The organism is Bradyrhizobium sp. Leaf396 (genome assembly GCF_001424605.1).
Lineage (GTDB): Bacteria > Pseudomonadota > Alphaproteobacteria > Rhizobiales > Xanthobacteraceae > Bradyrhizobium > Bradyrhizobium japonicum_C.
In genome coordinates this window covers 1-56,888 of the sequence record NZ_LMQJ01000020.1, presented here as the reverse complement: position 1 = coordinate 56,888, position 56,888 = coordinate 1, and the positions used below count along the sequence as shown (strand labels likewise).

Below are 56,888 nucleotides of genomic sequence, written 5' to 3'. Positions count from 1 at the left end.
TTCCAGCCGGCGGGGCGCGCCATCGCGGCCGTCCGCATCTCCCGCAGCCGCCGAGGTGAATGATAGATGTCGAGCGAGCGGTAGATCGCTCCCAGGAAGCTGCCAAGGGAGAGGTCACCGAAAAGCAGGCCGGTGACGCCGTCCTGAATCGTGTCGGCGAGCCCCCCGGTTCGATGGGCAACGGGCAACGAGCCGAAGCGTTGCGCGTACATCTGCGTCAATCCGCATGGCTCGAAGCGCGAGGGCATCAGCAGAAAGTCGCTTCCCGCCAGCATCTGCCGCGCAGTCTTTTCCTCGTATCCAATCTTGATGCCGAGCTTGCCCGGATATCGCTTGGCCATCTGGCAGAGTGACTGCTCGACCTCGCTTTCGCCCTTGCCGGTGACGACGATCTGGCCGCCCTGCCGCACGATCGTCTCGATGGCTTCGATTGCAATATCGAGACCTTTCTGGTGGACCAGCCGCGAGACGATCGCAAACAGCGGGCCGCGCGACACCGCCAAGCCGAAGGTCCTCCTTAGCGCTTGCGCATTGACGTCCTTTCCCTTCCAGTCATCTGGACTGAACGGTCGCGCCAAGTGCGGGTCCGTCAGAGGGTCCCAGCTTTCGTCGATGCCGTTGATGATGCCGGTCAAGCGCCCCTGATCGAGCTTTCCTCTGAGCAGCCCGTGCAAGCCGCAGCCATGCTCAGGCGTCACGATTTCTCGCGCATAGGTCGAACTTACGGTCGTAATATGGGATGCGTAAAAGATGCCCGCTTTGAGAAAGGAAATATCACCACAGAACTCGACGCCATTGATGTCGAATGCTGCCTGAGGAATGCCGAGCCGATCCAAGCGATGCCGCGAAAACAAGCCGCGATGCGCAAGATTATGGATGGTCAGCACGCTCGGTGTCGATCGGCCGCTCCAGGCGAGATAGGCGGGCGCCAGCGCCGAGGTCCAGTCGTTGAGATGCAGCAGGTCCGGTACCCAGTTTGGATCGCCTGCGCCGGATGCGATTTGTGCGGCGGCAAGGCCCAGCCTCGCAAAACGGAGATCATTGTCCTTCCAGTCGGCCCCCGTTGCGTCCCCGTAGAGACCGCCGTCGCGCTCGAAAAGCTGCGGACAGAGCAGCACATAAACCGGAAGAAGGTCGCCCGTGATGCTGCGTGCAAGATCGCAGCCCGGGATGTCGCCGCAGGACGGCAGACGTCCAACGATCTCGACTGCCTGTAGTTGGCTGACGACATCGCGATAACCTGGGAGCAAGACGCGCATATCGCACTTGTTTCGGAGCGTGCGGGGCAGCGCCGCGGATACTTCGCCAAGGCCACCCACCTTTACGTAGTCGGCAAATTCGGAGGTGACGAACAGGATCTTGGGACGGCTACGTGGAGCGGGGTCGGCGCCGAGCGTAGCCCGACTTCCGGGTTTGGTCGGCCGCCCACGTCGAACCGAATCATGCGCCTTCCGCCGCGCTCCCATCCCGTCTCCCCTTTGATGCCAAGGACCAACCACTCGATAGACGCTCGAATAGCGGAATCATTACAGTCCATCGCGGCCATTTGTCGTTGAAGTGCCGCCACCTGTTTTGGAGGTTGACACGCATTTTGACCACCGACTTTGTTTTAGATCAAACGTCTTTCACCAAAAGACAGCAACATGACATGAGCATCAGGAGGACCAGAAATGAACCTTAGTCGTCGAAACAATCCGCTATCCGCCCCGGCAATGACGTGCCGGCTCGCCGCGGTCGCCCTCGTGGGCGTGCTGTCGTCGCAACTGGTCGTAACGTCTGTATTCGCGGCACCGCCGTCCGTTCGCATGGCGATGATGGACGACAAGGAAATGGGCTCGATGGGAGGCCAATCCAACAACTCGATGTCCGGCATGGGTGGAATGTCGGGAAGCCCGTCAGGGGGGTATGGGGGGATGTCCGGCGCTTCGTCCGGCGGCATGGGCGGCGGTTGCTGCATGGGATCGATGGGGCAGGCGCCCGGATCTGGCTCGGCCGGTGCATCGGGCATGTCGATGCAAACCAGCCTGCCGGGGTTTCCCGGCTCATCGCATATCTATCACGTCGGCGCGACGGGATTTTACCTCGAATATGCCGATAAGCTCGGCCTTTCCACCCAGCAGAGGACCGGCCTCAACGATGTCAAGCAGCGCGCCCTCGTCGACCAGTCAAATCAGCAGCGGAAGATCGACGAAGCAGAGCAGGCCCTCTGGTTGCTGACGGCGGCAGACCAGCCGGATGCCGCGACGGTCGAGGTGAAGATTCGCGAGGTCGAAAAGTTGAAGGCGGACCAAAGGCTGGGCTTTATTCGCGCCGTGGGCGAGGCCGCCAAACTCCTGACCGATGATCAGCGCAAGATGGTGCTGGGGATGGTGCCGATGCCCGGCTCTACGGCCGCACCTGCGTCGGCGTCGAAACCGATGAATATGGGCAAATAGCCGCCCCTGGGTTCTTGGGCCGGAGCTTGGCCGCATCGCGCGCCAACTCCGCCTTGAGGGAAACGGATTGCCGGCAATGTTCTGGACTCACCTCGCGGCGAATTTGGTTCCTATCTCGGGGTGTGCACTCTGCTTTTTGCAAGGTAACGAGCAACGCGTCAGTGCCGCGCCAAGCTGATCTCCGCCCGTGCGGGGCCGTAGACAAGGGCAAAAGAGCGGCAGCGCGAAACAACTCGCTTCATGATGTCCAAAGCCTCCTTTGTAGCGCCTCGGTGGATCCCGTAATCGGCGACATAAAACTGAGCCTCGCAAAGCCGCCGCTCGGAGTCTTGCTCAGCACCTTCTTGGGGCTTTGCGAGCATCTCGGTCGGAGAGCGTTGGCGCCGGTCGACCGCGCCCGTACCCCAATCTGTAGGTCCTGGATGGCGGCTGCCGTATTGTCGAGAAACAGGTTGGCGAGGCCACGGCCGAAATGCCCTCACACTTCCTCGCCAGCAGATACGACATCGATGCAATGGTCGACCCGTTCCCAACCATCCTCCTGCCAGCGGATGGTGAAATCGATGCTTTCGCCGCTGTTCATCCCGCTGGTGTCGAGTTCCGCCACCCAGAAGCCGAGACCGCTATCGAGTGCGTCGAGATCGCGGACCTCTCGCCATCCATTCACGCCGCAGTGCACCATTCCGGCCCGAGGCAGGGCAATGACCAGGCGACGGCCCGCGGCCAAGGACCGGATTTGCGCGTGGGGCCACCAGAACGCGTACGGGGACATCTTCTTCCTTCCACCGTATCGCTTCCAGACGGCCTCCGGACGGTCGAATGGCCGACCGTGGTTGCGGGAGACGGCAAGCGTGACAAATTCCGCATGCGCCCACGCGAGGGGCATCGCCGACCCGGTTGGGCGGCCGGGATACAGTCGCCGCTCAGGAACTGGCGACGCGTCCCAGATCTGTTCGGGGATCATGCCACCGGGGCTGGCTGACGCGGCCATCGTCTCGAGCATCGGCAAGGGATCATCGCCGGCGCTCACCGCGTAATGACCTCGTTCCCCGGCCAGCAGCGGCCAGGGCCGGCCTCTGCCGGCGCCATCATACGGCCGGCCATCGTCGTACTCACCGTAGCCATCGCCGTTATAGCGGCGCCAGACCGAACCGGAGGGTGTTTCCACCCTCAAGAGCCGGTCCACCACCTTGAGCGTATCCAGGACCAGCGGATCAGCGGCGTCCCTGAGACCAAAGCGGACCAGGCGCAAGAAGTCCGTGCTGACTTGTTCGCTCGCCTGCATTCGCACCCCATCGCTTCGGTTGCGAATGGGCACGAGTTCATCGAGCGCCGCCTGGCCTTCGGAAAGCACTGATCGCGGCGCCGTGCGGACATAATAGCCGGCAATGGCGAACTGTTTTGCCAGATCGGAGCCGCAGGCGGTGAGCCAGTCTTCCAGATGGGCGTTCCAGAAGTCTGCCAGCGCCGTCGCCCACTGGCGCGCCGTAGGCTCGAGCAGCGAGCCGCCCGCGACAAGCGCCGCGATGCAGGTGGCAAGGGTGAACGCGTTCAGTCCGCTATTTTCTTCCCAGCGGTCCTGCTCCGTCGAGGGACCGACCCGGGCGATATAGCCGAGCGCGCGACGGATCATGTCGTGGGGCTCGATTCCTCCTAAGGCATCCCGGTCGGCGAGCAGAGCGGCCAAGAGAACCGGATACGCCGCTTCGTCGAGTTGGACCCCGCGCCAATAGGGTTCGCCGCCCAACCATTGGTTTTGCTGCCAGTGTCCTTCCACATTTTGTGTTGCGATCAGGTAGCGCAGGGTGTTGCGCGCTTCCGCCTCCCCTCCGAAGGCAAGTAGCGCCGTGGCGCACTCGACGAGATCGCGAGGCCAGACCAAATGATAACCGCTCCGCTCGTTGCCCGTGTCGCCCCAGGGCACGCTCAGGCTCGCCACCATCGCGCCCGGGTAGGTCTTATCGAGATGTGTGCGCAAAACCGTGACGGATGTAACAAACTGATCCTGCAAATGAGCCGGAGCGCCCACCGGTCGGGCGCAACATTCATCGCAGCTGCGGTGCCAGGCGCTCCAATCGGCGCTTTGCGCGTCCAAAACGCGATCGAACGGCTGCATCAGTGATGACACGGCCAATGTCGCGGCCGCACCCTGGCTGCTTGCGAAGGCCAACGCGAGCACGCTGAATGGTCGCAACTCAGCCAACAGCGCGACGTTACCGGGGCCGGCCGCCGGATACTCCCACGCCATCCTGCCATTGTGGGCAAAATCCTGCCAACCATCGCTGGCGCCGACATACCCCGCGCTCGCTCTCATGAGCGCGTCCTGCTGGTGTTCGTCCACGGCAGCAAGGGCCATCGCAAACGGCGCCCGTTCCGCCGACAGAAAGCGCCGTCCGCGATGTTCGGCGATGACGGCGCGATTGCCATAGCCGGTGGCGCCGAGATGGGGGGCAACCAGCACATAGATTCGCAACGCCGGATCGTCACTCTCAAGGCGACATTCGATCACAAGCACATCGCGCAGCGGGTCGGGCGTGATTCGAAGCCGCAAGCTGAACCGCGAATGGGAATGGGTGATCTCGTAGGCGGGAACGCCTGGTGCGACCGATCGCAGCTGATATTGACCCATCCGCTTGACCTCGACCCAAAATCCCTGGTCGTCGGCGACGATGAAGCCGAGGTCCCGAATCTGCGGAATGTCGATCCTCGGCCAGTAGACTTCGTTGATGATGCCATAACCAGCCGTGAACCAAAGCCGGGCGGGCCCGAGCGAGCAGCCGACCACGTCTTTTGAGCTGCTCGTCCAGGTCGGGGGTATCCCCGGCGCGCCGGGCGCATCGAAATGCGGGTCCGGTTCCCAGTGGTTGGTCCGGCGCCGCGGGGCAGTTGAAACCGCCGCTTCCTTTGCGAGCGCGTCCAGGTGATCTTGAGCGGTTATCACGGCTGGATGCTTTGATTGACGGTCTGGCGACGGAGGGCAAACGTTCCGTTCACAAGCATGTTGCATTGCATGAGTTCGATGATTGGATGGCTTTGCAGCAGTTTGTCGGACATCCGGCCTATCAAGTTTGATGCAGGTCAATCAGGGGGGACCCAATCCGCTTCATTGTGACCAAGACGCATTGCAGCTGTAGGAGCCGTGCATGGCCAATTCCCTGAAACTTCTGCAGCGGGAGCTCGGGCTTCGATGTGTCTGCGCAGGTTGCGCAGGTCGGCGATTTGCAAGCAAGTGTCGATCTGCTGCCGGGCGGTCACCGGCTCTCACTTTCAGGAAGGTGACAAGAACCTCATCATGATCACAAGCCCCCGGGGTTGTTTTCTGTCAGGTGATGCTCTCTGATAACAGGAATTCGGGAGGTTCTTTCGTGCCGTTCGCATCTCAACGTCGCCGTTCAAGATTGGCCCTGATCGCGGCGGCCACGATCGTGAGCCTGTCCGCCTTCCACGCCGATGCGCAGATGGAAGGAGGCCACGAGTCACATCATCCTAATGCGTCGGCGCCAACGGGCCCTGCGGCGCTCGGCAGCATGGGATCGCCGCCTGCCTCTTCAATGCCCTCTATGGGCCCGCCGAGGGAAGGGACGGGAGAAATGGGGGGCGCATCTCCGGGCGGTATGGGCCACGGCGGCATGGGCGGGATGGGAGAAATGATGGGCGGCCGTCCGCGCAAGGAGTTTTATCCGTCGCTGATGGATATGCCGAGCCTGACAGCCGAGCAGCGCCAGCGCATCGAATCTCAAGCGCGTGCGGAGCTCAACACCGCCACCGAAGACATCGCCAGCGCCGAAGCGGCGCTTCGCCAGGCCAATGCGAGGGCTGATTCCGCCGGCGCGGAGCAGGCCACCTCGCGGCTTCGCGATGCGCTGAACCAGGCCAAGAGCGCGGCAACCACGCTTCGGGCGCTTTCGGAAGGAAAGCCCCCACAGCAGATCGCGCTGGATTGGTTCAGGACACAATTGAATCTTCCCGCGCTGACAGCTTCGCACGATGCGGGGCTTGGACTGTCGTGGTTTCATGTCGTCACAATGGCGGTGCTGGCGACATTCACCGCGGCCATGATTCTCGTGTATGTCCTGCGTCTGCGCCGTGCCAACGCGTTGGTGCAAAGATTGACGAGCGCTCCCGCTCTCGCCACGGCATCTGGCAGGGTCGCTACGCCGGCACCGCCAAGTGCGCCGCCGCCCACCACGCCGCCTCCTGCCGCACCACCTCCTGCCGCATCTCCGGGTACGCCTCCATCGACCCGGGCGGGTGAAGCGGGCGCGTCGAGCTCGGCAGTTGCGGCGGCAAGTCCTGCCGCCGCATCCTCGCCCTGGAAAGGCAAGCTACAGGTCGCCGGCATCTTTCGCGAAACAAAAGATGTGAAAACCTTTCGGCTGAAGAATCCAGACGGCGGGCCAATTCCCTTCACCTTCGTGCCGGGACAGTTCCTTACCTATACCGCGGAGATTGATGGCAAGCTCGTGCGGCGCTCATATACAATTGCGTCGTCGGCCGCACAGACCGCCTATGTGGAAACGACCATCAAGCGGGAGGAGCCGGGCATCTTCTCGGATTACATGCATGACAAGATCAAGCAAGGCGATCTGATTGAAGTCGCTGCGCCCTTTGGCGCGTTTACGTTCAGAGGACAGGAAGCAGACAGCGTCGTCCTGATCGGTGGCGGGGTGGGAATCACCCCTTTGATGGCTGCCATACGCTATCTGTTCGATACCGCCTGGCGGGGCGACATCTTTCTGGTCTATGGCGTCCAGACCACCGAGCACTTCATCTTTCGCGACGAGCTCGAGTATCTGCAACGCCGCATGCCGAACCTGCACGTGATCGCGACCATGGCGCGTGCAGAGGGCACCTCCTGGATGGGGCCGCAAGGCCACGTGACCAAGGAGCTCCTGACCCAGTCGGTCCCGGACATCATCAAACGGCGCATCCATCTCTGCGGTCCTCCCGGCATGATGGAGGCCATGAAGAAGCTCCTAGCGACGGTCGGGGTGCCGACGGAACAGGTCAAGACCGAGGCGTTCGGACCGGCACGCGGTGCCGTGCCCCCGCCGGGGGTGACGCAGGTGGTTTCATCCGAGCCGGCCGCTGCGGCGGCGGGCGCGCCGCCCGCCGCGCTTGCCATCGGACCGGCAACGGCAACCATTCGGTTTGCCAAGGCCGACAAAGTCGTAGCCCTACCGCCAGACAAGACCGTGCTCGAGGTCGCCGAGTCCAATGGAGTGTCGATCGATTACGCCTGCCGCGTCGGGGTTTGCGGGACCTGCAAGACGAAATTGCTCGAAGGCCAGGTGACGATGGAGGTGGACGATGCCCTGACGCCCGAGGACAAATCCAACAACATCATTCTCGCCTGCCAGGCCAAGTCCGTCGGCAATCTGGTTGTCGAGGCTTGAGATGAATCAGACCGAACGGCAGATCGCCGAGGCAGTGCTCTCCGTCATCCTCTTCCTGGTGCCGGCGTTCTTATTCCACACCGCGCCGCGGTTCGCCGGAAGCTTGATGGGCTTCGTGCTCGGGGTGGCCGCCGCCACTTTGATGGTTTCTCTTCTGATCTATCCGCTGGTCAAATATACGGCTTGGATCAAGCGATGGGTGACCCGGATCGTGTCACTGCGCGCGTTGCTGACGTTTCACGTCTATGCTGGTGTCTTCGGCGCGTTTCTGGCCATCTTGCACACCGGCCACAAATACCAGAGCCAACTCGGCATCGCGCTCCTCGTCGTCATGTTGATCGTGGTGGCGACCGGATTCGTAGGCCGATATTACCTACCGCAGACGTCTCTCGAGCTGAAGGAGGCGGAGTCGCACCTCGGCACACTTCGCGCGACCTACAATCAGGCAGCGGAAGCCGTTGCCGAGCGCCAAGTCCTTGAGGACGCCGCTGCCGCCAATATCAGCGCGCCAGCCCTGCAGAACGTCTCGATGCTGCAGGTCGTCGAAGGTATCGCCGATCTCGAATACGCCATCGGCTCGCGCGAGATCTTGAAGAGAGTGTCCATGCGCTGGATCGTGGCGCATGTCGTGGCCGCAATCCTCATGTACACCTTGCTCGTCCTGCACATCGCAGGAGAAATCTACTACGGCCTACGGTGGCTGTCGTGAAGCCGCTCAACGGCCTTTACCTGCTGCTGATCGTCGCAGGGCTGCTTGTCGGCGGGACCGCCATTGCGATGCTTTATCGCACCGGATCGGCGTCGATTCCGGGATGGCAAGAAGCCTTCCAGCCCGGTCCCCTCTCCGAGGAGCACGCGTTCTTGAACGGCAAGTGCGAAGCGTGCCATACGCCTGCACGCGGTGTTGAGGCTCAGACCTGCATCAAATGTCACGCCAACGCCGCCGCGGATCTGGCCAAGCAGCCGACTGCCTTCCACGCCACGGTCCAGGATTGCCGCGGCTGCCATAGCGAACATCAAGCGGCCGGCCGGCCGACCCGAATGGATCACGCGAGCCTTGTGCGTATCGGCTCGCACCTTACGAGCGGAGCGGCGGGTCATGCGGGAGCGACCCGTCAGATGGTCAAGGACTTGGCGGATTTTCTCGGAGTTTCCGTCTCACCTGGGGTGGAGAGAAATGCTCTGGATTGTGCGAGCTGCCACAGCAGCGAAGACCCGCATCAGGAGCTTCTGGGACGCAATTGCGCAAGCTGCCATGATACGGACAACTGGCGCGTCGCTGCTTTTCTGCATCCCTCTCCCACGTCAAAGATCTGTGCGCAATGCCATCAGGCCCCGCCGAGCCATTACACCGAACACTTTGCGGTCGCTTCGATGCGCATGGGTGGGCACGGAAGCACGCAAATCAATCAATGCTTCCAGTGCCACAAGACGAATTCATTCAAGGACCGCAAGGAAGGAGCGGGTGTGAGTATGCACTGACGTCTTCAGATAGGAAATCCTGGCCTCTGCTTGCGCGTCGCCAACACGCTCACAGGTCAGCAGCACCAAGGACCTAGATCAAGGGGACGATTGACGGCGGACAGGCGGCACGGCGTCCATCAGATTTGTCCGCTAGAATACACCACGGGATGACGAAAGCGTGTCCTCGACCAAGAATATAACCGAGAAGCGCTACAGCGAAGCGATCAATCGCCTCACGTGGGAGATCACGGCGATTTACGCCTATTTGGAGGAGATCCAGCGAGTATGGGCACGAGCGCTCGGGATCAGCAGATCTCAATGGATGATCCTGATAGCGATTTCCGATCTGGACGAGGGGAGCGGTGTCCCGGTTAAAACGGTTGCGGAGATTTTGCATGTGAATGGGTCCTTTGTTACAACCCAATCCAATCTGCTCGAAAAGATCAAGCTGGTGCGACGACGACCTTGTCGCATGGACGGCCGGGTCGTCCGGCTCTTCTTGTCAGACAGAGCGCTCAAGTTGCTGGCTCGCGAGGCCGATAGGCATCAAGCGGTGACCGATTCCGTGTTCACGGACTTTGAAGAGGCCGGGCTCAACAAACTTGTCGCCCAACTGACATTGCTCGAACGGCGGCTTGAGACGGCAAAGCTAAGAGTGACGCTCGAGTTGTAAGCCTCGACTTCTCGCCGCGAGGACGGTCAAGTCAAGGAACGGGCTGTTCTCGTTGAGTAATTACGGCAGGCCAGGCCGGTATTACGGGACCCTCAGAAGCCGCCAGGTCATGCTGGAGAGCGATGGTGCTCTTGTATGCGTATATGCCCAAGCCGAGACCGCGTGCGTGCTCATCAGCCTGAACGCCGTTGTCTCCCGCTCCTCAAGGTGAAACTAAAGCACCCGCTTCGCTCCCGGGATTGTTCGCAAGGCCGCCGTTACACCCCAGCTCAACAGAACTGTGAACACGAATGCGGTCAGGGCCTTGGCGATCGCAGGGACATCGAAGTCAAACAGCCAGTATTGGATCCAGAGCACGATCGGGTAGTGCACCAGAAACATGCCATAGGCATGTGCCTGCATCCAATCTAGCACGCTAAAGCCCGTGCGTTTGAACCTCAGAAAGTAGCCGAAGATTGCAAATAGAATGGCCGCACTGAACGTCACGAAGAACAGGCCGTAGCTCGCCTCATACCAATCCGGCAGCCATACCGGATTTCCGAGGATTTCAAGCTTGACGTAAATAAGCACCCACAACAGACAGTAGGGGACGAGCGCTGCGACGATCCAGCCCCGGCCGCTTTTGGCGAGCCGGCCATCCGCACTTAGCAGACCGCGATCGAGGTTCGCGGCGCCCACGCCCGCCCCGATGAGGAAGTAGGCAGGATATAGTAGAACGCGGCTGGCCTGCAGCGAGAGCGGTCCAATCTCAACCAGCGTCCCGCTCCAAAATAGAGCCGCATCGGAATGTAGACGACCGCCGTAACAGCAAGCACCAGAATGAAGAATTCGGTCGGTCGCCTATAGCCGCGCACCGCCAGCCGGTTGATAGGATCGAGCAGTTTGGGTGAGAGATGAAACAGGAAACAAGCTGCCAAGTCAAAAGCGAGCAGCACCCAGATGAACCAGATCGGTCCGCTTGGCCATGGCCCGACTGTGATTGTGTTCCACCAGAAGGAAAGAAAGCTCGCGTCTGGGCGCCGGCGCAGTTCGATCGCGAAATACGCAATCGGAATGATGGTGAGTACGCCGATCACAAACGGCAGGCCAAGCCGAAATAGCCGGTCGCGCAGGAAGACCTGCAGCTCTTTGTGGGCGAGGCTCGGCCATACGAACAGGCCTGACAGGAAAAAGAACGTCGCCATGAAGAAGCTGTCGGTGGCGAGCACGACGATATCAAAGCCGATCCACGACTTAGCGTCGGTATGACCGAAATAGGTGTAGGCAATCACGGAGTGGTGCAGAAGCACCATCAGCATCAGAAACGTGCGCGCGCGATCCACCGCGACGTCGCGTAACTTATCGCTCGCGGCCTGCACATTCGCAACCACCGCCGCCTGGAAGCTCCTTCTTATGCGTGCGCTCCGGCCAGCTGGCGATCATCAAAAGTTGCCGGCGCGAACCTGATCTTATGATTGATATCTCCCCCACCTTGCAACCGCTTGATGTAGGTCAAGATTCCAAGACAACAAAATCGCGCCTGCCGTCCCGAACGGGAGACTTTCGAGAGTTTAGACCCACCACAGAATCACCGACAGAGTGTTCGGTGTTTGCGTACGACCGCCCCTCCTTCGTCTGTGAGACTGATAGGGCGTTTGACAGTTCGTCGCTAGACGTCGGAAATACCTCCACTGATCTACGGCGTCAAAACGGACTTGGGTGACGTTCTCAGGTCGGGCGTCCCTATCGAGGCCTCGGCTCGCGTCTGTGAGCCGCGTCGGCCTCGCGATCCTCGGTGACGACTTGCCAAGCAGCTCGCTCGCTACGGCGCAATCTGAGGCGCGCGTCGCGAGCGGCTGCGCTCCAGCTACACCACCAGCTGGGCACGACCTCGGACACAAGGCGCTCAAGCAGCTAGGCCCGCGACGACGAGCAGCAGCAAGCCGCCGGCGACATTGTTTTCGCGGGCTTCGAGGGCGACGAGCTCAATGAATTTATCACCCGCCTGGCCTCGGTGAGACGGCGGCTCAACAAGGCACGGCTAAGACTGGCGCTCGAGTTAAGAGCCCCTCGTCTACGCCGCCATCAGTTGTAACGCCTTCATCTCCCTCGCAAGCTTCGCAGGGCTGCTGCAAGACCAAGCGCGCTCATAAGCGGCGCGACGTTTGATCATTCTGTCGTCGGACCGGATGCGCCGGACCCGGGAACAGCGATACCTCTCGCGCGCGGCCAGACCAGGTGGTCGACCTGCCATCTTAAACCCGTCAATTTCATCTCGAATTCGATATTCGGATATTGCGGCTCGTTCATCCTCAGTGCCACTAAGAAGCGCGTCGGGGCCCGGAAGAACGCGTAGCTCGTTGCCTCCCACAACGTGCTCGATCGGCCCGATCTTCGTGCATCCGAATACCAGGCGATGAGTCCGGACGGCGAGATGACGCGGTCGGCTACGGGATCGAATACATATGGACTTAAGGCCAGCGCGAAAGCGGCGCCAATCGCTTCCGGCCCGCTTGCGCCATAGGCCTGCGTTGCGAGCGACGTCGTAACGTCCGCCTTCAGCTGCGTCCGAACGCTCGGCCAGTCGATCAGTTCTGCAACCACGCGAGTATCGCTGGCTTCCAGTGCCCGATCAAGCCGATACAGGGTCACATACGGATAGGATAAATAACTCGCGAGCAAAGTGCCGAGAAGCACATATGCCACCGTGCGGCGGCGAATGTGCCGGTGCGCCGCTATCACCTCGGTCTCCAGGTATGCCATGTCGATCTCCCGTCGCAGCTTCGCCACCTGTTCCGGTCCCCAGCAGGACCATTAGGTTGCCATGCAAGCCCGTGACGTGTGTTGATCTGTCTCAAACCTAGAAGAATGGGATCGCCATCGTGATTGATCACGCGGGATTGGTGGAGAATTCGAGTTCTTGGTCTTCGTTGCCCGGACAGCGGACTTTGTCTTTCTCCGATCGCATCAATAGGACGAAATGGCCGTGAGCTCTTGATTCAGATGACGCCCGTCGTTTTCTGTGCGGACCGATTGATAGGTCGTTCGATCTGTACAACCATTGCTTTTCGGACCGTCACAACCCGTCGAGGAATAAATGGCATTCAAGTTCAAGGAGGTGTTCTCGAGCGCGCAGGCCGCGCTGAGCGCTGACCCTGCCCAAGCGTTAGCGACCTTCCGAGCGCAATCCCGTCTCGGAGACGGCGTTGACAGCGCCGTCGCGATTCGCCAGTTCAGCGTCCAGGTCGACGAGCCGGCGGGCCTCGGCGGGCAGGACACAGGGCCGAACCCAGTGGAGTACATTTTGGCTGCCCTGGGCTCTTGTCAGGAAATCACCTACCGCCTCTATGCCGACGCGCTCGGCATTCCCCTCAATGGCGTTTCGGTTCAGCTTTCCGGCAGGATTGACTTGCGCGGCTTGTTCGACGTCGAAGGGGACGTTCGGCCGGGTTATCAAATCATTGAAGCCGAGGTAATTTTGGACAGTCCGGCTCCCGAAGCCGAGTTGGCGCGCCTGAAAGAAATCGTCGACCGTCATTGCCCCGTGCTGGACATCTTACAGAATCCGACCCCGGTGCAGCTTTCACTTCGTGCGGACCCATTGCGGAGCGCGGCTGAGTGAGCCGCCTGCCGTTCGCGTCATCCCCCGGAAGGTCGCATTCGAACGATCCAAATGCTGATCAGTTCAGGAGGAGAATAGTCCGGTAAGCCGGCTCTTTTGGCGGAGGCGGCTCGAGGGCTTCTGGCCCCGAGCCTCCTCGTTGAGGGTACGTGCGGTCTTCCACCGCACAGCAGCATTTGAGCTTCCGGTTGCCTTACCCCTGCGGGTTACCACGAAATTCGCGAGAATTCCGCGCCCCCTCCGAATGTGTCAGCTGAACCGGCGAGCACCGCACGGAGACGCGCGTTCCACATCGTACCAGAAACCGCGTCATCTTCTGAGCGAATTGCGTCCAGACCAATGCCCGCTAGATAATCATGATGCTCAAGGGATGATCACTTCTATAGTAGGTAAGGCGTCACTGCATCCAACCAGCACGCGTAGGCTTGTTTATCGATTGTGCAGCTGTTTAAGGTCTCTCAGTTGAACGAGACCGCAAGATGTCAGACAGTCTTTCCGACCGCGGATTGCCGCTCACAACCAGGGGGGCATTGGTACTCGCCGCCTTTGCGACCGCTCTGGCGTTCAGCATCATTCTGCCAAACTTGCCGTCGCGAATTGCGGCCGTGTCCGGCCTCGACGACCCCGCGACGATATCCCGGCATACAGGTCTCATGGCGGCGGCTTACACGGCCGCCATTTTCGTTTCCGCTCCCTTCCTTGGAAGGATCTCGGACGGCTGGGGCCGTCGTCCGGTGCTCGTCCTGGGGCTTGCGGGATTTTCCGCCAGCCTGATGCTGTTCGAACTTGCAGGCAACTTGTTGTTTCTTTACACGGCACGAGCGCTGGCTGGGGTTTCGGCAGCGGCAATCACACCCGTAGCCCTCGCCACCGTTGGTGACTGGTCGCCCGACGACGGGTGGCGTGCGCGGCGCTTTGCCTGGATCGGAGCTGCAACCATGATCGGCTTTATGGTTGGTCCGCTGCTCGGCAGCACCTTGTCCATCCTGAGTTCGAAGCAAGCACAACTTGAGGCCGGAGCTCCGCTGTTTTGGCCAATCGTGCTTGCGCTGGTTAGCGCTTGCGTGATCGCGAGGACTGTTCCCGTCACGAGGAGCGAACCCAGTTCACCTGCCAATACAATCGGGCTCCGCGGTACCGATGAACCGCGGACGTCCCAAAGCCTGCTTGTGCTGGCGGCGATTGTTGCGGGTTCGGTCGCTGCGTTTGACGTTCACCTGGCCTTGCGCGGCAATCTTGGCTCAAGCACCTCCGGGTTGACCATCGGATTGATGCTCGCCGAGTGCAGCGCCGTGATGCTGCTCGCCCAAATACTCGTGTTCTCGCCGCTTGTGCCGTCGAAGGCGACGCGCTGGTTGATCGCGCCCGCGCTGGGCATGCTTAGTCTGGCGCTTGCGCTCGCGTCGGCCGCGACAACTGCGCCAGCACTCGCGCTTGGCGTCGGCGCGATTGCGATGGCTGCGGGTGTAGCCGCCCCGATTATCACCTACTGGACCTCTCTGATTGCAGGCGAGCACCAGGGCGAGGATTTGGGCCGATGGATTGCGGTGACCAGCCTTGGTCAGGCCGTGGGCTCGGCCGCCGCCGGCTTGTTGCTGTCACATGGGTTGTCCAACGTCATGTTCGCCGTCGCGAGCGCGCTTGCACTCGCCGGGATGATCATCGCCGCGTGGTTGGCAAAGCAGTTGGCATAGCCTAACACTGGGATCATCTGGTTTTCCTCAGAAATCGGGAGCTGCGCCGAGCCGGTATCACCCGAGCGCGCCGAGTTGGCTCCGGAACAAATAACTTCTTCCATGGGTCCGTAGCGATGTGCAGTCGGAAACGGCATCAGCGGCCATCGGGCGTGCGTACCCCGAACCAGGAATCCCTGACCTGGTGATAGTGTACTGACAGATCATAGGATTCTGTCGCCAATCCAAGAACGCCAGGAGCGAGCCGGCCAAGGGCCGCGAGCAGCACGTAGGAGGACGTCACCCGCTCCCGCTGAGTCATGACAAGAGCGATCCGCGCATTCAGCAGCTCCTGCTGAACCGTGAGCAGCTCGAGCGTACTGCGCTGGCAGGCGCCGAACTTGCGTCGGACGGATTTGAGTGCGAACTCGGCCGCCTTCACCTGAACTTGCGCCGAATCCAACTGCCGCCCTCGTTGCAGTCACCGCGCTCCAGGCCTGTACGATGGTGGCGCGTGCGAGCTTGCGCACGGCTTCAAGCGACAGCCGGTCATTTCCTTCGCGATGGCGCGTCAGTTTGCCGACGCCATGATTTGGGCCATCATGCGCAGAAACTGGCGATGGCTTTGGTCCGACATAAACGGCAGGGCTATCAGCAAAGTTAGGAAGGTCGCGATGATTTTGGGAACGTAGATCAGCGTCTGTTCCTGGATCTGCGTGAGCGCTTGGAGCAAAGACACGAGAACGCCAACGATTGTCCCGATGATCATCAATGGCGCTGATACCAACGCAACGGTCATAAGCGCATCCCTCGCAGCGTCGATGACTTCAGCTCCCGTCATCCGAATTCCTTAAGAAAATATTGAGATTCTGTGCATAGCCAACATTTGGTTAACACTTGGTTAATCGTTCGCGTCATGGAGAGAGGACATTGGCCGTCTCCGCCAGAGGGGCGACAGCTCCCACTCAATAACCGGCCTGAGCTTAACTATTCTTCCGTTGATTCGCGATCGCGGAGGGTGAGACGACGCTGATTCACCTGTCGCGCTTGATTGCGCGTCAGCGCAAACTGGATGTGACGGCCACAAAATGTAGGCGAACGCAAACACGACCGGGTTTCGCGCCCGGGAGCTTGCTTTTCGGGAATACCTTAAGCCGGAGAAAGGGGGCGATGAAGCCATGTTCGGCATCGCGAGCGCGCTGGCACTCGCTGGGATGATCATCGCCGCGTGGTTGGCAAAACGGTTGGCATAGCCCAACATCGGGATCAGCTGGCTTTCCGCGGAAATCGGCAGCTCCGCCGAGCCGGTATCACTCGAGCGCGCCGAATTGGGTCCGGAACAAATAACTTCTCTCACGGGTCCGTAGCGATGTGCAGTCGGAAACGGCATCAGCGGCCATCGGGCGTGCGTACCCCGAACCAGGAATCCCTGACTTGGTGATAGTGCACGGACGGATCATAGGATTCTGTCGGCAATCCGAGAACGTCGGGAGCGAGCCGGCCAATGGCTGCGAGCAGCGCGTAGGAGGACGTCACCCGCTCTCGCTGAGTTAGGACGAGAGCGATCCGCGCATTCAGCAGCTCTTGCTGAACCGTGAGCAGTTCGAGTGTGCTGCGCTGGCCGGCGCCGAACTCGCGCCGAACGGATTCCAGTGCGAACTCGGCGGCCTTCACCTGAGCTTGCGCCGAATCCACCTGCGCCCTCGTGGCAGCCACTGTGCTCCACGCCTGCACGACGGTGGCCCGTGCGAGCTTGCGTACGGCTTCAAGCGACAGTCGTTTCTGACCGGTCATTTCCTTCGATTGGCGGATCTTGGCGTACTCGCTACCCCCCTGATAGAGGGGAATGACCACCCGGCTGATGATCGACGCATCGGTGCTCGTCGCCGGAAATATCAGATTCTGGTCGGGCATGACATCCCAGCGGCGTTTCACACTGCCTTCCAGCGTCACCATCGGGTACAGCGCCCCTTCGGCAATTTTGGTCTGAAGAAGGGCGATGTCGACGCCGTACATGGCGGCAAGAACGGCCGGGTGTTGGGTGCGCGCAAGTGCGATGGCGGCCTCGAGCGTCGCAGGAGCAAAGCGGTCCACAGGTTGGCCGGGCGTCAATTTGCCGGGCTCGCTGCCGATTATGCGCGTGAATGTGGCGCGCGACGAGTTGTACGTCGCCTGTGCCGCGAGCACGGCCGTCCGCGCCGCGGCAAGGCGAGCTTCCACTTGCGCCACGTCGGCAGTGGTTAAGTCACCGCTCGCTTGCCGGTTACGGACCAGATTCAGTTGCTCACCTAGCAAGTCGAGATTGCGTTTCTGCAGTTCAAGGATCGCGGCATCGCGCAGCACATCCATATAGGCGGTGGCGGCATCCACCAGCACGGTCTGCTCCATAACGCGGAGCGCCTCGCGGCCGGCAAGCACCTGGTTCTCGGCGGCACGCAGCCGGTTTGCTGTCTGGAATCCGTTGAAGATCGACTGTGTCGCCGTCACCCCGACGCCGCGCGGCGTGGTGGTCGAGCTTTGCTGCGCGCCATCGGCCCCCTTTTCGTTGAGGTAGCGAGAACCACCGTCCGCAGTCGCTTCGATGCGCGGGCGGTAACCGGAAAGCGCCTGGGGCACCTCTTCGTCCGTGGCGCGCAAATTGGCGCGTTCTGCATTGAGCGTCTCGTTGTTGCGGTAGGCCTGAGCCAGCGCCTGGTCGAGTGTCTGCGCCGCTCCGGCGTGAACAGAGCAAACCGCCACGACAGCCACGGCCAGCAACCGAATTGACGTACGCGCAATGCTCATTGAAGCCCCCGGATCGCGATACCGAGCCAGGTCTGCTCCCCGCCCTCCGGCGTCATCCTGCGAGATTACCCAGCCCCCGAATGCGACAATAGCGTCTGGACAGGAGATGTGCAAAGCTCGCGCTCTTAGCGTTGGGCGCGCCGTGGGGGAGTTTTTGTCGTTGTCGTGTCGCGCCCCTGCCTTCGGTGAATGGCTATGGCCATGTTGGGCGTCACCGCCGACGGCCAAGTTTGAATGGAATGCGCAAGCAACGAAGCGTGGGGTCAAACGCGCGCAAAGGGGGCATTGGCCAAGCCGGACGCGCTACCGATCCATGCGGGTCGGGCGAGTCCTTGAGGTCGTTGATAATGACTGGCAACAGCAATTTTGTTTCTGATCCAATCATCGCTGCGCTGCTCTCGGAAGTGAGCGCAAAGTTGGCGGAGATCGTCAAATCGGGGACGACTTTTCGCATCGATCTCCGACGGCTTCCATTGCCTGCAGGCGCTACCGCTGCGCTGCGCGACTTTCTTGGCAACGGGCAGGTGGAGGCAAGTTTTAGAGGCGTGGGATCATGCATCTTTTCGGAAACGGCCGTGGCCGGCGTGTGGTGGGGTCAGCAGTACAACACCGACGGTGATCTTGTCGGCGAATTTATCGAAATTGCCTATGTCCCTGAACTACTGAAGTGCGAGACCGCCGAGATTGAACAGGCCATGAAAGAGCTTTGGCTCAAGATTCGCGACGCTCAGCAGATTCGTGGCAGCGGGTCGGAATCGAGCTCCTCGACCAACCGTTCGCCGCCGAGCTCCGTTTCCAACACGACGTAAGGCCCGTCTTCGCCCACGACGCCGATTTCTGCTGCGTCTTCTCCGCCCGGCAGGTCGCGCCAAGCCTGCACCAGCCGTTCGGCTGAAGGCGGGTCAGCGACAGCCACGATCCTGCCCTCACAAGCCAGATAGAGCGGATTATAGCCGAGCATATCGCAGACGGCCTGCACCTCACCGCGCAGCGGAATCTTGCGCTCGAGCAGGCGCACGCTTTTGGCCGTTGATCGAACGATCTCGTGGGCGACGCTTGCCAGTCCGCCGCGGGTCGGGTCGCGCATGAATCGGATACCCGGCTGCATTAGGGCGCATCTAGCAAGCGGAAGAACACTGGCGCAGTCCGACTGCAGCGTCCCCGAAAGACCAAATTGCTTGCGGGCCAGCAGGACGGCCGTTCCATGATCGCCGATCGAGCCGCTGACAATGATGCGGTCGCCGGGGAGGATCTGATCGAGGCCAAGGGCGACGGCAGGGTTGCGAAACCCCAGTCCGGTCGTCGCCAGGTAAAGCCCGCCACCCTCGCCGTTGCGGAGGACTTTGGTGTCGCCCGTCACCACCTTGACCGAGGAGGCCCGCGCCGCGGCGGCCATGGATGCGACCAGGCGCTCGAGGCGCTCCCGTTCGAAGCCCTCTTCGATGAAGCAGTTCAGCGCGATGTAAAGCGGCTCTGCCCCCGACACTGCGAGGTCATTGACGGTGCCATTGATGGCCAGACTTCCGATGTCGCCACCTGGAAACTCCAGCGGATCCACCGTAAAACCGTCCGAGGTCAGGGCCGGAAAACTGCCGGCGGGCAGCATCGGTAAGATCGCTGCATCGGCATTTGTATCGAACAGGTCGTTGTGGAGATGTCGGCGGAAGACCCCTTCAATCAGCTCACGCATCCTTCTGCCGCCATTGCCGTGCGCCAGCGAAATGCGGCTCAGGTCGCGCGAGCAGTGCTTGTCGTCACCAGGTTTCATGGGGCTTTCCGCGCAGAAAATTCAACGACCTGGCCATAACTCAGTCCACCGTCATTCATCGGTATGCGTTCATGCAAGAGAACCTGGAAGCCGTGGCTGGTCAGAGCGGCCGCCGCATGCTCGGTGAGCAGCTTGTTCTGGAACACGCCGCCTGTCAGTCCGATGATATTGGTGCGATTGGCCGCGCCATGATGCAGGGCCTCGCGAACCAGGGTTGCAGACAACGAACCGTGGAAGCGTCCAAGCCGCTCGCGAACGGACAAGGACGAATCCACGAGCATTGGAACAAGTGGAGTCCAGTCGATCCGCCGGATCTTGCCTTCGGGGCGGACCGGGAGAGCGGGCTCGATGCTGACTTCACCTGACATGCTCTCAACCAGCGCCGGCGCCTGGCCATCGTAACTGCAGTGCTCGATGAGGCCCACCATTGCTGCGGCGGCATCGAACAATCGACCGACCGAGCTGGACATCATGCCGGCCCCGGCAGCCCATGCGCGGCGGTAGGCGGCTGCATCCGTATGAACGCATTCCCAGTGATGATGGGCCTCCAGCGCCAGCGTGTACGCGCTGCGCCACGGCTCGAGTGCAACGCGGTCGCCGCCGATGAGCCGAAACGGACGCAGGCTGCCGACCCTCTGCCAATGTCCGGGCGAGCCGAACAAGGTCTCGCCGCCCCACAAGGTGCCGTCGGACCCAAGCCCCAGACCGTCCCAGGTGAAGACCAGCATTTTCTCCCTGCAACCATGCTCCCCGGCCAGCGCAGAAGCATGGGCTACATGGTGCTGGATCCCGGTTGTGGGCACGTCTTGCCGCAGGGCCCACCGTGTCGTCGTGAAATCCGGATGCGCGTCGTGAAGGATGCATGTTGCATCGGTCGCATAAAGTCTTTGAAGATCGTCGGCAACCTGTTCCAGCGTTGTCTGTGAGCGCAAGGATCCCATGTCCCCAATGTGTGGAGACACGACGACCCGGTCGCCTAGCCCGAGCGCCACCGTGGCCTTGAGTTGCCCTCCGCAGGCGAGCACGGCGTCAGCCGCCCTATAAGAGTTGTGCAGGGTGATGGGTGCCGAGCCGCGGCCAAGCCTGATCGATCTGGCCCGCCCGCCCATCACCCGCCAGACCGGATCGTCGGCAGGGCGCTGGATAGGACGATCATGGTGCAGGAAGGCGTCGCAGCAGCGAGCGAGCCGCTTCTCGGCTTCGTCCGGATCGGTGATCACGGGTTCGCCGCTGATGTTGCCGCTCGTTGCGACCAGCACACCAGCAAATTCGCTCAAGATCAGGTGGTGCAAGGGGCTATAGGGCAACATCAACCCGACCTCGCCAAGGCCAGGCGCAACGGCGGCCGCGATCGGCGCGTCCGCGCGCCGCCGCACCAGCACGATGGGCCGAACGGGGTCGCACAGGGCCGCTTCTTCGATTTCATCAAGATCAGCGATCGTTCTGGCAAATCGATGCCGGTTGTTGCCGCCCGGCACCATCACGGCAAGCGGCTTGTCAGGCCGTCCCTTCCTGTTGCGAAGCCTGAGCACCGCGGTCTCATTCGTCGCATCACATATCAGGTGGTACCCGCCGATACCGCGAACGGCCAGCGTCAGGCCGTAGCTCAAGGCCTCGACAGCGGCGGCAAGCGCTTGTCCGCTGCCGGAGATCTCCTCGCCATTCGCTTTCCTGAAGACCAATTTCGGGCCGCATTCGGGACACGCCAAAGGCTGCGCGTGAAACCGGCGGTCCTGCTGGTTCTCAAACTCGTGCCGGCAGTTTCGGCACAGTTCGAAGCCCGCCATCGAGGTGTTGGGGCGGTCGTAGGGCAGGGCGGTGATAATGGTGTATCGCGGGCCGCATTGGGTGCAATTGGTGAAAGGATAGCGGTACCTGCGCTCTGATGGATCATCTATCTCGGCGAGACAGTCGTCGCAGAGGAACAAATCGGGCGGAAGCTCCGCATCGCGGGTCGAACCAGGTTTGCTTTCGAGGATCGAAAATTCGCAACAATCGGCTGGTGGTCGCGGGCTGACCGACCTAATCATCGGCCGCGCCAACGGTGGCCTTTGGGCGATCAGGCCGGCCGCAAAGCGGTCGAGCGCGTCAGGCTCGCCGCTGGCAAGCACGGACACGTGGCTTGCCTCGTTCTTCACCCAGCCCACGATCTCGTGAGCGTCCGCGAGACGCTTCACGAACGGTCGAAATCCGACACCCTGGACACGACCGACGATTTCGAACAGCCGTGTCTCGCTGCGCGTTTCGATGGTCTCATTCCTGTTCATCCGGGCACCGAGACCTGATCGGCGCAGATCCATTTGCGAGCCAGGCGCAGCACCAATCCGGCAGCCAACGGCACCGCTGTCGCGACTCGGTCGCTCAGGCCTTCGCCCCAATCGATGCATTGAGGATGAATACCGATCAGCGCGCGCCGGCGCGGCAGAAGGTCCTCCATCCGGGCCATATCGAACAGTTCCTTTAGCCCGATCTCGTGCGCGGTATGCTTCGAGGTGCCGAGGAACGCGTCGAGCTCGTCACCAACCAGGCAGCGAACCGCCCCGGCCTCATCTCCGATCATCGCAGCATCGATGACGATGAGACGACCGGCGGTCTCAATGATCGGCAGCAGATTGAAGCTCAGCGTCCCGCCGTCGACGATCGCCAGGTTTGCGCTCGGTTGCGGCCAGTCGCGCAGGTACCGGATCACATGAACGCCTACCCCCTCATCACCGAGGAGCACGTTACCGATGCCTAAGACAGTGACTGGTGGACCAGCGGCATGCGGTGCGGAAGGCATCGGCGCTCACCTTGCTGCGCGGACCGCGCCGCCGCCCCCAAAGGCATGGCGGCCGCTGCGGTAGCCGGCAGTCCACCACACCTGGCAGGCCCCTTCGTCCGACACCATGCAAGGACCTATCGGCGATTCGGGCGCGCAGCCAGAACCGTACAATCGGCAATCGGTTGGCAGGACTTTGCCGAGAATGACCCGCGCGCAATCGCAACCTGGTGGCATTTCGCCGCGACGAGGGCGTTCTGTTGCTTCGTCCAACGGAAATTCTATCCTTGCATCGTGGTCGGCATATTCGGGCCTGAGGCGGAAACCGGACCGGGGGATGACGCCGATGCCGCGCCAGGCGGCGTCCGTCACCTCCAGGGTTTCGGTAAGATAGCGGCGTGCGACGGCGTTGCCGCCGGGCCTGACGCTCTTGGGATAGCAGTTGTCAAGAAAGTACCGGCCTTCGAGCCGTTGCCGAAGCGTCGAATAGGTGGCTGCCAGCAAGGCGTCAGCCGTGAAGCCCGCGATCGCGGTGGGCATGTGGTGACCGCGAACCACAAACTCCCATTCCTCGGGGCCCATGACGGTTGCGACGTGCCCCGGCGCGATCAAAGCATCAAATCCCGGCTCTTCGGACTGAAGGAGCATGGCGACCGCTGGCCATGTCAGCCGCCCGGAAATCAGGAGCTTAAGATTCGGCGGAAGGCCCATCGCGATCAGCGCCGCGACGGGAGCAAGCGTGGTTTCAAAGCCGGCGACGAAGAAAACCACCGTCTTGCGCGGATTCTCCCTGGCAATAGCGGCAGCTTCGCTCGGACTCGCGATGGGGCGAACATCCGCGCCGAGCGCGATTGCCTGCTCAAGGGAGCGCGGCTGGGCCTTCGGTCCATTGACGGGGACGCGCAGCATATCGCCGAACGCAACCAGGATGACGGAATTTGTCAGCGACAGTTGGATAGCATGGAAGACATCCTCTTCCGGGCAGACGCAAACCGGGCATCCGGGTCCCGGAATCAGCTGCACCGCGGGTGGAAGCAGGCTTCTGATGCCTGAGGTCGCAATCGTCCGCTCGTGGCCACCGCAGACGTTGAGGATTCGAACCGGCCGATCGAGCGGGAGGTCCTTGATCCGGTCCAGCCAAATGCGAGCAGGCGAGCTCATCAAGCCTCTCCTGCTTCAACCGAGGTGGTTGGGTTGAGGAATAGCCCGGCGCGATGATCGGCAAGCCGCTGGCGGAGCCACGCCAGCCATTCGCCCACATCGGCCGACTTGGCAGCCGACGTTCTCAGAAGCGGACCGTCGTAACCTGATGCCTTGAGCGTTGCTGCTGCTCGATCCACCTGAAAGTTGTCCAGGTACGGCAAAAGATCCGATTTCGTGAGCATCACGAGATCGCTCTTGCGGAAGATGATCGGATATTTGGCCGGCTTGTCGTCACCTTCCGTGGCCGACAAGAGCGTAACATTGCAGTGCGCTCCAAGATCGAATGAAGCGGGGCATACCAGATTGCCCACATTCTCAATGAACAAAACGTCGACGCCGTTCAGATCGAGCTCATGGAGCCCGTGATGCACCATGGTCGCATCGAGATGACAGGCGCCGCCGGTCGTAATCTGGAGGGCGGGGACCCCCTTTGCTCGGATCCGGGCAGCATCGTTCTCGGTTTCAAGGTCGCCCTCGATGACGGCGAAACCGAGTTCGGGGCCGAGAGCATCAATTGTTGCTTCGAGAAGCGAGGTTTTGCCGGATCCGGGCGAGGACATCAAATTGATCGCAAGCAGACCGCTCTCATCGAAATGCTGCCGGTTGTGGCTGGCGATCCGATCGTTGGCGGCGAGAATATTGCGGATCACGCCTTCCTCGTGGGCAAGCCCGTGTACCGACGCAATTGCGCCATCTTCCGAACCCCTATGTGGCAGATGAAGCCGGTGCTTGTTATTGGCGGCGCAGCCGCAATGGCTACACATGCGGCGCCTCCCTCTCCGTGTTCAGTTTCCCTGGTCCGCCGGCTACTGGTGGATCCGAGGTGCCGGGGAAGCCGGTTGCGGCAAATTCGACCGCCGCGCTCGACAATTCGTCGCCGCCGATGACCTTTACCCGAAATGAACCGCAGAACGCGCAAAGCAAGCGATTGGGACGTGTCACATTTTCCAGGCCGCACTCCGTGCATTTGACACGCGGATCGCAGAGCTCGATCGTGAGATACGCATGTTCCGCCTTCGTGCCCGAGCGCGCGACCTCGAACGCGCGAAGAAGCAGGCCCGGGTCCGTACCCGAGAGCTCACCGACCCGGATCGCGATATGCGCAATGCTGTCCTCGCCCGCCTCCTGCGCGAGGCGCTCGACTTCGGAAATCAGAGCCCAGCACACCGAAAGCTCATGCATGCGAGTGGCTGTCCCCTGCGGCCAGCATGGCGTCGAAGACTTCCCAGGTGGACTTGGCCTCCCGCTCGTCGATGAGCTGGATCGCATAGCCCAGGTGAACCAGGACGTGGTCACCGACCGAGACGTCCTGGTCCTGTAGCAGGAACAGGTTCACCTCGCGAGAAACGCCCTTGACGGAGCATTGCGCGAGGAATCCGTCGATTCTATCCACCCGCATGGGGATGGCGAGGCACATGATAGTTCTCCGACGATCTACGGTGGGATGGAGGCCAGGATCGGTCTGAGCCCCTCGACAAGCCTCTGGCGCTGTTGATCCGACAGGTTCGCATTGAGGCGCGCAAGCGCGAGCCCAACGGCGCGCATGCTCGCCACGTGTTTGGATGATTGCAGCTCATGAACCTTGAGCAACGTCACCGGATCCTTGGTGGCAGCTTCGGCAGGACCGGAAGGACGCTGCAGCGCGCGAGCGGCTGCGTCGAGAAGGTCGAGCCAAGCCGGCTCCTGTGCCGTCGTGATTCCGACCGCATCATGTAAGGCCGCCATCTTCCGAGACAGCTCCTCGTCTGACGGCGCTGGCTGCGCATCCGCCTTCGGTTGACTCTCGGAGGGCGCAGTATTGGGTTGCGCGCCCTCCGGCGTCGGCAGAGATGGACTTGGGCCCGGCGGCATACCCATTGGGCTTGTCGAGTTCTCAGAGGCTTCTGCCGTTGCGCTTTTAGGCCCCGGAGGCAACTTCTCTCCGGGCACGCGCGCCGTTTGGGTGCTATCGGCCCCCCCAGGACAGAAGAAGCCGAAATCGCCGGTTGTTCGTCCTCTGATGAACTCGTTCCAGTTCGGTTCGATTCGATGTTCGGGAGACGTGTCGAAGGTGCCAAGGTGGTGGCACATCGCGCAATGCGGCTGGTGCGCGCGGACCCGCAAGCGGCCACGTTCGATGCAATAGTTGTCGATCAAGTCGCCATAGCCATTCCCAGGGCGGGCGAGGACAGGGGACATTTGCCAACCAAGCAGAGTCAGGACGAATATGGCGACCGATGAGAAGACGCTCCGTCGCCGCTGCCGGTCTTTCCTCGCGGTCTTGTTCGAGTTCAGCATTAGAGCACCTTCACGCGAACCAGTTCTTCGCCGTTAGGGTCGACGACATGAACGGCGCAGGCCAGACACGGATCGAAACTGTGGATCGTGCGCAAGATCTCCAAGGGACGGGAAGCATCCTGTAACTTGTGGCCGCGTAACGCCGCCTCGTAGGGCCCCTCTCGCCCTGCGGCATCGCGGGGGCCGGCATTCCAAGTGCTGGGGACGACGGCCTGATAGTTGCCGATCCGTCCCTCCTCGATCGTGAGCCAATGAGCCAGTGCGCCGCGAGGCGCTTCCATCATGCCCACGCCGCGGGTTTTCTTCGGCCAGGTCGTGGGATCGAACAGCACATCATCGAAGGTGCGAAGATCGCCACGCGTGATGTTGGCCATCAGCGCATCGTACATGCCCGGCATCATGTCGGCGATCAATTTGGTCTCGATGGTGCGGGCAGCGACGCGGCCGAGCGTAGAGAACAGGGCGGAGATCGGAAGTCCCAACCGTCCGAGGCTGTGGTCGACGAGGCCTCGCGTCCGCACCTCTCCGCTTGCATAGAGAATCAGAACACGCGCAAGCGGCCCGACTTCGACCGGCAGACCCTTCCATCGAGGCGACTTGATCCATGAATAGGACTGGTCAATATCGAGCTGCTCGTAAGGGGGCTTCGGTCCCGTATAATCGAGCTTCGTTTCGCCGTCGTAGGGGTGCAAACCGACCTGCTTGCCTGCCGAATAGCTGTACCAGGAATGGGCGACGAATTCCTGAATCTCGGTCGGATCCTCAAAGTCGACCGGCTGTATCTTCGAAAGGTCCCTGTTGATGATGACCCCGGCGGGAAACTGCAATGTCGCTCGCTCGGCGGCACCTACCCCGGTCGGAAATTCACCATAGGACAGGAAATTGCCGACGCCTTCGCCTCGCGTTGTCCAGTCCTTGTAGAATCCGGCGATCGCGAGCGTGTCGGGCAAGTAGACCTGGTCGACGAACTCCCGCATCTTGCTGATGACCTGGCCGACGAGACGCAGATTTTCTGCATTCACCGCGGTTGCATGCGAGGTTTCAGAAATCGCACAGGGGACACCGCCGACGACAAAATTGGGGTGGGGGTTTTTCCCGCCGAAGATGGCGTGAATCTTGACCACGTCGCGCTGCCAGGCCAACGCCTCCAGATAGTGCGCGACCGCGAGCAGATTCACCTCCGGCGGAAGTTTGTACTCGGGATGACCCCAGTACCCATTCGCGAAGATTCCAAGCTGGCCACCCTCCACAAAACCTTTCAACTTCTGCTGAACTCCGCCGAAATACGCCGGCGAGTTGTTCGGCCAAGGGCTCAAGCTCATCTGCAGTCTGGAAGTCGCGGCCGGATCTGCCTTGAGAGCGGAAACCACGTCGACCCAATCGAGCGCATGCAGATGGTAGAAATGCATGACGTGGTCATGCACATATTGCGCGGCAATCATCAGATTGCGGATGAGCTGCGCATTCTCCGGGATCACATAGCCGAGTGCGTATTCGACAGCCCGGATCGAGGCGATGCTGTGGACGACCGTGCAGACGCCGCAGAAACGCTGTGTAAACGCCCACGCATCCCTGGGATCACGTCCCTTCAGGATCAATTCGATGCCGCGCACCATCGTGCCTGAGCTGGATGCGCGGGTGATCACGCCCTGAGCATCCGTCTCCGCTTCGATCCGAAGGTGCCCCTCGATTCGCGTAACGGGGTCGACGATGAGCCGCCGAGGCTGCGAGCCGGGCGCGGTCTTGGCCGCAGCCGTGGACTTTTCGCCGGCCTTCTTAGAAGAGCTTGCCATAGAAGCCGCCCTCGCGATCCCAGAATTTCGGTTGGGCACAGCCGAGGCAGCCGTGGCCCGAGAACATCGGGAAGCTGGTCTTCTGGTTCCACTTCACCGTCGTGCATGCGTTGAACGTCGTCGGTCCCTTGCAACCAAGATCTTTCAGGCAAAAGCCCTTCTGCGCGCCTTCATCATCAAAGCTCTTGGCGAACAGCCCCTGATTGAAGAAGGGCAGTCTCGGACAATCGTCGTGAACGGTCCGCCCGAAAAACGGAAGGGGGCGTCCCAGATTGTCGAGATCAGGCGGTTTCCCATACGTGAGAAAATAAACCACAACTCCGGTCATCACCTCCGGGATCGGCGGACACCCCGGAACGTTGATGATGGGAGCCGCGACGTCCTTGGCGTCGATGAGCTCGCGCAGGGCATCGTGAACTCCGCCTGCTCCGGTCGGGTTGGGCGAGGCTGCAGGGATCCCCCCATAAGTGGCGCAAGTGCCGACCGCAATGATGAGCGCCGCTCCTTTTGCTGCACCCCGCACGAGATCGCGTCCGCTCTTTCCGCCGGTTGTCGAGTAATATCCATCCCGATCAAGCGGAATTCCGCCGTCAACCACAAGCACGTATTTGCCGAAGTTTTGCTCAATCGCCCTGTCGCGCGCCTGTTCGGCGGCGTTTCCTGCGGCCGCCTGCAGCACATGATGATAGTCGAGAGAGAACTGATCGAACATCAGGCTTTCGAGCGTCGGCTCGAACGATCGCAGAATCGACTCGCTGCAGCCGGTGCATTCCTGGACGGAGAGCCAGATGACGCTGGGGCGAGGCTTGGTCGCAAGCGCTTGTGCGATCGCCTGGCTTGCACTCGGCGGGAGGGCAAGAATCGAAGCCGTGTAGGCGCACCAGTTCAAAAAATCGCGCCGCGACACGCCTTGACGGCGAAGATGGTCCAGCAGCGTTGTATGGTTGTTCCGTGCTTCCATTGCCGCGTTGCCTCCCCGCAAATGCTACCTTTGCGCTAAATGCCCCGCAAGAGCCAAAGCGACACGAAACTGTTTCTCGAGTGAGGCAATTAGGCGAGCCAACTCGCTGACAAAGACGCTAAGGGTCGCTTTTTATTACAGTGCGCAACGATAGGCTGCTGGTGCTGTTTGCTCGCTGCTCACGACGAGTCCGAGCAAATCGCGATGGCCGAACACGCCATCATCGGCCGACTCGATTGCGGAAGAGGAACAGCGCCTTTCATCGCCGGGATTCTCGATCGAGCGTTCGCGGCGAGCCGGTCGGGAAGGCCCAGGCCGGGGAGCACTATCCCATCCACCCGGGCTTCGCCGTCTCCAAAATCAGATCGGCATGTTCACCATGCCTCTACAATCACGAGCACAGTCACGACAGAGCGAGGCGCAGTGCGCCATTTGATCGTCTCCAGTGATAGCCTCGCAATCCTTGGCACAGGCGTCGCACAGTTGCGCACAGGCGCCGCAAATCGCTCCGTGCTGCGGCGATCTGCGCATTAGCGAGTTGGCCGTCATCTGGCACATCTCGGCGCAGTCGAGCAGCAGCGCCAAATGCGTGGGCGCAACGTGGTCGCCGCCCTTTTCGAAACAATATCGCGCGGTCTCAAGGCACATTTGGTGCGACTTGATGCAAATATCGATGCAGCTCTCTCGGGTCATTGGCCCCTGTCCCATGCCCGGCATGCCCATTCCCGACATGCCAGGCGCCTGAGCCCGAGCGATGCCGCTGGATGCGGCCAACACCAAGCACGATCCCAGAACTTTACGTCGATTCCACATGACTAAATCTCCTGTCCTAATCGTAAGAGCGGCTAATGGGATGCCTAACGCCTACTCGGACCTAGGTGAGGGGCGGGCGACTGTCGCGGCCGAAGTTGGCGATTGGCCATCGAGCAGGTGACGGTAACGCGACGCCGCGCACGACAGTCCAGGCACGTCCAACCCGCAAGACAGCAACTTATTCCAAATCTCCTCGGCATTTTCGGCAAAACGAAACAGCGTGCAGTCCGACTTGTCGACGGTGCCACTGGCGATCAGCGCATCGAAGTTGACCGCCGCGCGCCAGTACTTCTCGTCAAACAGGACGATCGGGATTGGCGGCGACTTTCCGGTCTGACGGAGCGTGAGAATTTCAAAGAGTTCGTCGAACGTGCCAAAGCCGCCGGGAAAGGCGACCAAGGCGTTGGCGCGCATTGCCAAATGCATCTTGCGCATCGCAAAATAGTGGAATTGGAAGGTCAGTTCGGGAGTCGAGTAACCGTTTGGCGCTTGCTCCCGCGGAAGTCTGATATTGAAGCCGATCGAGGGGGCGCCAGCGTCGTGCGCGCCGCGATTGGCCGCTTCCATCAAGCCGGGACCGCCGCCGGTCGCAATCACGTTGTCGCGCACGCCGCCATTGTCGGTCAGCGCGCCGCCACGTTGCGACGCTATCAACCCGAATTGGCGAGCTTGTTCATACCAGTCGGCGTGTCTTCCCTGCCCGTTCTGTCGAACGCGCGCTGATCCAAAGACCACGATGGTCGATCGTACGCCCCAGTTGCGCAACGCTTCTTCGGCCTTCGCGTATTCGAGCAGAAACCGCACGCCGCGCATCGAATCGCCCAACAAGAAGTCTTGGTCGAGGGCGGGCAGGATGTACGATGCTGAGCTCTGCGCTGCGCCGGCTGCCGCAGCCTCGCGGTGCGAACCGTGGTCGGACAGGAGCCTTTGCGAGAAATTATCGTCGGTCATTGTGGCTGCTTTCGCCCCGGCCCGTCTCGGGTTTCGCCGAGACAGGCCGGAGCCGATGCGCTATTTGCAGCCGGAGTTCTGGGTCGTCTGGGTTTGGGTCTGCCCCGGTCCGCAGGGGGGAGTCCCCATCTGGCCATGCTCCATGTTCTTCTCATTCTGCATCATCTTCTGGCCCTGGTCCCGCATCATGCGGCCGTGCTCCATGCCTTGCGGCGTGGAAGTGGTTCCGGTCGTCTGTTGATCGGTTGCTGTCCCTGGCTGGCCGGGCTGAGCTTGCGTGGTCGACGGCTGATTGCCAGTCTGGGACTGGCCGTTGTGCATCATTTTCTGACCCTGGTCGCGCATCATGCGACCGTGCTCCATGCCCTGCATCGGCATGGAATTGGTCCCAGTGTTCGGTTGGTCGGTCGCTGCCCCCGAGGACTGGCCGGGTTGGGCTTGGGTCGGTTGGGTGCCGGTCTGTTGGGACTGAGCCAGTGCGGCGCCAAAGGAGAGAGCGATCGTTGCGGCGATGGCTGCAGGGATTGCGATCTTCGAGAAGTGGTTTGACATGGTGATTTCCCTATTCATGAATTGAGGGGGCCGACGGCCCTGGAGCGAATTGAAGGTTAGAGCGGCTCGCGCCCACCCAGGTTGATCTAACTCAACAAGGGATCGTGACAAATCTGTAACAAGTTCCACGCTTGGATTGGCGAAGAGCGTTCGAATGCGAGCATCGAAAACTGCTCTGAACTGATGCGGTCAGCGACGAAATCTGAAGGATATTTTGCATCGTGATAGGTCGGGCCATTTCAAATCGCGCCCTCACCTACGTCGTGAAGCAGGCTCACCGCAGCTCGTTCGCACCGCTCCTTGGTGCGGTCTCGTTTGCCGCGACAGTCACGATGAGCCTGCCGGTCGAGCTTATCGTCGTTGCGGGCACGCTGGCCTCACGACGCGCGTGGGTCGGAATTGCCGTCTGGGCTGCGGCGGGCAGCGCCCTTGCGGCCACCGGCCTTTATTTTGCATTCCATCATCTCGGGTGGAGTCTCCTGGCCAAAAGCTATCCGGACCTTGCGCTCACCCAGGCTTGGCGACAGGCAACTGTCTTTCTCTCGCAATATGGGACGGTGGCGATATTCGCCGTGATGGCGCTTCCGCTGCCTGTGCCCAAACTTGCCCTGTTGGCGGTCGCTGGAATCTACCGCCTGCCGGTTCTCCACGTCTCCCTGGCAATTTTCTCGGGCAAGCTCATCAAGTACATCTTGTATGCCTATCTCGCCCTGCGGTTTCCTGGGTTCTTTCAACGCTTGGCACATCGCGGCCACCAATCCGACGCCCCACAGGGAGTGGGGTTAAGTCGCAGCGAAGTGCCTGCACATTCGAGAGTTCGTCGAAAGCTGATCTTCTAGCAACCGCACCGCAGGAAAGAGTCCTCGCGGCAGGAGCGGCACATCTCGAGCAATCGCTGCCTGAGCTGGCCGCGTGCGCGATGCAGCCGCACCGTCAGCGCATTGACTGTCAGCCCAAGGGCGGCTGCTGCCGCAAGCCTGTCCTCGGCCTCCAGGTCAATCCGGCGGATCACTTGCGCATATTCCGTGTTGAGCGCAGGCAAAATCAGGTGAACGCACTCGCACGCCGCGGCCTCGCTTTCATCGCCAATCGGTTCCGGCGAACCCTGTTGCAGCAGAAGCTCGTTCTCATTGCGGCGCCGCAATGCCTGGCGGCGCTGGTGATCAGCAACAGCAGACGCGACGATGCGGCTGAGCCAGCCTTGGACGGCGCCTTCATCGCGAAGCGCCTCGGCTTTCTCCATCGCGCGAAGAATGACTCCATGCAGAACATCCTCGGCGTCGGCCGCATTTCCAAGCCGACGGACAAGGTAAGCTCTCAGACGATCATAGCCCCGAGATAGCGCGTCCGCGACGACGGCCTGCTGCGGTGAGGAGATCGTCTGAAGAGCAGGCGAAACGGACGGCTTCTCTGACATTTTGGTGCCAAGCTTGAATGCGACGGGGCCGTGCTGAAGGAGGACGGCCGTTGTCGGGCAGATTAGGCGACCAGATGGCTTTCCGCTTGATCCAGCTCAACAAATACGAAGGGCAAGCCGGATACATTTCGCCTCAAGCAAGATTGAGAGCAGGAGGAATCGCAGCTTGTCCACCGTATCCTCATTTGGATCGCTTGGTCCTGACGCTGCCCTGCGCGTTCGACGACTCATGCCAATGTCGGTGCACGCAACCGGTGCGCCTGACGACTTGTGCGGGACGGGCGCTTTAATGCAGGCTGAATTTGTTTCGATGGCAGCGCAAGACTTGGCGCGCCGACAAAAACAGCCCGATCACGATCCAAGAAGGTTCGGAGTTCTGAAGGAGACCGTTACGTGACCATCAAATTGAGCTTTCTCGGCGCCGCTGGTACGGTCACGGGATCCAAATATCTTTTGGAAAACGGATCGCAACGACTACTGATCGACTGCGGGTTATTCCAAGGCGAACGAGAACGCCGCGAGGCAAACTGGGCGCAATTTCCGGTCGATCCGGCAAGCATTTCAGCCGTAATGCTGACCCACGCCCATCTCGATCACTGCGGCTATCTTCCCGTGCTGGTCAAGGGCGGCTTTCGAGGGGATGTCCTGTGCAGTGAAGCAACCGCCGACCTCTGCGAGATCCTGTTGCGCGATGCTGGGCACCTCCAGGAGAGCGATGCGCATTTTGCCAATCGCCACGGATTTTCTCGCCACAAGCCAGCTCTTCCCCTCTACACGGTTGAGGATGCCGAAGCTGCGCTGCGGCAGCTGTGGACCATTCCCTTTCATCAGACTCAAACGTTGCCCGGCGGCGCGCAGCTGCGTCTCTTGCGCGCCGGACACATTTTGGGTGCGGCATCGCTCCAAATCGAATGAGGCGGGGTAAGTGTCCTGTTTTCTGGCGATCTCGGGCGGTTCAATGACCCCTTGATGGTCGACCCTGAGGCGCGTCCCGATTCGCAATATGTCGTCGTCGAATCAACCTATGGCGATCGCCGGCATCCGCAAGCCGACCCGCAGAGCGAACTCGACGACATTGTCAATCGTACGGTTCGGCGGGGCGGAACGGTCGTCGTACCAGCCTTTGCGGTCGGGCGGGTGCAGAGCCTGTTGTTCTACTTCGAACGCCTGAAGGCGGCCGGAAAGCTCGCACACGTCCCTATTTTTCTCGACAGCCCGATGGCGGTTAATGCCAGTGAGATCTTTTGTCATCATCGAAGGGACCATAAACTGTCAGAACCCGATTGCCGCAGTTCGTGTGCGGTGGCGACCTACATCCGCAGCGTGGAAGATTCGAAGCGATTGAGCGCCATGACGATACCCAAGGTCATCATATCCGCGAGCGGGATGGCGACCGGCGGACGCGTCCTGCACCACCTCAAGCGCTTTGTGGCCGATCCGAAAAGCACGGTTCTGTTTGCCGGCTATCAGGCCAAAGGGACGCGCGGGCCGGCGATGATGGCGGGTGCGAGAGCCATCCGGATCCACGGTGAGGACATTCCGGTCCGAGCCGAGGTCAGGAATATCAGCGCGCTGTCGGCTCACGCGGATGCCGAGGAAATCATGGCGTGGCTGAGGACCGGCAAGTCCGCCCCGAGCATGACATTCATCACCCATGGCGAGCCCGCTGCGTCGGACGCATTGCGCTCGCGCATTGAGCGCGAGCTTGGCTGGAGCGCGACGGTTCCGGCCCAGATGGAGGTCGCGGCCCTTTCTCTACCCGAGCCTGTTTCAACCGCCGGCGCAAAACGTTCCTGATGTGGCCAATACAGCGAGCGCTTGATCAATAGATTCGAACCTCGCTCGCTCTCCTGTGATTGTTGCTTTGCAAACCGGCAGTTCGGTGATCGAGTTGGCACCTCGTCATCCGCGCACCTGGGCGAGTGGAACGGCAACGAGGCGCGCACGATCGAGAGGAGCCCCACGATACCCCGCAATTTGCACGTGGTGGGAGCTTCGAGTTCGCCCCGATATTCCGAATAACCGACGAACCTTGATCCAACGCAAGCTCCGACACCACATTCGGATACAGTATTTCAAGACAAAACTCTGAACGGCGATCGAGGCAAGCGGTGAAGGTATATTTCATTGGTGGTGGCATCGGGTCGCTCGCGGGTGCAGCATTCCTGATTCGCGATGCTGCCGTTCCCGGGCGCGACATCATCATCTACGACGCGCTGGGAGTGTTCGGCGGCAGCCTTGACGGTGCCCAATTGCCGAACGGCGCCTATTCGCTGCGCGGCGGCCGCATGCTGACCACTGATCACTACGAATGCACCTGGGACCTCTTGTCGTCGATCCCGTCGGTCGAGCGCCCGGGCGTGAGCGTGCGTGACGAGACGGTCGCCTTCAACGAGGAGAACAAGGCGCATTCCCGCGCACGTCTCGTCGATCGCAACCGCTTCAAGGTCGACGTCTCCCATATGGGCTTTTCCGCGCGCGACCGGCTCGAGCTCTTGCGGCTGGTGGAGACGTCGGAAGAGAAGCTCGGCTCCAGCCGCATTACCGACTGGCTGTCGCCGCCATTCCTTGAGTCGAACTTCTGGTACATGTGGCAGACCACCTTCGCCTTCCAGCCCTGGCACAGCGCGGTCGAGCTGAAGCGCTACCTGCACCGCTTCATGAACGAGTTTCCGCGCATCGAGACGCTCGCCGGCGTCAAGCGCACGGTCTACAATCAATACGACGCGATCGTGCGGCCCTTGATCGACTGGCTGAAGCGGCACGGGGTGCAGTTCGTACAGGACACACGTGTCACCGACATGGCGTTCGAGGCAGAAGGCGAGCGCCTGCGCGTGCGTCAGCTGGTGCTCGACCGCGACGGCCGTACCTCCAACGTCCGCCTCGAGGATGGCGACCTCGTCTTCTTCCAGAATGCCTCGATGACGGACGCCTCGAGCCTCGGCTCGATGACCGAGCCGCCGACGCATCTGACCAAGGTTGACAGCCAGGGCTGGGCGCTGTGGGAGAAGATCGCCAAGGGCCGTCCCGAGTTCGGTAACCCGGCCGCGTTCAATACCTCGATTCCCGAATCCTATTGGCTGTCCTTCACCGTCACCTGCCGCGACAGCCGCTTCTTCGATCAGATGGAGGCGTTCTCCGGTAACAAGGCGGGCACCGGCGGCCTCGTCACCTTCAAGGATTCCAACTGGCTGATGTCGGTGGTGCTCTATCATCAGCCGCATTTTGCAGGACAGCCGAAGAACGTCCAGGTGTTCTGGGGCTACGCGCTGCATCCCGACCGCGTCGGCAATTTCGTCGCCAAGCCGATGTCGGATTGCAGCGGCGCCGAAATCCTGAACGAGCTCTGCGGGCATCTGAATTTCGATCGCACGGTGTTCGAGGACGCGATCTGCATCCCCTGCCGCATGCCCTACATCACCAGCATGTTCATGCCGCGTGCGAAGACCGACCGGCCGCTACCGGTGCCGAAGAATTCGGTCAATCTCGCCTTCGTCAGCCAGTTCGTGGAGATTCCCGACGACGTCGTGTTCACCGTCGAATATTCGGTGCGCGCGGCGCAGATGGCGGTCTATCAGCTCATGAAGATCGATCGCCCGATCCCGGGCGTGACCCGCCACGACAAGTCGCCGGCTGTGCTGCTGAGGACCGTTGAGAAAGCGTTTGCTTGACTTAACCGCTGAATGCGAGGTGTTGGATGACAATGCGACTCGCCCATCTATTTGGTGCAATTGCGCTCGCGCTTCCAGTTTCCGGATCGGCGCACGCCGGCCAGTGCGCCCAGGAGATCGCGGCCTACGAAGGCGCGGTTGCCGACCTTGCGGCGCGGGGTTGGTCCGTACACCAGTCAGTGCGTGCGCAGATGCATCGCCAGCCCACGATCAGGTCCGCGACCGAGGCCGACGCGCAGGCAAAGATCGATGCGGCCCACGATCGGGCCGCGTTGGATCGCGCGCGGAAAGCTGACGAGGTGGGTGACGAGGCCGGCTGCCTCCGCGCCTTGTCGCAGGCGCGTCGCCATCCGCATCGTCAGAATGATTGAAAACGCCACTTTAATGCTCGGCTCTATCGCCACGAACCCATAGAATTCAGGTCTTTGGCGATAGGACTAGACCTGAAGATGTTTTGAGCGGTTCGCAAGCGCGAGCCGCGGCAATACCCCGTTACGGGAGCTGCTTCATTGCTGTGCGAGGAAATCATCCAGGCAGGTAATCTGGCCGATAACAGCGTGACGATCAGCGCAGCTGTGCTCCGGTGCCGACCGACGCGGCATGCACCATACTGCTCACAGCGCGATGATTCACGGCTCCGCTTGAGCTATTCGGGAACATTTGCCAACTTGTTGATGTCGTCGGCATCTTGCGAGCTCTTGAGCAATCTGCCGACCATCTCGTAGGTTCGGGTAATCTCCGCGAGGCGGCTCATTTCGCGCGTGCTCTGCACATTGGATTTCTCCAAGGCGCCGCTCGTGAGGGTGATAGCCGGCGGAGCGATGTCAGAAGGTGGGTCGTCGGACCTGAATAGAGTCCCGCCGATGGGTTGAAGTAACTGCGGCCGTTCGAAGCGAACCACGCGGAGCTGACCGAGGAGGAAGCCTTGCTTCGTGCTGAGAATTCCAGTAGGCGAGATCTCCAACTCCCGCTGGTTAGGTGGGACCTGCAGTGGGCCGTTTTGGCCGAGGATAGGTTGTCCTTCCAGCGTAACCAGACGGCCACCGCCATCAATCGTGAATGCGCCGTTTCGCGTGAAGCGCTCGCCTCGCTCGGTCTGTACGACGAAATACCTCTGGCCATTGATGGCAACATCGAGCGGGTTGCCAGTTAATTCAGTGGCGCCTTGGGAATTGTCGGTGAATTGAAATCGTGGGTCGGACAGCGACAGCGGCCGCTCTCGCTGCCCCGCTTCGTTCAAACCTTTTTCCGGCTTGAGGTATTCACGAAACGACAGTTCCCGCGCCCGAAATCCAGCCGTATCGAGGTTTGCCACGTTCTGCGCCGTGACATCGAGCTTCCGCTGCAGCGGATCAGTCGCGACAGGTGAATCAGGGTCGTCCCTGTCGCCGAGAGCTACGTCGATGGTGAGAGGGTAACCGCGGTTGCGCACCGGCACCCGTCGTTTCGATCTCGGACAGGAAGGAAACGTCCGGCATGGACCGAGGCCTTGCAGGTTATGCGGGTGCAGAGCCCAATCGGCACCCCCGGGACAAGGTCCACAATGGCTTACATCAAGCCATGGAAGCCGAAGTTGAGATGCTGGTGGTGGGGACGATTGCGAAGATCCATCGCGCCTATTTGTTTATGGTCAGCACCATCAGTCGCACCAAGAACCGGGCTTCCAGGCGCCAGTCGGCGCGACACTACCCCCTTCCGCTCCGCGATCCGTCCAGCCGACGCATCATTCATATGTTCGACTAACGAAGAGATCTTGGGAGCGCGTCTCCGTTTCCTGACCCGCGCTTCGGAGTTCGGATCACCGGCACGGGAACTTGTTCAAGGGCCGCGACTTATTTGGTCGGACTACCCTGCGACAACATCGAGAGGATCTCATGCGCAAATTAGCTCTTCTTGTTGCGACCGGTGTGATGCTTGCGGGCGGCGACTTCGCTTCGGCCGCCCCGGCCTCCCCCGCTTCAGCCGACCCATGGCTCAGCCGAGGGGAACCCTTGGTGATCTCCGTCGCGCAAAAGAAAGGCAAGAAAGCCAAAAAAAGTAAGCCATCGTCCGGGAATATGGGAGATATGAAAGGCATGCCGCCCGGTCACAAGATGTAAGGAGTGGCCTCGTCCGCCAGTTGGCATCTGTGCCATCGGCATCGCTATGATCTGATCCGTAACGAAGCGATGCCCATGGGGCCGGCAGCGATGGCGTGGTCTTGCTCAGTCGGTGCCGGTGATCACCTTTTCCGAACTATCTTTCCTTTCTCCGAGTTATGGCCAAGTTTTGGTGACGGCCAGGGCCGTCAGGCGGCGGCGATTTGGGCTGACGGATCCCGTGGACTTCTACCCCGTCGGTGAACGTCACCGGGAATGAGTTTTGGTGGCTGCGCAACGCCTGATCTCAACGGCACACCTCTACGCGCCGGAAATAGACCCGTCCATGTGGTCCCACAACGCGCCGCCGCACGAGATAACAGTCGCCACCTCCATAGTAGGCGTAACCACCATAATAGGGGTAGCCGTAGCCACCATAGCCCAAGCCATATAGGCCAAAGCCAAAACCCCCGTGACCGAGGTGACCGCCGAAACCGCCATGGCCCCCGAACCCGCCGTGGCCTCCGAAGCCGCCGCCGTGCCCACCGCCCCCGTGCCCACCGCCGCCACCGTGTTGCGCGGTCGCCGGTCGGACGTCGCTAAACATGCCGGCGCTCACCAAAAGAGCTGCAACGGCGGCCCATTGCACGCATTTTCTGGTCTTTGTCATGAGTAAAGTCCGTGTTCGCTAAGAGAATCCCGTTGGAGAACGCGCTTCTGGATGAATAGTTCCGCCTGATACTCCCAGTACCCTCGACAGCAGACGTTTGACTGGTTGAAATTGGCCTGATTTGGCTGAGGGCTTTGGATAGGCGCGCGCCATTTTGGCGCGAGCCTGTTCGGTGTGAACATTCATTTGACGTGGGCGCGGTCGGCATTGCGCCGCTTCTTCCAGGCGGCGGAATTCGCAATTTTATTCGAAATGACGCACCACTCTTCGTCTTCGGCTACGCGTGGCGAGTCGTCATCGGCTACGCGTGGCGAGCCAGCGCCCTGGCGTAGCTCGCAGAGCGGAGCCGGGCCGGATCAGCTACAGCCCCATCGCGCCGCCGCCGTGCCTTCGCCGTCGATCTGCCGGCCCATGATCGCGATCACCTTCTGATAAACCCCCTGCGGCATTCAATGCCTCGATCGCTGCGAAGTTGGGTTCGCCCTGCTGCGCGCCGGCCATGCGCCTTGAGGAAGTTCGCCGTCGAGCTCAGCGCGGTGGCGGCCTGGATGCGTGCGCCTTGGGATGAGGCTAAGGCCCTGCAGCGCACGCAGATCGGCCTTGCCGAGATCGCTCGCTCTTCGCGCGAAACGACGAACCTACGTCGTACCCGGAGGTCTGGGGCGACCTGCGCCACGTCGAGCGGCTTGCCTTTGTAGAAGAAGATGAGTTGCGAGCGATGACGGCAAATTCCCGAAAGCGAGACACCTCCGTGATAATGTCCTCCGCCAGACCGTGCCTCGCACCACCGGGGCATGAGTGCAGTCGGTATTAATCGAAATTGCGCCCGCCAGCCTAGCCGCCAGCCAACCGAGACGCTGCCAACTGCGGTCTTGAGATCGCCGACCAGTTGGAAACTATGGGATGGTACGGTCAGTCCTTCGGTTTGATCATAGAGGAGGCCATGAACGCTGCGACCGCAGCGGAATATTCTTCCAATCCGTTAAGACTAAAATGCATATCACCTTGCCTCCAATAGAAATTCTCGGGGTGCGATCCGAACCGCTGCTTCAATGTTGCGGTGGCATTGAAGAAAAGAAAGTTGTTGGCGATGCAGATTTTGTGCACCGTAGAGCTTACGAGATTGTTCCACACGCGGCCCTCAGCGTCGGGCTTCAAGTGCTCAAGATGCGGGTGAAAGATGAACAGCACCCGGCTCCCGTCCCCGGCGTAGTCCCTTAGCACGTCAGCCAGCTCCTGCAGATTCTGCCTGAAACTCGAAAGTGCTTCTGAATATTTCTGTTCGAGATCAGCGCCATGGTCCTGTGAATAGGAAAAAAGAACGAGCTCGTCCGATCGGTATTTCTTAATCACCGCTGGCATGTGGACGAGGGACATCCAGGCCTTGGCCACAAACCGCATCAGATACAAGGGATGCTCGCGAGCCTCCATCAAGCCGAAACTACATTCGTGTCCGATGGGTGAAGCCTTGACGCCGACATTTTGTCCGCGCCCATTGCGGACAATCAGCTTACGGTATCGAGCGAAGTCGTCGTATAGATCGGTCTCGTCCACGTCCACCACGATATAGTCGGGACGCACAATCGGCAGCAGCAGCTTCGCCTGCGGCACGAAGATGGCCGGCGAATATGAGGTATAACCGGCATTGTGGGTCTTTAGGCAAACCCCCAGCTCTTTCTTGAAATATTTTGCGACGTGATACGGCAGTGTGTTCTCGTCGTCGTAGCCTTCCATAAAGGAATCGCCAAGGAACAAGACCGAGACTGCTTTTCGACACCCGGCCAGCAGTGCCCTATCGTCGATGATCCTGACACCGTTCGCGTCATAGGATCTCTGGTAGCTGAAGCCGGTCAGATCGCCGTAAATGCACAGGTTCTGGTTTTTCGGTTCCGGCTTATGGTTCAAGACGTCGGATTCCCAATTCAGGTTGACGCTCGCCATTTCGAGATCGACCAGCGGACCGAAATACTGCTGCAACCGTAACCCGATCTCAAAGATCGCGACCCAGGTGATGAACAGCAGCGCCCCCTGTCCGAGGAGGCGACACCAGCGCTTCATCGAATATCTCCGAAATGAACTTCGAGCGGCTTAACATTGCAGGACCGTGATTTCTTTCAACTGCCCCCCGGGGGAAGAGGCAAAAAAGCGACCGTGTCGCGGACACCTGATAAGGTACCTTGAAATATCCAAAAAGGGCGATTGGCCAGTTCTGATGCCGCAGTCAACCCATGAAAGCTTCACCCGCGACGAGACATCGCTTCCGGGATCAGACCGGACCTTCGGTTGGGTGGTGGCGGGTGGGCTCGCGCTTCTGAGCCTTTTAAACCGCTGGCATCTCGGCCAGCTGTGGCCGTGGACCCTATCCGTCGCGGTTCTGCTCCTCGTCGCCGCCTGGATTCGTCCGTCCTTGCTGCACCCGCTCAATCGGCTGTGGATGAAGTTCGGCCTGCTTCTGCACAAGATCATCAACCCGATCGTCATGGGTGTTCTCTTTTACGGTACGATCTTGCCGACCGGCCTTGTCGTGCGACTGCGCGGCGAGGATCTTCTGCGACTGAAACGCGAGCCCGACGCGGAGAGCTATTGGATCACGCGCGTACCGGGGCCTGCGCCGGAAACAATGAGAGACCAGTTCTGATGATGGATTTTCTGGCCGAGCTTTGGCGCTTCATGCGCGTGCGGAAGAAGTTCTGGCTGCTGCCGATCCTGATCATGATGGTGGTGTTCGGCGGTCTTGGGGTGTTGACGAAGGGCTCCGCGGTCGCGCCGTTCATCTACACGCTGTTCTAGGGTAATGCGCATTCTCGGTATCTCTGCGTTCTACCACGACAGCGCCGCGGCGCTGGTCGAGGACGGTCACATCATTGCTGCAGCGCAGGAAGAGCGTTTCACCCGTAGGAAGCACGATGCCTCGTTTCCGCGCCATGCGGTTCGCTACTGCCTGGAAGCAGCCGGCGCAAAACTTTCAGAGATCGATCATGTCGTGTTCTACGACAAGCCGTTCCTGAAGTTTGAACGCCTGCTGGAAACCTATATCGCATTCGCGCCGCGCGGCTTCCGCTCCTTCCAGATCGCAATCCCCCTATGGCTCAGGGAGAAGCTGTTCCAAAAAAGCCTGTTGCGGAGTAAGCTCCGGGAGCTCGACGAGGATTTCGCTTCGGAAAAGCTGTTGTTCGCCGAGCATCATCTGAGCCACGCCGCGTCCGCCTTCTACCCGTCGCCGTTCGAGAAGGCCGCGGTCCTGACCATGGACGGTGTCGGCGAGTGGGCGACGACCTCGGCGGCGATAGGCGATGGCAACCGCCTCGAAATTTTCCAGGAGATTCATTTTCCCCATTCGCTCGGCCTGCTCTATTCAGCCGTAACCAGTTACATCGGCTTCAAGGTCAATTCCGGTGAGCACAAGGTGATGGGACTGGCGCCTTACGGTGAACCCAAATACGCGCAGCTCGTTCTGGATCATTTGATCGACCTGAAGCCGGATGGATCATTTCGGCTCGACATGTCCTATTTCGATTATTGCACCGGTCTCACCATGACCAACGAGCGGTTCGCGAAGCTGTTCGGTCAACCCGAGCGGTCGCCGGATCAATTGCTGACGCCGTTCCATATGGATGCCGCAGCCTCGATTCAGGCCGTGCTGGAGGAGGCGGTGCTGCGACTGACGCGCAGCCTCGCGAGCCGGACCGGTGCGCGCAATCTCTGCCTTGCCGGCGGCGTGGCGCTCAATTGCGTGGCCAATGGGAAGGTGCTGCGCGACGGCAGATTTGACCGCCTCTGGATTCAGCCCGCTGCGGGCGATGCAGGCGGCGCAGTCGGCGCGGCGCTTGCGGCCTTCCATCAGTTCAAGAGCGGGCCACGCAACATCGCTGCGACCGACGGAATGTCCGGCGCGTTTCTCGGGCCGGAATTTTCGCAAAGCGAGATCGAACGGAGGCTCACCGCTTGCGGCGCGCGCTTTGCCGTGCTGGACGAGGGCGACATGATCGAGGCAACAGCAAAGGCGCTATCCGATCAGCTCGCGGTGGGGTGGTTTCAGGGCCGCATGGAATTCGGCCCCCGCTCGCTGGGGGCGCGCTCGATCCTCGGCGATCCCCGTTCGCCGACCATGCAGAAGAACCTCAATCTCAAGGTGAAGTACCGCGAGAGTTTTCGTCCCTTCGCGCCAGCCGTGCTGCGCGAGGACGTCGCCGACTGGTTCGAGCTCGATTCAGACAGTCCCTACATGCTGATCGTCGCCGACGTGACGAAGGACAAGCGGCGCGCCATGAGCGCCGAGGAGCAGGCGCTGTTCGGCATCGACAAGCTCAATATCGCGCGCTCGGAAATTCCCGCGGTAACCCATGTCGATTATTCCGCCCGCATCCAGACGGTCAGCGCCGAGACCAATCCCTGCTTTCATCGGCTGCTGACGCGATTCAAGGCGCGGACCGGGTGTCCGGTGCTGGTCAACACCAGCTTTAACGTGCGCGGCGAGCCGATCGTCTGCGCGCCGGAAGATGCTTTCCGCTGCTTCATGGGCAACGAACTGGATTTGCTCGTGGTTGGCAACTGCGTGCTGCGCAAGAGCGAGCAGAATCCCGATCTCAAGCAGGATTACAGTTCCGCTTTCGACTTGGATTAGCGCTTCTTCAGGTAGACGCCACAGAGGAGGTAGCGACGAGCTCGAAATTAGTGCCGGAGTAACGCGTGATTAGTTTGCCTTAGCCGCACCGGGCGGCCAAGGCCGCGTGGGTGCGACTGGTACGGGTCTAAAGTGCAAGGTCGCTAGTGATGCTCATGATGACGGCGGCGGTGGTGAGGCCGCGGCTGGTTATGGTGCGGGATCACGTCGATCACCGGCGGCGGAACCACCTGATGAAGAGGACGATCGCTGTGGTGGCGCTGCCGACGGACGTGCCGGCGATCGTAATGAGGATCATGATGCTGCACCTTCAGCAGCTTTGCGTCGCCGTCCGAAATCGGGACGGTCGAAAGTGGCGAAGCCTGAAGCTCCAGGCCGCCCACCACGAGGCCAAAACCAAGCGCCGCTGCACCGAGCCGGGAATAAAGTCGTGTCATTGCATCTGTCCTCCGTTAGATGTTGAGGCATTTAACATGAAACGCCCCATATGAATTGCTGCTGAACGAGCATGGGACAGCATTTTCCGCGCCTGCGTCAAAGCAAAGCGCCCTCAGAACGTGCTTGACGACCAACGGCTGTCCTCGAGGCAAGGAAGCCGATGTTCGGCATGCCGAAATTCAACTCCTGGGGCTGAAGGAAATCCAACCCGAGAGGTGAACTGGAACACAACGCAGTTCGATCAGAAGTTTCCAGCACCGATCAAGGCAGCGCGGGAAGTGGGCCGCATTCTCAAGCACATCGAGTTTGGAGCCGCTGTCTCGCCGGATTACCACGAGGGCTCCCGTTCCGGTTAGCGTCAACGGCGTGGGAGCGGGAGCGACGGGGAGAGTCAGTTTGTCCCAAACTGTCCAGATTGTGGCGATGCCAGGGGCGAGCAGGATACCGGCGAGCGCCATGCCTAGCGGAGCACGCGCCCGCGGCCGCCAGCCGACGGCAATCGCAATCAGAAGGCATCCTCGAGAAAGTCGACCGAGTCAGCAAAGAGCGCGACACCGACCCGATCGCGGCCGCGACCGCGAACTCGGCTTCGAAATAGCCGAGATTGAGCAACGCGACGAGCAAAACTGCCCGTCGGAGGGGCTGCCAGTGTTCGATTGTCGTGTAAGTCCACCAATTTGAGTGCCGCTAGGATGATGGCGGTTATCAGAGCGGTCTTTACGTGCGACCTTCCTTACGCAGCCGCCCGTAGAGCGCTTCGACTGCATCGGAAAAATCCTGACTTGGATTGCCGGCGCAGTGATCCTCGAGAAACTTCAGCTGGGTGAGAAGACCGAAGGTCGGAGGATTGAGATCCAGTCCGGTGTCCGTACCTGCCGGCCGGCCGACCAGGATTCCGCTCATGTAGCCCTGAGCCCAGGCGAGGTAATCGCGCCGGACCGCCGGATTGGATTGCACGTCGCTGGAGAATTGCGAACATCGCGTTGCGCCGAGTCCGACGATCTTCGCGGTCGCTGGCTGTGCCTCCGCGCCCGAAGTCGCCGCTGTTAGGATGAGCAAAGAAATTTCCAGCCAGCGGCAGGACCTCAGGAGCGTCCCTCCGGTCTTTCGGTAATCGTCGCTAATCGGCCGCACACGATCGGAGATACGGCTCGCCGCGCCTAAACGAGGCGCTCCCATCTGCACAGTCTTTCTTCTCGCCATCGGTAAGCTGCCATCATATGAACTACGCACAGGGTTCAAGGAAACAGGGCCTACTTCTACGGGAGTGATTCAGTGCTCGGACAGTTCTCATCCTGCGCCTCGTCGCCTTCGTCTCGACAAGCATGTGGCACCAGCACTCGGCGGTGTCAGTTCAGTTCGGCGTCGATCGGCACCAGAAAGGCAAAACAATACTTGAGGTCTTCGCCCCTCGCCTCATCCAGACCACGCCGCAGCTCAAGCTCGGCGATCTCCTCAGGTCTCGCCGAGCGCACCAATCGCTGGTCGCGGGGTCGCAGCAGAGGTCTGCCGTTGGAGCGCATGCGGTCCAACTCTTCCAGAAACCATGGCTCCTCCACCCGCGCTCGGGCCGGCCGCAGAGACGTGGCGGAGAGAGCCAGCACCGGGCGCCAGTTTATCTCCAACGCGAAGGATTGCTTCTGTCTCGCGCTTGTGGCGTCGCCACGTCGGGCATCAGACGAAGTCTTGAAGGCCGCGCGCGCGAGCAGCGTTCCTCCGATTCTCGTCATCACCGCGCGGGACCAGGTCGAGGACATGGTCGCTGGGCTCGACTTGGGCGCGGACGACTACATCATCAAGCTGTTCGAGCTCCGAATCCTTCTCGCCCGCATTCGCGCCAGCACGCGCCGAGTCAGCGACCGATCGAACTTGCTGGTAAGCAGCAAGGAGATCACGCTCGATCCGTCCACCTATGTCGTGACGTTCCGTGGGATCGAGTCCACGCTTTCCACCCGGGAGTTCGCGGTCCTGTACGCGCTCATGGAGAGGCCGGGCACGATCCTTTCGCGCAGCCAGATCGAAAACCGCATCTACGGCTGGAGCGAAGAGGTGCAGAGCAACGCGGTCGACTTGGCAATCCACGGTCTGCGCAAGAAGTACGGCAAGGATATCATCCGCAACATTCGGGGCGCTGGCTGGATGGTCACAAGAGCCGCGTCATGATTTCGCTCCGCAGGACCATCACCGTCCGGGGGACAGCCATGCTCGCGATCGTGGGCCTCGCCGCCGCGGCGTCGACGCTCGCGCTTGTCAGCTACGAAATGAACAAGTTCCTCGACGCCCAGTTGCAGGAAATCGCGGTGAACGTCGGTCCGGGCGATCGAAGCGAGGCCGGCCCGTTGCTGGACAGCGAAGACGAAGATCATCTTGTCGTCCGGATCTGGGATCGATCCGGCAAGGTCGTTCACCGCTCCGGACCCGAGATCGACATCCCATGGGAGGCCCAGCCAGGTCTTTCCGACGTCGCCGCCGCCGGCGGGGACTGGCGCGTCTATCGCTGGAGCCACGCGCGCCAGGACGTCCAGGTCGCACAGACCTGAAGCGCCCGCCATGAGATCGCGCTTCATGCGGCGACCGGTGCCGCCCTCTCCCTTCTGTTCGCCGTTCCGTTCGCCTGGCTGGTCATCGGCTGGTCGATCAATCGCACGATGCGCGGGCTTCGGCTTCTTTCGATTGATATCGTCCGGCGCAGCGTCGACGCGCGCGAGCCGCTGCGGCCCGTCGGCGTTCCGGAGGAAGCGGCGCCCCTGATCGTCGCGACAGATGGGTTCGTCGCTCGATATCAGGAAGCGCTGGAGGCCCAGCGACGCTTCGTCGCCGACGCGGCACATGAGCCCCGCACGCCCGCTCGCCGCACTTCAGATCCAGACGGATAACCTCATCTCTGGAGACCTGCCCGACCAGACCAGAGAGCTCGCCGACGAATTGCGCGGCGGGATACGAAGGGCCTCGCACCTGGCGAGCCAACTTCTCGAGGTGGCGAGAACGGAGGGCGCCTCGCTTCGTTACCGGCAGAAGGTCGACCTGCAGGCCTTGGCCACATCATTGCTGGCGGACTTCTATCCCTTGGCCGAAGAGCGGAAATATCCAACTGGCCATGACCGCAAACGGCCCCTCCTCCGTCGAGGGCAACCCCGAAGCGATCCGCAAGATCCTCGCGACCCTGCTGGATAACGCGATCATCTATTCGAAGTCCGACGACTCGGTGGAGGTGAGGATCGTCAAGACGGATGGCGATTGCGCGATCGATGCAGTCGATGAAGGTCCCGGCATCGTCGAGGATGCGATTCCGTTTATCTACGACCGCTTCTTCAGGGCGGCCGCTCCGGGGATCGAAGGAACGGGTCTCGGTCTCGTGATCGCCAAGTCGACCGCCGAACGCGAGGGGATCACGCTCTCGCATCGAAACCGCAGCGACCGCAGCGGTCTGATCGCAGCGGTCGCTTTCGCAAGGTAGCGCCGGCTCCGGTCTCCGAGCGTGATTCATCGACGACGGCCGGATCTGCCTCACCAACAATGCGGCCGAACGCGCGCTGCGCGGATTTGCGACGACATGCTCATTGTACCCCCCTTCGTCAAGTGTTTGGAAACATTGGAAGTTGATTCTCGGAATCCGTGCGACACGGGCGACCTGTTCGCGAGATCGCGGTAGCCACAGCATCGGTCTCGAGATCGGACGATCGAATTTGATGAGGCGCGCCAGGTACCACTTGCTCAGCAGGCAGAATGCGATCCTTGATCAGGCGGCGAATCCGATGATGCGACACCCCAAGTTTTGCCGCGGCTTCCGACATGGTCAGCCATTCGCCGTTCTTCCCAGCCGAGCGGTACGCATGAATGCCGTTCACTCTTCACCGAGCTGACGCGGTGCGCGGTCCGTGTCTTGCCCTGGCCGGTCGGCATCCCCATCCGATTTAGCAAGGCGACGATATTCTAGTCCAACCATCGGGTCGCCATGGCTCGCATCACAGCAAGCGCTTCCTCGGATGTGCGGCATCCGTGCTCGCCTGCCTTCGGCTTGCGGACGCGGAGCTGTGAATGCTGACCGCCGCGCCAATGGATCGTCAGAATGACTTCGCGCGTTGTCTCGTCAACATCAGCGATGATATCGGAAATGAGGGCACGCAAGAGCTGCTGACGGGCGCGCGTGGTGACGCCGGGGGCGTTCCAAGCAGCATTCAGATCATCGGCAAGGCCGACAAAGTCGGGCAGAATAACGTCGTGATCGGCAGCCTGTGCGGCAGCCAATCGGGTCTGGCACGACTCGACGCGACGAAGCACTGCTTCCCAGCTCTTCTCCAGCTGTACGGCGATGAGCCGATTACCTGGATCGCAGGGGGCATAGCGTCGCTCCGCGAGCGAAGCCTCATATTGGGCTTGCTGAAGTTCCAGCTCGATGATGCGTCGGTGTTCGGTTTTGCGCTCCATCCGCTCGGCTTCGAGTGCGACGTCAATCGCCATCGGTTCAACCGCCCGGAGAAGCTCCCTTGCAACCGCGGGCTCAATCCGCACAGCACCGAGGGTCAGACTTGGACGGTCACAACGATAGACAGTCCGTCCCAGTGGACGCCCACCTTAACTTACCGACACGCGGCCACAATGCGCCGCCCGAACACAAGTTCAGGGTGTTCATCTCTGGCCGGAAGCGACGGGTAACGCCAAAGATCAAACGCGAGCTGCGCCGCCGCTCGGTCGCCGAACCGGTCATCGGCCATCTCAAATCCGAACACCGGATGGGCCGCAACTATCTCTGGCACCGCCAGGGCGACGTCACCAATGCGGTCCTCGCCGCCGCCGGCTACAACTTCCGGCGTCTCATCCGCTGGCTGGCGCTCTTGCTGCGCCAAATCCTCGTCCAGTTCACCGCTCGACTTCAGTTCAACCCAGGTTGAAATCCGCGTTCTTCACGGACGATGAATCAGGGGGATCGGGTAACGGAACAGTTCCGGCGCCGGCTACGGCGAGAAGAGCGCCGAACGGCTGGCCCAACGCAACGGCTATCGCGATCGTGACTCGGAGACCTGCGCCGGCGCCGTCGAGCTGCGTATCCCTAAGCTGCGCAAGGGCAGCTACTTCCCCGGCTTCCTGGAGCCGCGCCGGATAGCCGCAAACCCGCGCCCAACATATGCACTGATGGTCAACTCCCGGGTTGTTCGACCAAATTATTACTGCGCACGGAAAGCGTCGGACTTTGCCGCCGGACAGGCATCAAAACTCCCCGTGCAGGCGCCCCGAGAAGATCGAGATCGGGCCACGATCGGCATTGTAGGCGGGATTGACAATGAGCTGGTAGTCGGCGGTCAAAGTGAAAGCCTTGCTGAGCGCCAGGGAGTAATAGGTTTCAAGCACCCGCTCGCGCCGGTAGTTGAGCGCACCATCGCCGACAAGCACACCTAGGCCGCCAACGGCGAGAAAGTCGCGAAAGTCTCGCGAGATCGCATTGACCGCGCCGCCGATACCGATCACGTCGTCTGGGCGTCCCCATTTCGTCCCCTTGATCGAGAGGCCGCCGGAAAGGCTGCCGTTGATGTCACTGAATGTCATGGTCTCGGTCCGGCCGTCATTCCAGCTCCAGCGCGCGAACAAGCCGAGGTCGTCGGTGATCGCCTGCTCGAGATTGATGACGTAGCCGTATTTGGTGCGGCCTTTGCGCGTCTGCGTGATGTCGAGGTTGAGCGCGGGATTGTCCAGCGTTTCGCGGAAGCTGCCCATGTAGGCGCTGGTGAGCCAGCCCAGGGTTCGCAGCTTTCCGGGTTGGGAGAACAGGGAATAGCGCGTTTCGAGCTCGATCACATACTGGCCACGCTCTGGCGCACGGGTGTCGAAATGGTTCGAATTCGACTCGGCGACCATCAGGAAATAGCCGCCGCGCAATGCCCAATGCTTCTGGTTGAGTTCGGCGCTGACGCCATAGGTCAAACCGACCTTGTCGGCCGAATAGTCGAACGCGCCGGGCGCCCACAGCGACCAGTTCATGAAATCCTTGCGCGTATCCTTGGCGTAGGCGTTGCCGTCGAACACGTCGACGACTGGAAATTTGCCCGCCTGCAGCGTCAGCCTCGAGACGTCGACCTTTCCGGCAAGCTGGCCTGGTCCGCTTGGCAGCTCCTCCTGCTCGCCGCCGAAACCGAAGGTCTGGCGCAGGAACAGCCGCGACGTGTTGTAGTGCGGGTAGGGGAAGTTCGACTTCTGCGCCTCGCCATTGGGAAAGCCGGCAGCGCCCACCGTATCGTTCAATCCGAAGCCCTGCAGCAATTCCGGATTGTAGTAGACCTCGCCGCCTTCCCAGAGGCGCGCGTTCAGGAACAGGCTGTTGCTCCAGGTCGCCTTGGCCTGTGCTGCCGGTGAGAGGCTGTTTGGCCCGCTATAGAGCGCGCGGAATGACGGGTAGCCTTGCGGCAGATAGGTAGTCTGGCCGTGGATTTCCCAACGGTTGGACTCGGTGTCGTCTAAGGATGCGCTGGGGCGGTAATTCGGAGACCCCGGCAAGTCGATCTTGCGGTTGAGACCGACGCGGACGGACTGAAGATCCAGGGATGACGTGTAGTGGGTCGCGGAAGGAAAGGTAACGCTGGCGTTCTCGAACCGGCTGTAGAGATATTCGAGCCGAGCGCTCCAATGCGGCGCGAAGCCGTATTCCACGCCGGCCCCCGCAATCCAGCCAAGCCTCGTGTGGAGGATCTTCTCGCCGTCGCCAGCGGCAGGCGTGCTGAAAAAGCGCTCGCCCATCCATGCCAATCCGCCGGTCGCATAGAACAGCCACAAGCCCGAGGCGTAACCGACACGGCCACGGACACTTGCGGAATAATCCCATTGCTGGGTCGCCGCGGCGCGCGGTGTCGCGAGGAAAGAGACGATCGAGTTCGACGTGATGTAATTCGGGAAGGAAAGATCACCTTCCACGCCGAACAGCAATCCGGAAGCTAGCCGATAATTATAGCTGGCCTGCACACCGCCGATCATGCCGCTGAATTGACCACTGCCCACGGTTGCTGCGGGATCGCTCAGGACGAAGCTGGAAGAGCCACGGCTGTAGCCTGCGTGCGCACCGATATATAAACCGGTCCAATCATAGACGGCCTTCAGCGCAGGGGCCTTCAGCGGCAGGTCGGCGGCAAAGCTTGCGCCGGGCAGGACGAGCATGCCGAGCCCGAGGCCAGCGGAGGTTCGCAGGGATCGGCGGTTCATCGTTAAATGGGTCCAAACACAAAAACACTGGCCGTCGCCCATCCTTGCAGGTTCGCCGCCACAGCCGATGCAGCGAACGGCCATGGCCGGCTGGTCGCTGCAGGTCCAGATGTCCACTGCCGGAGATTTGCCCCAAAGCTCTGAGCTCGCAAAAGATTTATTGCGAATAATTCTTAATTGCAAGAAGCTCTAAGCGACGCTCACCCCCATTGTGACAGAATTGCAACAACTCTTGTGGCTGGACTTGGCGACTGGCCGCGAGGACATCCGTCTCGGGGCCGAGTTCCAGGGTCGCCCGTTCACCCCTTCGGCGTAGTCCTGCGGATGATCAGGTCCTTGCCGGAATCGTCCTTGCCTCGAATAGCGACGTGGCTGTGCGCGTGGCCGGTGTTGAAGTGATCGACCGCGACCCAATCGAGCCGGGTGCCGAGATCCTCTTCCATCTGCCGCATGAAGTCGCTGGTGAAGCCGCGAAGACCAAGAGCCGATCGCCATCTTCGGGCGCGACAATAAAGCGGAACTGGTGGCGATCCCCGTGGCCGCGCTCGACGAAGGCTCGCCCCATCCGTCCGGTCGTCATCCGCTCCGTAGAGCTGACCGTGCCCGCCATCCCGAGTGGTGCCGTCGCGCTGCAGGTAATTGAGATGTGCAGTCGCAGCCCTGCTCCCGGCCTTCAAGCGGACAGTACGGGCTTTGTTTTGCTTTGGTAACCAGAGGGCCGGCATCGCCCCGACAGCGCAAAGCGCCGGGTAAGACCTGCTCGCTGGAGCGACGCTGGAGGAGTTGCTCGGAAAAGACCTCTGGCGCCCAGCTGCGGAGACGTGCTGTGCGAGTCGACAATCAGACAGAGGAATTACCTGCAACGGAGCCTTCGGTCTCGACGCAAGTATTCTCGGCAGCGTGCTCCGGCTGACGAACTTCTTTGGCCGACGGAATCTATTCGCGCTATTTATTTGTCGTCCCCAATGAGCAAAGGCGGGACATGGAGATAGCGGGTCGCCCGCCGCTTGTGCTCGATGTCCCTGAAAACGAGCTTGACCTGCTCGATCGACAATTCCGCGGCCGCGGCAACTGCATCCATTGCAATGCCGTGATTCAGGCCGAACAAGCAGAGATCCATTTCCTGATACGGCAGCGCGAAGTAGAATTCGTCCTGCGTCTGCGACAGCGACCAGGTGTCGGTGGTCGGCGGCCGACTGCAGATGTCCGGCGGAATGTCGAGGGCCTCGGCAAGCTGATAGACTTGGCTCTTGTAGAGATGCGCGACCGGCTTGAAATCGGCCGCGCCGTCGCCGTTCTTGACGAAGAAGCCCTGATCGTATTCGAGCCGGTTCGGCGTCCCGGAAACTGCGTAGTTCAACCGGTCGGCGTGATAATATTCGATCTGTTTGCGGGTGCGCTGCTTCATGTTGGTCGCAGCAATGATGCCAAGATAGACGTCCAGCGGCATGCGCAGCTTGCGCATCTCTCCGCTCGGCGACCGCACAACCAGCGAGGTGATGTTGTAACCCGTCGCCGCCAGCGCTCCGCCGAGGACGACCTTGCATCCCCACCCGTCCCCGAACTCAGGCACGACCTTTCTGATGAATTCGTCGCGCCGGCTGTAGCAGCCGGCGGCGGCAAGCTGGGGCGCGATATCCTCGACAACCCAGTGGATGCCCAGCGTTTCGGCCACTTTGCGGCCAAGCTGCAGGCTGTCGGATTCCGAATCCTTCTCCGGCATAAGGACGGCCAGCACGTTCTTGGCGCCCAGTGCGCGGGCGCACAACGCCGCTGTGACGCTGGAGTCGATGCCGCCGGACAGGCCGACGATGGCGCCACGCTTGCGCAACGTCTTCAGCACCTGTTCGCGAATGCCGACGCTAATCTGCTCGATTTCCCGGGCGGGGTCGAGCTTGAGGGCCTCCCGCGAAAAAGGTGTGCCAGCCTCGACCGTCTGCACATGTTCGTTCATGATGTAGTCTCCAGAGACTCGGCCTCGATCTGCCGCCGGGCGATCTTTCCGTTTTCACTTTTTGGAAGCTGGTCGCGAAATTCGACGAGCTTCGGCACCATGAAATCTTCCAGATGCCGTGCGCAGTGGCGGATCACGTCGGCCGCCGAGAGGGCCGCGAAGGTGTCGAGCGCCACAACCGCCTTGATGGCGAGCCCGAGCACCGGATCCGGAACGCCGACGACGGCGGCCTCCCGCACCCCGGAAAGCGCGTAGAGCACGTTCTCGACTTCCTTCGGGCTGACCTTTTCGCCGCGCGTCTTGATGATGTCGTCCTTGCGGCCGACGAAATAGAGAAATCCCTCCTCATCGGAGCGGAACAGATCGCCGGTATAAAGGACCATCTCGTGCGGCAGCGGCCCGGGGCGTAGCGCCTTTGCCGTGGCGGAAGGATTTTCCCAGTAACCCTTCATCACATGCGGTCCGCGAATGATGAGTTCGCCGGTTGAGCCGAATGGAAGCGGAAAGCCGTCGTCGCCCACGATATAGGCTTCGGTGCCAAGGATGGCGATGCCGACTGATTCGGGCCTTCTCGTCAACTCCGCGGGCGGCAAATAGGTGCAGCGCTTGCACTCCGTGAGACCGTACATCGAGAACAAGGTCGTGGTCGGGAATAATTCCTGTAGCCGGGCGATGTGTGCCGGCGGCAGGGCTGCTGCCGTGTTGGTGATGTAACGAAGCGTCGCGTATTCCCCGGGCCGCAGATCCTTCATCTGCAAGAGGAGCGCGGCCATGGTTGGCACCAGCGGGAAACCCGTGACCTTCTCCTCCGCGATCCGGTTCAGGATCGCCTGGGGGAAGGCAAACGACTTCTCGAGCACCAGTGTCGCGCCGAGTTTAGCCGCCATCAGCACCTGATAGAGGCCGTAATCGAACGAGATCGGCAGCACCGCCAGAATCACGTCATCGGAGGTGTTGCCGAGGTAGGTGGTGATCGAGGTCGCGGCCGCCTCGATATTCTGATGCGTCATCATCACGCCTTTCGGGAAGCCGGTCGATCCCGAGGTGTAGATGAGCATTGCGAGATCGAGGTTGATACCCGAACGCGGCGGGGCGCGCGGCGTCTCACACGCCGCTTCGAACGAGGCATAGCCGTCCGGCAACCCGCCCTTGCCGGCATTTGCGACCATCATTAGCGGTACCGCCTCGCAGCTTTTGACGGCTTCGATAACGACGGGCAAAAGACGGCCCTGGGTCAGGATCGCCGCGGCACGGCAGTTGCGGGCAACGTACGCCAGCTTTTCGGACTTCGTCGACGGGTTCACCGGACTAAAGACTGCGCCGGCCTTCAGCACCGCGAAGATCGAGACGACAGCCTCCCAGCAATTGTCCATGAAAATGAGAACACGGTCGCCCCGCTTGATACCGCCGTCGTTGAGCGCCGCCGCAATCCGGTCGGACAACACCTCGAGCTCCGCAAATGTCAGGCGGCGCCCGCTTGCGACGAGCGCAACCTTGTCGCCGAACTTGCGAGCGCTGGCCGACAGGTACTCTTCGATCCGATGGATGCTCATGGCGTCACCCGCGGCCCCCTTTGTCGGCTATCTAAACCGTTGTCCCCAGCCTGCCATCGACGTAGCGGACAATCGTCTCCACTGAATCCAGGTTTTCCGGAACGATGTCCGAGTCAGCCATCTGGATGCTGAACTCGGTCTCGATGAAAGCGACGAGCTCAAGAACGCCGGTGGAATCGATCAGTCCCGTGTCCAGAAGCGACTCGGCATCCGCAAGCTCCGCGCGATCGTCCCGGAGCATAAAGTTGTCCTTGATGAAATCGCGGATCTTGGTGGTCACATCGGCAGGCATCTAAGAACTCCATTGATTAGGCTGCGTTGAGATTTTGATGCGAGAGGTTTTGCTCGACGAAAGCGTCGTGCCAAAGCTGGGTTGAAAGAATGCCGACAAAGGCTACGTTGTCACGGAAGCCGAGATTGGCGGCAGCCACGCACTTCTGTTGAAGTTTCGCCACCGCGCGCGGATTGAAGGCCCCTGCGTTAGCCAGCGCGTGCTCCGACATTATCGATTTTACGTACTCCTGAGCGTTCGCGCCGACAAAGGAATGGGCATCCGGCGCCCGGTACGGCTGCTTTGGCCGGTTGCCGATCGCGGGCGGCAAGAGATGCCCCATCGCTTCACGCAGGATGTGTTTCTCGCGCAAGCCCTTCATCTTGAGGCGCGGCGGGATTCGCGCGGCGAACTCCACAACGCGGGGATCGAGGAACGGGAAGCGGCCTTCGACGGCATGTGCCATCGCCACGCGATCGCCCTGCGACGACAGGATATAGCCCGGCAGCAGGTATGCCGTCTCAAGGTACTGCGACTGCGCTAGCGGATGCCAGTCGCTGAACTCCGGCGGCAGCCCCGCGCGCAATTCATCGAGTGCATCGTAGTTGCCGAGCTCGCGGCGCAGCTCGTCCGAGAAGAAGACCTTTGCGCCCGCGGTGTTGCGGAAGCGCGGAAGATGCGAAAATAGGGGATCGCCGACCTCCTCGGCGCGGGCGCGAAAGAACGCCTCGAGATATTTCTGCGACTGGCCTTTCAGGCCCGGCAGGTAGGGATAGAGCCGCTGCAGCAGCAGCGGGCGACGCCGTGACTGCGGCTGGCTCGCGCAAAACCTGCGGATCTTCGCCTCTTTCATGATGTCGTAGCCGGCAAACACCTCGTCGGCGCCTTCGCCGGTCAGAACCACCTTGTAGCCCTGCGCGCGTACTAGGCCGGACAGATGGAACAGCGGCGCTGGCGCCGTGCGCAGGATCGGCCGTTCGGTCGTACGGATCACATCGGGGAAAATCTTGCCTATATCGTCGGTGCGGCAGGCGACCGACACATGCTCGGTGCCGAGCGCATCCGCCATCTCGCCCTGGAAGGCGCTCTCGTCGTACTCAGCCGCATCGAACGTGACGGAGAAAGTGCGAAGCTTGTCCTGCTTGATTTGCCGCGTCACCGCTGCGATGATCGAGGAATCAAGGCCGCCGGACAGATAGGCGCCTACCGGAACATCGGAGCGCAGCCGGATCCGGGTCGCGTCGGTCAAAAGTTCGCGCAGCTCGGCGGCAATCGCAGCTTCGCTACGACGATCCATCATCTCGTCGGCAAAATGCATCTGCCAGTAACGACGGATCGAGATGCTAGCGCTCTCCGCAACGAGCACATGGGCGGGCGGAAGCTCAAAGATACCCTTGAACGGCGTACGTGGACAGAGCGGGAACCAGAAGGTGAAGATCTGGTCGAGCGCAAACGGATCAAGCTCGGCTCGAACGCCGGGCACCATCAACAGCGCCTTCACCTCGGACGCAAAGAACAGGCCATCGGGCCGGCGCGCATAGTAGAGCGGCCGAACGCCCATCCGATCCCGTGCCAACATCAGCCGCTGTTGGCGCTTGTCCCAGATCGCGAAGGCAAAATCGCCGTTGAGTTCCGTGACGCAGTTGCCCCCCCTTTCCTGGTAGAGCTTCAGGATGACTTCGGTGTCGGAATCGGTCCGGAAGCGATGACCGCGGCGGATCATCGCCTGGCGCAATTCGATGTAGTTAAAGATCTCGCCATTGAAGGTGACGCTGAGCTCGCCGTTGGCGCTCTGCATCGGCTGCCGCGCGGCAATCAGGGTGACAGTGGAGCGTCAATCAGGATGAGAGAGCTTCGCCGGGCTCGTGACGCAGGGAGGGCGTAGCCCGACCGGAGTTACGAGCCCGGCGTCGGCGCGATCC

Annotated in this window: 51 protein-coding genes and 7 pseudogenes (1 of these 58 running past the window's edge); 22 read left to right on the top strand and 36 right to left on the bottom strand. The window is 61.1% G+C overall.

Features of this window, described 5'->3' with window-relative positions; translation table 11 throughout:
- On the bottom strand, positions 1–1,466 hold the 5' portion of the coding sequence (glgA, locus tag ASG57_RS19310; protein WP_057197044.1) for a glycogen synthase GlgA. 55 nt of this gene lie to the left of the window's left edge; only the first 1,466 of its 1,521 coding nucleotides appear in the window; its start codon is at positions 1,464–1,466; its stop codon lies beyond the left edge, outside the window.
- 276 nt (positions 1,467–1,742) lie between these two features.
- Between glgA and ASG57_RS38755 the strand changes: the two genes are divergently transcribed.
- Entirely contained in the window at positions 1,743–2,435 is a 693-nt protein-coding gene (locus ASG57_RS38755) for a Spy/CpxP family protein refolding chaperone (protein ID WP_244490937.1), read from the top strand.
- A gap of 478 nt (positions 2,436–2,913) precedes the next feature.
- Here the strand turns inward: ASG57_RS38755 and ASG57_RS19290 are convergent, their stop codons facing one another.
- The gene (locus ASG57_RS19290; RefSeq protein ID WP_230646720.1) at positions 2,914–5,376 is read right to left on the bottom strand and encodes a glycoside hydrolase family 15 protein; all 2,463 of its coding nucleotides are present in this window, start codon (positions 5,374–5,376) and stop codon (positions 2,914–2,916) included.
- A 649-nt stretch (positions 5,377–6,025) separates the two neighbouring features.
- Between ASG57_RS19290 and ASG57_RS19285 the strand changes: the two genes are divergently transcribed.
- The 4 genes from ASG57_RS19285 (at position 6,026) to ASG57_RS19270 (ending at position 9,968) form a co-directional block, all read left to right on the top strand.
- Positions 6,026–7,831 carry a 2Fe-2S iron-sulfur cluster-binding protein gene (locus ASG57_RS19285; RefSeq protein WP_230646719.1) on the top strand — a complete coding sequence of 602 codons (1,806 nt, stop codon included), beginning with the start codon at positions 6,026–6,028 and terminating at the stop codon, positions 7,829–7,831.
- A gap of 1 nt (position 7,832) precedes the next feature.
- Positions 7,833–8,540 carry an iron reductase gene (locus ASG57_RS19280; protein ID WP_057197039.1) on the top strand — a complete coding sequence of 236 codons (708 nt, stop codon included), beginning with the start codon at positions 7,833–7,835 and terminating at the stop codon, positions 8,538–8,540.
- Positions 8,537–9,313: a cytochrome c3 family protein gene (locus ASG57_RS19275; protein ID WP_057197068.1), complete on the top strand. Its 777-nt coding sequence runs from the start codon at positions 8,537–8,539 to the stop codon at positions 9,311–9,313. Before ASG57_RS19280 ends, ASG57_RS19275 begins: the two co-directional genes overlap by 4 nt.
- Positions 9,314–9,473: 160 nt before the next feature.
- Positions 9,474–9,968 carry a MarR family winged helix-turn-helix transcriptional regulator gene (locus ASG57_RS19270; RefSeq protein ID WP_057197038.1) on the top strand — a complete coding sequence of 165 codons (495 nt, stop codon included), beginning with the start codon at positions 9,474–9,476 and terminating at the stop codon, positions 9,966–9,968.
- 213 nt (positions 9,969–10,181) lie between these two features.
- Here ASG57_RS19270 and ASG57_RS19265 read toward each other — a convergent pair.
- Together ASG57_RS19265 and ASG57_RS19260 are read right to left on the bottom strand one after the other, a co-directional pair.
- A pseudogene (locus tag ASG57_RS19265) lies at positions 10,182–11,362 on the bottom strand (acyltransferase family protein).
- Positions 11,363–12,116: 754 nt separating this feature from the next.
- A complete protein-coding gene (locus ASG57_RS19260; protein WP_082529008.1) occupies positions 12,117–12,710 on the bottom strand; it encodes a DUF2939 domain-containing protein in 594 nt (197 codons plus the stop codon).
- A 334-nt stretch (positions 12,711–13,044) separates the two neighbouring features.
- Here ASG57_RS19260 and ASG57_RS19255 point away from each other — a divergent pair, with 334 nt between their 5' ends.
- Complete coding sequence (locus tag ASG57_RS19255) at positions 13,045–13,569, top strand: OsmC family protein (RefSeq protein WP_057197036.1); 525 nt, start codon at positions 13,045–13,047, stop codon at positions 13,567–13,569.
- Between the two features lie 479 nt (positions 13,570–14,048).
- Positions 14,049–15,263 carry an MFS transporter gene (locus tag ASG57_RS19250; protein WP_057197035.1) on the top strand — a complete coding sequence of 405 codons (1,215 nt, stop codon included), beginning with the start codon at positions 14,049–14,051 and terminating at the stop codon, positions 15,261–15,263.
- A 136-nt stretch (positions 15,264–15,399) separates the two neighbouring features.
- Here the strand turns inward: ASG57_RS19250 and ASG57_RS19245 are convergent, their stop codons facing one another.
- From ASG57_RS19245 to ASG57_RS19235, 3 genes are all read right to left on the bottom strand, one after another.
- On the bottom strand, positions 15,400–15,705 hold the full coding sequence (locus ASG57_RS19245; protein ID WP_057197034.1) for a hypothetical protein: 306 nt from the start codon (positions 15,703–15,705) through the stop codon (positions 15,400–15,402).
- Positions 15,706–15,813: 108 nt separating this feature from the next.
- Complete coding sequence (locus ASG57_RS19240) at positions 15,814–16,083, bottom strand: flagellar biosynthetic protein FliQ (protein ID WP_057197033.1); 270 nt, start codon at positions 16,081–16,083, stop codon at positions 15,814–15,816.
- Between the two features lie 548 nt (positions 16,084–16,631).
- Positions 16,632–18,026: a TolC family outer membrane protein gene (locus ASG57_RS19235; RefSeq protein WP_057197032.1), complete on the bottom strand. Its 1,395-nt coding sequence runs from the start codon at positions 18,024–18,026 to the stop codon at positions 16,632–16,634.
- A gap of 347 nt (positions 18,027–18,373) precedes the next feature.
- Between ASG57_RS19235 and ASG57_RS36890 the strand changes: the two genes are divergently transcribed.
- On the top strand, positions 18,374–18,835 hold the full coding sequence (locus ASG57_RS36890; protein WP_082529003.1) for a hydrogenase expression/formation C-terminal domain-containing protein: 462 nt from the start codon (positions 18,374–18,376) through the stop codon (positions 18,833–18,835).
- Here ASG57_RS36890 and hypE read toward each other — a convergent pair.
- The 13 genes from hypE to ASG57_RS19165 form a co-directional block, all read right to left on the bottom strand.
- A complete protein-coding gene (gene hypE / locus ASG57_RS19230; RefSeq protein WP_057197031.1) occupies positions 18,754–19,794 on the bottom strand; it encodes a hydrogenase expression/formation protein HypE in 1,041 nt (346 codons plus the stop codon). The genes ASG57_RS36890 and hypE overlap by 82 nt on opposite strands.
- A complete protein-coding gene (gene hypF, locus ASG57_RS19225) occupies positions 19,791–22,061 on the bottom strand; it encodes a carbamoyltransferase HypF (protein ID WP_057197030.1) in 2,271 nt (756 codons plus the stop codon). The genes hypE and hypF overlap by 4 nt, the downstream gene beginning before the upstream one ends.
- Entirely contained in the window at positions 22,058–22,573 is a 516-nt protein-coding gene (locus tag ASG57_RS19220) for a HyaD/HybD family hydrogenase maturation endopeptidase (RefSeq protein ID WP_057197029.1), read from the bottom strand. The genes hypF and ASG57_RS19220 overlap by 4 nt, the downstream gene beginning before the upstream one ends.
- Positions 22,574–22,579: 6 nt before the next feature.
- On the bottom strand, positions 22,580–23,713 hold the full coding sequence (hypD, locus tag ASG57_RS19215) for a hydrogenase formation protein HypD (protein WP_057197028.1): 1,134 nt from the start codon (positions 23,711–23,713) through the stop codon (positions 22,580–22,582).
- Positions 23,713–24,405: a hydrogenase nickel incorporation protein HypB gene (gene hypB / locus ASG57_RS19210; RefSeq protein ID WP_057197027.1), complete on the bottom strand. Its 693-nt coding sequence runs from the start codon at positions 24,403–24,405 to the stop codon at positions 23,713–23,715. Before hypB ends, hypD begins: the two co-directional genes overlap by 1 nt.
- Before the next feature lie 106 nt (positions 24,406–24,511).
- Complete coding sequence (locus ASG57_RS19205) at positions 24,512–24,937, bottom strand: hydrogenase maturation nickel metallochaperone HypA/HybF (protein WP_057197026.1); 426 nt, start codon at positions 24,935–24,937, stop codon at positions 24,512–24,514.
- On the bottom strand, positions 24,930–25,172 hold the full coding sequence (locus tag ASG57_RS19200) for a HypC/HybG/HupF family hydrogenase formation chaperone (protein WP_057197025.1): 243 nt from the start codon (positions 25,170–25,172) through the stop codon (positions 24,930–24,932). The genes ASG57_RS19205 and ASG57_RS19200 overlap by 8 nt, the downstream gene beginning before the upstream one ends.
- A 17-nt stretch (positions 25,173–25,189) precedes the next feature.
- Positions 25,190–25,891, bottom strand: coding sequence for a Spy/CpxP family protein refolding chaperone (locus ASG57_RS37915; RefSeq protein ID WP_162250066.1), 702 nt, complete (start codon positions 25,889–25,891; stop codon positions 25,190–25,192).
- Positions 25,892–26,031: 140 nt separating this feature from the next.
- A complete protein-coding gene (locus tag ASG57_RS19185) occupies positions 26,032–27,825 on the bottom strand; it encodes a nickel-dependent hydrogenase large subunit (RefSeq protein WP_082529000.1) in 1,794 nt (597 codons plus the stop codon).
- Positions 27,809–28,786: a hydrogenase small subunit gene (locus ASG57_RS19180; RefSeq protein ID WP_057197022.1), complete on the bottom strand. Its 978-nt coding sequence runs from the start codon at positions 28,784–28,786 to the stop codon at positions 27,809–27,811. The genes ASG57_RS19185 and ASG57_RS19180 overlap by 17 nt, the downstream gene beginning before the upstream one ends.
- A gap of 360 nt (positions 28,787–29,146) precedes the next feature.
- Positions 29,147–29,599 carry a four-helix bundle copper-binding protein gene (locus tag ASG57_RS19175; protein WP_057197021.1) on the bottom strand — a complete coding sequence of 151 codons (453 nt, stop codon included), beginning with the start codon at positions 29,597–29,599 and terminating at the stop codon, positions 29,147–29,149.
- 51 nt (positions 29,600–29,650) lie between these two features.
- Entirely contained in the window at positions 29,651–30,412 is a 762-nt protein-coding gene (locus tag ASG57_RS19170) for an LOG family protein (protein ID WP_230646724.1), read from the bottom strand.
- A gap of 198 nt (positions 30,413–30,610) precedes the next feature.
- Positions 30,611–31,102 (bottom strand): hypothetical protein, encoded by a 492-nt coding sequence (locus tag ASG57_RS19165; protein WP_156402744.1) that lies wholly within the window; start codon positions 31,100–31,102, stop codon positions 30,611–30,613.
- Between the two features lie 332 nt (positions 31,103–31,434).
- On the opposite strand from ASG57_RS19165, the gene ASG57_RS19160 reads away from it, so the two are divergent.
- Positions 31,435–31,941 (top strand): hypothetical protein, encoded by a 507-nt coding sequence (locus tag ASG57_RS19160; RefSeq protein ID WP_156402743.1) that lies wholly within the window; start codon positions 31,435–31,437, stop codon positions 31,939–31,941.
- Here ASG57_RS19160 and ASG57_RS36885 read toward each other — a convergent pair.
- Positions 31,938–32,519, bottom strand: a complete 582-nt coding sequence (locus ASG57_RS36885) for an RNA polymerase sigma factor (protein ID WP_082528997.1) — start codon at positions 32,517–32,519, stop codon at positions 31,938–31,940. The genes ASG57_RS19160 and ASG57_RS36885 overlap by 4 nt on opposite strands.
- A 393-nt stretch (positions 32,520–32,912) precedes the next feature.
- Between ASG57_RS36885 and ASG57_RS40030 the strand changes: the two genes are divergently transcribed.
- The 3 genes from ASG57_RS40030 (at position 32,913) to ASG57_RS19145 (ending at position 36,190) form a co-directional block, all read left to right on the top strand.
- A complete protein-coding gene (locus tag ASG57_RS40030) occupies positions 32,913–33,434 on the top strand; it encodes an MBL fold metallo-hydrolase (protein WP_502686920.1) in 522 nt (173 codons plus the stop codon).
- A gap of 54 nt (positions 33,435–33,488) precedes the next feature.
- Complete coding sequence (locus tag ASG57_RS40025) at positions 33,489–34,316, top strand: MBL fold metallo-hydrolase RNA specificity domain-containing protein (protein WP_502686921.1); 828 nt, start codon at positions 33,489–33,491, stop codon at positions 34,314–34,316.
- A 275-nt stretch (positions 34,317–34,591) separates the two neighbouring features.
- Positions 34,592–36,190, top strand: coding sequence for an oleate hydratase (locus ASG57_RS19145; RefSeq protein ID WP_082528996.1), 1,599 nt, complete (start codon positions 34,592–34,594; stop codon positions 36,188–36,190).
- A 176-nt stretch (positions 36,191–36,366) separates the two neighbouring features.
- On the opposite strand, the gene ASG57_RS19140 is transcribed toward ASG57_RS19145, so the two are convergent.
- Positions 36,367–36,570, bottom strand: coding sequence for a hypothetical protein (locus tag ASG57_RS19140; protein ID WP_057197016.1), 204 nt, complete (start codon positions 36,568–36,570; stop codon positions 36,367–36,369).
- A 266-nt stretch (positions 36,571–36,836) separates the two neighbouring features.
- The gene (locus ASG57_RS19135; RefSeq protein WP_230646716.1) at positions 36,837–37,628 is read right to left on the bottom strand and encodes a flagellar hook-basal body complex protein; all 792 of its coding nucleotides are present in this window, start codon (positions 37,626–37,628) and stop codon (positions 36,837–36,839) included.
- Positions 37,629–37,666: 38 nt separating this feature from the next.
- Here ASG57_RS19135 and ASG57_RS19130 point away from each other — a divergent pair, with 38 nt between their 5' ends.
- Both ASG57_RS19130 and ASG57_RS37910 read left to right on the top strand, forming a co-directional pair.
- Positions 37,667–37,933, top strand: coding sequence for a hypothetical protein (locus ASG57_RS19130; protein ID WP_156402742.1), 267 nt, complete (start codon positions 37,667–37,669; stop codon positions 37,931–37,933).
- A 131-nt stretch (positions 37,934–38,064) separates the two neighbouring features.
- The gene (locus ASG57_RS37910) at positions 38,065–38,289 is read left to right on the top strand and encodes a hypothetical protein (RefSeq protein WP_061026999.1); all 225 of its coding nucleotides are present in this window, start codon (positions 38,065–38,067) and stop codon (positions 38,287–38,289) included.
- A 1,005-nt stretch (positions 38,290–39,294) separates the two neighbouring features.
- On the opposite strand, the pseudogene ASG57_RS37905 reads toward ASG57_RS37910, so the two are convergent.
- Both ASG57_RS37905 and ASG57_RS19115 read right to left on the bottom strand, forming a co-directional pair.
- Positions 39,295–39,512: pseudogene (locus tag ASG57_RS37905) on the bottom strand (lytic murein transglycosylase); the annotation flags it as partial.
- A gap of 338 nt (positions 39,513–39,850) precedes the next feature.
- Entirely contained in the window at positions 39,851–40,996 is a 1,146-nt protein-coding gene (locus ASG57_RS19115; RefSeq protein ID WP_057197012.1) for an SGNH/GDSL hydrolase family protein, read from the bottom strand.
- Between the two features lie 154 nt (positions 40,997–41,150).
- Between ASG57_RS19115 and ASG57_RS19110 the strand changes: the two genes are divergently transcribed.
- Genes ASG57_RS19110 through ASG57_RS19105 form a run of 3 tightly spaced genes read left to right on the top strand, consistent with a single transcriptional unit; the run spans position 41,151 to position 43,562 of the window.
- Positions 41,151–41,576, top strand: a complete 426-nt coding sequence (locus tag ASG57_RS19110; protein ID WP_057197011.1) for an SxtJ family membrane protein — start codon at positions 41,151–41,153, stop codon at positions 41,574–41,576.
- Positions 41,577–41,578: 2 nt separating this feature from the next.
- Complete coding sequence (locus tag ASG57_RS37900; protein ID WP_230646723.1) at positions 41,579–41,728, top strand: DUF5989 family protein; 150 nt, start codon at positions 41,579–41,581, stop codon at positions 41,726–41,728.
- Between the two features lie 4 nt (positions 41,729–41,732).
- A complete protein-coding gene (locus ASG57_RS19105; RefSeq protein ID WP_057197010.1) occupies positions 41,733–43,562 on the top strand; it encodes a carbamoyltransferase family protein in 1,830 nt (609 codons plus the stop codon).
- 143 nt (positions 43,563–43,705) lie between these two features.
- Here the strand turns inward: ASG57_RS19105 and ASG57_RS37895 are convergent, their stop codons facing one another.
- From ASG57_RS37895 to ASG57_RS37885, 4 genes and pseudogenes are all read right to left on the bottom strand, one after another.
- Positions 43,706–43,999, bottom strand: a complete 294-nt coding sequence (locus ASG57_RS37895) for a hypothetical protein (protein ID WP_156402740.1) — start codon at positions 43,997–43,999, stop codon at positions 43,706–43,708.
- Between the two features lie 330 nt (positions 44,000–44,329).
- A pseudogene (locus tag ASG57_RS39215) lies at positions 44,330–44,657 on the bottom strand (cation transporter); the annotation flags it as partial.
- A gap of 60 nt (positions 44,658–44,717) precedes the next feature.
- The gene (locus tag ASG57_RS19095) at positions 44,718–45,059 is read right to left on the bottom strand and encodes a hypothetical protein (RefSeq protein ID WP_156402738.1); all 342 of its coding nucleotides are present in this window, start codon (positions 45,057–45,059) and stop codon (positions 44,718–44,720) included.
- A 290-nt stretch (positions 45,060–45,349) separates the two neighbouring features.
- Positions 45,350–45,523: a hypothetical protein gene (locus tag ASG57_RS37885; protein WP_156402737.1), complete on the bottom strand. Its 174-nt coding sequence runs from the start codon at positions 45,521–45,523 to the stop codon at positions 45,350–45,352.
- Between the two features lie 163 nt (positions 45,524–45,686).
- Here ASG57_RS37885 and ASG57_RS19085 point away from each other — a divergent pair, with 163 nt between their 5' ends.
- The 3 genes from ASG57_RS19085 to ASG57_RS36865 all read left to right on the top strand — a co-directional run bounded on the left by ASG57_RS19085 (position 45,687) and on the right by ASG57_RS36865 (position 47,457).
- The gene (locus ASG57_RS19085; RefSeq protein WP_244490936.1) at positions 45,687–46,163 is read left to right on the top strand and encodes a winged helix-turn-helix domain-containing protein; all 477 of its coding nucleotides are present in this window, start codon (positions 45,687–45,689) and stop codon (positions 46,161–46,163) included.
- A complete protein-coding gene (locus ASG57_RS36875) occupies positions 46,160–46,540 on the top strand; it encodes a hypothetical protein (protein WP_057197007.1) in 381 nt (126 codons plus the stop codon). Before ASG57_RS19085 ends, ASG57_RS36875 begins: the two co-directional genes overlap by 4 nt.
- Before the next feature lie 557 nt (positions 46,541–47,097).
- Entirely contained in the window at positions 47,098–47,457 is a 360-nt protein-coding gene (locus ASG57_RS36865) for a sensor histidine kinase (protein WP_057197005.1), read from the top strand.
- Positions 47,458–47,575: 118 nt separating this feature from the next.
- Here ASG57_RS36865 and ASG57_RS36860 read toward each other — a convergent pair.
- A pseudogene (locus tag ASG57_RS36860) lies at positions 47,576–48,557 on the bottom strand (helix-turn-helix domain-containing protein); the annotation flags it as partial.
- 32 nt (positions 48,558–48,589) lie between these two features.
- Here ASG57_RS36860 and ASG57_RS19060 point away from each other — a divergent pair.
- A pseudogene (locus ASG57_RS19060) lies at positions 48,590–48,892 on the top strand (IS5/IS1182 family transposase); the annotation flags it as partial.
- Between the two features lie 52 nt (positions 48,893–48,944).
- Positions 48,945–49,106 (top strand): annotated as a pseudogene (locus ASG57_RS36855) (transposase); the annotation flags it as partial.
- A gap of 102 nt (positions 49,107–49,208) precedes the next feature.
- Here the strand turns inward: ASG57_RS36855 and ASG57_RS19055 are convergent.
- The 6 genes and pseudogenes from ASG57_RS19055 to asnB form a co-directional block, all read right to left on the bottom strand.
- Positions 49,209–51,143 carry a carbohydrate porin gene (locus ASG57_RS19055; RefSeq protein ID WP_502686926.1) on the bottom strand — a complete coding sequence of 645 codons (1,935 nt, stop codon included), beginning with the start codon at positions 51,141–51,143 and terminating at the stop codon, positions 49,209–49,211.
- 344 nt (positions 51,144–51,487) lie between these two features.
- Entirely contained in the window at positions 51,488–51,640 is a 153-nt protein-coding gene (locus ASG57_RS40020) for a hypothetical protein (protein WP_197433688.1), read from the bottom strand.
- 497 nt (positions 51,641–52,137) lie between these two features.
- A complete protein-coding gene (gene nadE / locus ASG57_RS19050; protein WP_057197002.1) occupies positions 52,138–53,142 on the bottom strand; it encodes an NAD(+) synthase in 1,005 nt (334 codons plus the stop codon).
- Positions 53,139–54,695, bottom strand: a complete 1,557-nt coding sequence (locus tag ASG57_RS19045; protein ID WP_057197001.1) for a class I adenylate-forming enzyme family protein — start codon at positions 54,693–54,695, stop codon at positions 53,139–53,141. Before ASG57_RS19045 ends, nadE begins: the two co-directional genes overlap by 4 nt.
- A gap of 31 nt (positions 54,696–54,726) precedes the next feature.
- Positions 54,727–54,987: an acyl carrier protein gene (locus ASG57_RS19040; RefSeq protein ID WP_057197000.1), complete on the bottom strand. Its 261-nt coding sequence runs from the start codon at positions 54,985–54,987 to the stop codon at positions 54,727–54,729.
- Positions 54,988–55,003: 16 nt separating this feature from the next.
- A pseudogene (gene asnB, locus ASG57_RS19035) lies at positions 55,004–56,797 on the bottom strand (asparagine synthase (glutamine-hydrolyzing)); the annotation flags it as partial.
- Positions 56,798–56,888: the final 91 nt, after the last annotated feature.

Excerpts from the sequence above, each read along its gene's own strand:
- nadE (WP_057197002.1), bottom strand. The coding sequence starts at position 53,142 with ATGAACGAACATGTGCAGACGGTCGAGGCTGGCACACCTTTTTCGCGG.
- ASG57_RS36890 (WP_082529003.1), top strand. The coding sequence starts at position 18,374 with ATGACTGGCAACAGCAATTTTGTTTCTGATCCAATCATCGCTGCGCTG.
- ASG57_RS36865 (WP_057197005.1), top strand. The coding sequence starts at position 47,098 with ATGACCGCAAACGGCCCCTCCTCCGTCGAGGGCAACCCCGAAGCGATC.
- ASG57_RS19280 (WP_057197039.1), top strand. The coding sequence starts at position 7,833 with ATGAATCAGACCGAACGGCAGATCGCCGAGGCAGTGCTCTCCGTCATC.
- ASG57_RS19260 (WP_082529008.1), bottom strand. The coding sequence starts at position 12,710 with ATGGCATACCTGGAGACCGAGGTGATAGCGGCGCACCGGCACATTCGC.
- ASG57_RS19055 (WP_502686926.1), bottom strand. The coding sequence starts at position 51,143 with ATGCTCGTCCTGCCCGGCGCAAGCTTTGCCGCCGACCTGCCGCTGAAG.
- ASG57_RS19180 (WP_057197022.1), bottom strand. The coding sequence starts at position 28,786 with ATGGAAGCACGGAACAACCATACAACGCTGCTGGACCATCTTCGCCGT.
- ASG57_RS19220 (WP_057197029.1), bottom strand. The coding sequence starts at position 22,573 with ATGCCTTCCGCACCGCATGCCGCTGGTCCACCAGTCACTGTCTTAGGC.
- ASG57_RS19250 (WP_057197035.1), top strand. The coding sequence starts at position 14,049 with ATGTCAGACAGTCTTTCCGACCGCGGATTGCCGCTCACAACCAGGGGG.
- ASG57_RS19040 (WP_057197000.1), bottom strand. The coding sequence starts at position 54,987 with ATGCCTGCCGATGTGACCACCAAGATCCGCGATTTCATCAAGGACAAC.
- ASG57_RS40025 (WP_502686921.1), top strand. The coding sequence starts at position 33,489 with ATGGTCGACCCTGAGGCGCGTCCCGATTCGCAATATGTCGTCGTCGAA.
- ASG57_RS19175 (WP_057197021.1), bottom strand. The coding sequence starts at position 29,599 with ATGTGGAATCGACGTAAAGTTCTGGGATCGTGCTTGGTGTTGGCCGCA.
- ASG57_RS19110 (WP_057197011.1), top strand. The coding sequence starts at position 41,151 with ATGCCGCAGTCAACCCATGAAAGCTTCACCCGCGACGAGACATCGCTT.
- hypF (WP_057197030.1), bottom strand. The coding sequence starts at position 22,061 with ATGAACAGGAATGAGACCATCGAAACGCGCAGCGAGACACGGCTGTTC.
- ASG57_RS37900 (WP_230646723.1), top strand. The coding sequence starts at position 41,579 with ATGGATTTTCTGGCCGAGCTTTGGCGCTTCATGCGCGTGCGGAAGAAG.
- ASG57_RS19200 (WP_057197025.1), bottom strand. The coding sequence starts at position 25,172 with ATGTGCCTCGCCATCCCCATGCGGGTGGATAGAATCGACGGATTCCTC.
- ASG57_RS19105 (WP_057197010.1), top strand. The coding sequence starts at position 41,733 with ATGCGCATTCTCGGTATCTCTGCGTTCTACCACGACAGCGCCGCGGCG.
- ASG57_RS19165 (WP_156402744.1), bottom strand. The coding sequence starts at position 31,102 with ATGTCAAACCACTTCTCGAAGATCGCAATCCCTGCAGCCATCGCCGCA.
- ASG57_RS40020 (WP_197433688.1), bottom strand. The coding sequence starts at position 51,640 with ATGCGGCAGATGGAAGAGGATCTCGGCACCCGGCTCGATTGGGTCGCG.
- ASG57_RS19115 (WP_057197012.1), bottom strand. The coding sequence starts at position 40,996 with ATGAAGCGCTGGTGTCGCCTCCTCGGACAGGGGGCGCTGCTGTTCATC.
- ASG57_RS19255 (WP_057197036.1), top strand. The coding sequence starts at position 13,045 with ATGGCATTCAAGTTCAAGGAGGTGTTCTCGAGCGCGCAGGCCGCGCTG.
- ASG57_RS36875 (WP_057197007.1), top strand. The coding sequence starts at position 46,160 with ATGATTTCGCTCCGCAGGACCATCACCGTCCGGGGGACAGCCATGCTC.
- hypE (WP_057197031.1), bottom strand. The coding sequence starts at position 19,794 with ATGAAACCTGGTGACGACAAGCACTGCTCGCGCGACCTGAGCCGCATT.
- ASG57_RS19240 (WP_057197033.1), bottom strand. The coding sequence starts at position 16,083 with ATGACGGGAGCTGAAGTCATCGACGCTGCGAGGGATGCGCTTATGACC.
- ASG57_RS37910 (WP_061026999.1), top strand. The coding sequence starts at position 38,065 with ATGCGCAAATTAGCTCTTCTTGTTGCGACCGGTGTGATGCTTGCGGGC.
- ASG57_RS19170 (WP_230646724.1), bottom strand. The coding sequence starts at position 30,412 with ATGCGCGGCGTGCGGTTTCTGCTCGAATACGCGAAGGCCGAAGAAGCG.
- ASG57_RS19160 (WP_156402743.1), top strand. The coding sequence starts at position 31,435 with ATGAGCCTGCCGGTCGAGCTTATCGTCGTTGCGGGCACGCTGGCCTCA.
- ASG57_RS36885 (WP_082528997.1), bottom strand. The coding sequence starts at position 32,519 with ATGTCAGAGAAGCCGTCCGTTTCGCCTGCTCTTCAGACGATCTCCTCA.
- ASG57_RS19205 (WP_057197026.1), bottom strand. The coding sequence starts at position 24,937 with ATGCATGAGCTTTCGGTGTGCTGGGCTCTGATTTCCGAAGTCGAGCGC.
- ASG57_RS19130 (WP_156402742.1), top strand. The coding sequence starts at position 37,667 with ATGGACCGAGGCCTTGCAGGTTATGCGGGTGCAGAGCCCAATCGGCAC.
- ASG57_RS19185 (WP_082529000.1), bottom strand. The coding sequence starts at position 27,825 with ATGGCAAGCTCTTCTAAGAAGGCCGGCGAAAAGTCCACGGCTGCGGCC.
- ASG57_RS37895 (WP_156402740.1), bottom strand. The coding sequence starts at position 43,999 with ATGACACGACTTTATTCCCGGCTCGGTGCAGCGGCGCTTGGTTTTGGC.
- ASG57_RS19235 (WP_057197032.1), bottom strand. The coding sequence starts at position 18,026 with ATGAGCATTGCGCGTACGTCAATTCGGTTGCTGGCCGTGGCTGTCGTG.
- ASG57_RS37885 (WP_156402737.1), bottom strand. The coding sequence starts at position 45,523 with ATGCGCTCCAACGGCAGACCTCTGCTGCGACCCCGCGACCAGCGATTG.
- ASG57_RS19045 (WP_057197001.1), bottom strand. The coding sequence starts at position 54,695 with ATGAGCATCCATCGGATCGAAGAGTACCTGTCGGCCAGCGCTCGCAAG.
- hypD (WP_057197028.1), bottom strand. The coding sequence starts at position 23,713 with ATGAGCTCGCCTGCTCGCATTTGGCTGGACCGGATCAAGGACCTCCCG.
- ASG57_RS19285 (WP_230646719.1), top strand. The coding sequence starts at position 6,026 with ATGGGGGGCGCATCTCCGGGCGGTATGGGCCACGGCGGCATGGGCGGG.